This is a genomic window from Methyloterricola oryzae, assembly GCF_000934725.1.
GTDB classification, from domain to species: Bacteria; Pseudomonadota; Gammaproteobacteria; order Methylococcales; family Methylococcaceae; genus Methyloterricola; species Methyloterricola oryzae.
The window spans coordinates 1-55989 of record NZ_JYNS01000016.1; the positions used below are offsets into that span (position 1 = coordinate 1).

The following is a 55989-nucleotide window of genomic DNA, read 5'->3' on the forward strand; positions in this document are numbered from 1 at the left end:
GTAGCGATAGAAGGTGTCTCGCGACACCCCCATCACCTTGCAGGCCTTGGACACGTTGCCGAGTTCGGTTGCCAGGTTCAGCAGACCGATCTTGTGACGGATGACATTCTGATTGAGACTACTCATGGGGTTACTCCTGCGCTCACGCGCCGTTTCGATGAAGATTCGCACCTCTATCAAAACGGGTAACCCCACCTCGCGGCAAGGAACTCTGTCAGATCAAGTCTGAACTTCTACATATGATAAGTGGCTCTAATGATGATCCCGAATCGCTCCCCTATCTTTTCGGCGGAGTAGGATGACCAACCCTCTGTAGGCTGCATCAAATTTCGATGACATGTTTATCAAGGCTGATAGTTGTTTGTCTGTTTGCTGTCTTAGAGGCAGGCTGTGCCTCATTTCTTATTGAAAATCAAGGCGGTCAGTGGGTGGGGAAGTATAAGGACTGCCCAACCGTCTTTCAGCTGACCCGCCTGGAGATTGCGTCCCTGGAGTGGGCGATCATGGATGGTCTGATACCGTCGGATGCTTGTCTTCGTCACTACTACAAGAAAGCAGGCAAAGACGCCAGCTACATGACGAGTAATCGGGCGATGTCACCGCTGTTCGTGCTCAGTTTGCCTGTGGACCTGACATTGGACACCATTGTCCTTCCGTTCACCGTTTCAAGGGCGATAACAGCAGATTGACGCTCCGGGTTAGGAATTCCGCTAAATAAGGATTTACCTGCTCACGGGTGTTTCCATGCGAAGTCGATTGTCTTCGTCTGCTTGTAACACCATCCTCTGTCGCCGTATGGCGGTTTATTTTCATCGTACTTAGCACCTGACAGTTTCCTCTTCGATGCCACTCATCTAGTTGAGCAACGGCATCCGGCCGCTACGTTAGTTCCTGAAGTCTGCACGAGCAAACGCGCCTTTCAGTCGCGAATTTCCCATGTCTGCGTGTCAGCCAAAAGCCTCTCCCGGTCGACTGCCTTGCCTTGCTTGGCGCGCTCGCCAAGTCTGAGTGTAACGATGCAAAAGCAACGAATCCACCACGATATCAATATAGAGGCATACGTCACAATATTGTGACACTTATAAGACAAATAATTTATAGTTCTATATTTTTCTTTTAAATTCATAGGCTAAAGGGTTTTTTTGAAGTGCCACAATAATGTTACTTTTAACCAAAATGGGGCGTGAAAAGCTTGGTATTGCGCGAACTAAAAAATTAACTGATATTTTACTCGTCGGGTTGAACTTTTTAACGGAGACGCAGGATAGACTGGTGAGCATCTAAGCGTTTCCTCAATCTCGCAGTCTTGAGAATGGTTCGTAATGGACGTTTGAGAGTTTCGGTTTGGATAAAAAATATAGGTGTTTTTAGCTAGATAATGCCTTTCGGCAGTTCGTAACGGGACTTTTGTTCTTGCCAGCTTATTTTGAATTAATTTAAGTCAGAGTCATGAATATTTTTATATTGAGGACTTTATTTTTATTGAATTTCTCTTTCATGGCTCTTTCAGTTAATACTTCTGAGGCAGCTGAAGCAGAACTTCTTCTCAGTATTTCACCCGAACGTACGTCTCCAACGATCCTCAACGGGGCTCTGATAAGTGGTAACGTCTACATCTATGTGGCGCCGTCTAAAGAGGTAACGCAGGCGAGCTTCTACTTGGATGATCCAAATATGATCAATCCACCGATACGGTCAGAGCGGCTTGATTCCTATGATTTTTCTGGTACAGATCAAAGTACCGGGAAGGCTTATCCGTTCGATACAGCAAGTCTGGAACCCGGCGATCACACGATTTCGAGCCAGATCGAGTTTCGCGATGGAAGCGTCGAAATTGCACAAGCAAGATTCAAATATTTCCCACCCGACGCACCACTCGCGCTGATTTCCAATGCGGAGTTGATGGTCAGTACGTTACCGGGTCGGCTAGATCCTACCGAACTGGACCAAAGCGCACTTAATGGGGACGCTTACATCTTTGTCGCGCAGGCTAGCGGCGTCAAGCAAGTAGCCTTTTACCTGGATGATCCGGACATGCTTCAGATTCCCGTGAAGGTCGAGCGATTTGAAGCGTACGACTTCGCCGGGACAAATGACACTACGAAGACGGCCTATCCTTATGATTTATCGCAACTTATAGAGGGAGGGCATACCCTCGCTGCACGCATCGATTTTGTTGACGACAGTTTCCGTACCCTTCAAGCGGACTTTGTTCGCACTAAAGACCTCGTTCAAGTACCTATCGCGACGCCGTCGCCAGAGCCTTCTTCAGTGCCAGCGCCAAAGCCACCTGCGGCTCCTGGGCCTGTGCTAGGCTCGGCAAAAAAGTGGAATCCGGGGCATTACCTCAATGCGTATTGGGGAACAGACATGCCCGGATCCCTTAACAAAACAAAGCCGTACGCCTTCCTCAAAGGTGTTTCCGTGATTCATCAATGGCGTGAATTGGAACCGACCAAGGGCAGTTACAATTTCAGTAGAATTGAAAGTGAATTGGCCATGGCGAAAGCCCAAGGCAAGCAACTCATGATCCAAATTAACGATAGGACCTTCTGGAAGAACTGGCCTGATTGTGTCCCCGACTATCTCATAAATGATCCAATCTACAAAGGCGGCCAGTCGCATATCGGGATTAAGTGTACTGCATTGCGGTGGGTACCGGCTGTGCAGGATCGCTTGATTGCACTCTACAGGGCTCTTGGACAGAAGTTCAACGGTGATCCCAATTTCGAAGCTATTTTTGTGGAAGAAGATGGAGTCGAGACGGCAGGTGATAATATGTCTCTATATTCATCAAGAGGATACACGGACCAAGAGAAAAGAGGGATGGATGCACTGGCCGCATCTTTTCCAAATACTCAGGTTTTCAAATTCCTGAGCTGGGGACCTAATGTCGGCGAGTTGTTTGCGTATGCCAAAAAACTTGGACTCGGGGTGGGAGGCCCTGATCTAGTTCCAGATAGTAAAACCTTTTCTACATCGTTTTATACTCAATATTCTGGGAAGATACCGTTACATATCTCTTCTCAGGATCCTCGGGTTAATCAGTATATTGAGCAGGGTGGCAGTGTAGAGCGGATGCTGGACTTCGCCATTTCGGACCCCGCTGGATTGCATGTAAACTACATCATCTGGGACCAGCCGAATTACCCGAATTTTAGTTACAAGAGGGATATCCTGCCCCTCCTTGAAGCTCGACAGGGATATATCAACACGGGTTGTCCGACAAGCATTGTTTGCCAATAAATCCAGGAACAACCAGCCGCCTTGTATTGGGTTAGTTCGGTTTCTGGCTAAGGTGTGAACGCTGCTCCGTCTATCAAACGTTTTGAATTCGTGTCTGCCTCACTTTCCAATGCAAAAGCTTGAAAATATGCTGCCCAGCAGGTCTTCTGTGGTGAATTCTCCCGTGATCTCACCTACGGAGGTTTGAGCCAACCGAAGTTCCTCGGCGACTAGTTCGGCGCCGCTTCCAGTCTGTAGGTGCAAGATTGCGGTGGTAACGGCAGTATGGGCACGTTCCAAAGCGTCCACATGACGGCGCCGTGCGGTAAAGACATGAGCGGAGTCGCTTTCGTACCCAGCCATTTTCTTAAGGTGCTCTTGAAGCAGTTTTATGCCGAGGCCTGTTTTGGCGGACAGGTGGACGACAACGCAGTTTTCGTTTTCGTCGATAGACGCTGAGCGCCCGCTCAGATCTATCTTGTTGTAGACCTTTATCAAAGGGATCTCGGGTGGAAGTTGCGCAAGCAGGTCATCGTCGGCATCGTTTGTGCTGTCGTCCAAGATCAGGAGAGTGAGGTCGGCGCTGGCGATCGCGGTGTGCGCCCGTCGGATGCCTTCTTGTTCGATGGGATCTTCACTGTCGTGAATGCCTGCCGTGTCAACGATATGCAGTGGCATGCCGTCTATTTGTATGTATTCGCGCAGAGCATCTCGGGTAGTGCCGGCGATGTCGGTGACAATGGCTAGGTCTTTTTGAGCGAGGCGATTCAGGAGACTGGATTTGCCGACATTGGGCCTGCCCGCTATGACGACTGTTAGGCCTTCTCGAAGTACGCTGCCTTTCCTGGCGGAACCCAGGATCTCTTCCAGGCGCGTCGATAGTGCTTGAAGTCGCTGAGCAGTGTTGCTTTCGGTCAGATAGTCGATTTCCTCATCGCTGAAGTCGATCGCTGCTTCCAGAAAGGAACGAATTCCTATTAGCGCGTCACGCAGCTCATGAATCAAGGTGGAGAATTCGCCTTGCAGAGAGCGTTGGGCCGAGCGTGCCGCAGTTTCAGTCGAGCTTTCAATCAGGTCAGCAATAGCTTCCGCCTGAATCAAATCGATCTTGCCATTGAGAAAAGCGCGTTCCGAAAATTCGCCAGGCCGCGCAAGTCTTATGCCCAGGCGCGTTATGCGACGAAGAAGCAGATCCAGGAGCATGGGACTGCCGTGACAGTGTAGTTCCAGCACATGCTCCCCGGTAAAGGAATGGGGTTGAGGGAATAATAGGGCGACACCGGAATCCAGAATTGAATCATCGGTGTCATAGAAGGGAAGGAAATGCGCGTGTCGTGGGCGCAAATCTTGTCGGAGTACTTCGCGGCAGACGCGCTCCACCAATTCGCCGGAGATTCGCACGATTCCGATGCCGCCGCGTGCCGGCGGTGTCGCAATGGCGGCTATGGTATCCGTGGTCAGGGTGGCTAGTCTCCGGGTGCTCGCTGAAGCGGCTACCACTGATGGGTAGCTGCTTCGGCGCGGAGTGAGCGGCTTAGCTTAGGCTCGCTTTTCGATCTGTCGTGTGATGAACCACTGCTGCAAGATGGAAAGCAGGTTGTTCACGACCCAGTACAGCACCAGTCCGGAAGGGAAGAAAGCGAAGAAGAATCCGAACATCAGGGGCATGTAAAGCATGACCTTGGCCTGGATAGGGTCTTGCGGCTGCGGGTTTAATTTCTGCTGGAAGAACATGGAAGCGGAGTAAATGACCGGCAGCACGAAATAGGGATCTTTGGCCGAGAGATCCTGGAGCCATAGCGCAAATGGGGCTTGTCTGAGTTCGACTGCCTCCACTAGCACCCAGTAGAGGGATATGAAGACGGGTATCTGCACGAGTACCGGCAGGCACCCGCCGAGTGGATTCACTTTTTCCTTCCGGTAGAGTTCCATCATGGCGATGTTGAACTGCTGCTTGTCCTCTCCGTAGCGCTCCTTGAGTTCCTTCAGCTTGGGCTGCAGCTTCCGCATATTGGCCATGGAACGGTAGCTGGATTCAGATAGTTTGTAGAACAGCAGCTTGATGGTAATAGTGACGAATATGATGGCCCATCCCCAATTGGCGAAGATGGCGTGGTATTTCTCCAGCAGCCAGAAAATTGGCTTGGCAATAAACGTCAGGTTTCCGAAATCGACGGTAAGCTCGAGGCCGGGCGCGACGCTTTCCAGGGCGCGTTGCAATTTTGGTCCAGCAAACAGGCGTGAATGAAAGACCTGCTCCGCTCCGGCAGGGACTTCCTGCTGTGGCGAGACGGCGCCGATAAGGAAAAGCTGGTCACCCAGATCCTTGGTGTAGAAAGTGTCTACCTCACCCGCCTTGGGAATCCAGGCGGCCACGAAGTAGTGTTGGATCATTGCGACCCAGCCGTTCTGTCCTTTCCGGTCGAGCTTTTGCTCCTGCATGTCATCGAAAGAGATCTTTTCGTATTTGTCCGCTTCGGTGTAGAGCACACCACCGACGTAGGCTCGATCCGCGGACGATGTGGAGAAAGCTGACCCCGGCTTTTTATCGGGCTGCTTGCGTTGCAATTGAACATACGGACCGGTCTTCAGCGTTGCTCCGGACTGATTGGCGACCTTCTGCTCCATATCGATGAGGTAGCTACCTCTGCGAAACACGTAGGTTTTCGTGACGCTTATGCCTTTGTCGTTACGCCAGGTCAATGGAACGCTCAGGCTATCCGCACCAGGTGCAAGGCGGTACTCGGTCGACTCGACCTGCCACTGACTGTGGTGGGTAGGCGTCTGGTCGGCATCGGATAGCAGTCCGCTTTGGGTGATGAACAGTTCGGTGGGTTGATCGTTCAGCAGACGGACGACCGGCTCAGGCTGATCCTTGTTTTGTGGATACTTCGTGAGGTCCAGCACGCGAATGTCGCCGCCGCTGGAATCGATTTCCAAGTCAAGCAAATCGGTTACAACGCGGATGCGCTTCCCTTGCACGAGGCCTTCGGCGGAGGAAGCTGGGGCGTCCAGTTTTTCAGGTGACTGAGCTGGTTTCGCGGAGGCGGTGGTTCCGGGACTTCCCGATGGTAAGTCAGGCGATTGCGCGCTTGCTGTTGCTTCTGGTTTGGGCCCGTAGTCGAGCTGCCACTGCTGCCATATTTCATAACTTAGAAAAAGAAAGAAAACGAAAAGTACAAACCTCAAATTATCCATGTTTGCCACCAAGTTTTTCTGGGACTGGATCGATGCCGCCTTCGTGCCATGGGTGACACTTAGACAGTCTTTTTATGGTCAGATAGGCACCACGCAAGGAACCGAAACGTTCGATGGCGGTGATAGCGTAGCTTGAGCACGTGGGATGAAACCGGCAGTGATAGCCCACCCAAGGGCTTAGCACGACGCGGTACAACTTGATGAATTGCACCAGAACGTATTGCATTTTCTTATTAGAGTTTCCCAGTGCTTGTCTATCGAGCGTCGCAAGGCCGCCGTGTCCGCAGTGTTCACGGCGGACCGCGTCAGTACCACGATATCAAGATTGCCCAGACCATGGCGCCGGAGCCGGAAGCTTTCCCGAATCTGACGTTTGATGCGATTTCTGTCTGCGGCGTGACGAACAGTCTTCTTTGAAATGGCTAAACCGAGGCGGGCGTGTCCCAGTTGATTGGGACGTGCCAGCACCGTTAGGTACAAATCGGCCGATTTTTCGGCCTTTGCAAAGACATACTTGAAGTCGGCAGCCTTGACTAAGCGAAATTGTCGGGAAAATCCCCAGGTTGCCGGTGTCAAACGGTTAAACGGCCAACTTCTTCCGGCCCTTGGCACGACGGGCGTTAATTACCGCGCGTCCGCCACGGGTCTTCATGCGGGCCCGGAAACCGTGGGTACGAACTCGTTTGATTTTGCTGGGCTGATAGGTTCGCTTCATCTTCTTTCGCCTGTATGGGTAGAGGAACTACTTTCTTGATAAAAAAGGCCTGAAATGCTAAGGCAGTGACGTCTTGATGTCAATGCTGTGGATAACTATGGATTGGGGTATAGTAGATGTTTCGGGCCCTTTCTTACGCGATGTGCCGTGAAGGCTGTGCCTGAGTTCGAGAATGGAGCTTTAGGCAGGACTTTCCGAGCAACAGAGGCTTTCATCCGAAGTCTGCATGGGTCTCACCGTCCAATACCGTCGGGATCACGCGTACGCCACGATCCCGCAGGTTTCTCCTGTTTACTATTTAAGGAAATCGCCATAATGAGTACGCTGTGGAGCGATTGCATCAGCAAGCTTGAAGGCGAGTTGCCGCCACAACAGTTCAATACGTGGATTCGTCCTCTTCAGGCCGTTGAAAATGGAGCTGAGCTCCGGCTTCTGGCGCCAAATCGCTTTGTGCTGGATTGGGTCAAGCAGCATTTTTTCGAAAAGATCGAAGAAGCTGTTTCGAACCAAAAGCTGCAACCGGCGCCTCACGTCGTGCTTGAGATCGGAAGTAAGGTCGAAAATTCCTCTAAGTCTGAAAATAGGCTGCAAGTTCCCAAAAGGCCGGCGACGGTCCGCAAGAGCCAGCCGAACAATTTGAATTCCGCATTCACCTTTGAGTCCTTTGTCGAGGGGAAGTCGAACCAGCTGGCCAAAGCGGCTTCGGCTCAGGTAGCGCAAAGTGTGGGCCGGGCCTATAACCCTTTGTTCATTTACGGTGGCGTTGGATTGGGCAAAACGCACCTAATGCATGCCATAGGGAATGAGATTCTGAGGGGAAACCCATCTGCCAATATCGTCTATCTTCATTCGGAGCGATTTGTCTCGGACATGGTCAAGGCACTTCAGCATAACGCCATCAATGCATTCAAGGAGTTCTACCGTACGGTGGATGCCTTGTTGATCGACGACATTCAGTTCTTTGCGGGCAAGGAGCGCTCGCAGGAAGAGTTTTTCCACACCTTTAATACATTATTGGAGAACAAGCATCAGGTTGTGCTGACTTGTGATAGATATCCAAAGGAAATCAAAGGGTTGGAAGAACGGCTAAAGTCCCGCTTTGGATGGGGGCTTCCGGTTGCTGTGGAACCGCCGGATCTAGAGACGCGCGTGGCGATCCTGATGACCAAGGCACAAAACGCGGGCGTTGATCTTTCACCGGAAGTGGCTTTTTTCATTGGCAAGCGCATCCGTTCCAATATTCGTGAACTTGAAGGGGCGCTGCGTCGTGTGATCGCCAATTCGCATTTCACCGGCAAGCCAATCACGCTGGACTTCGCCAAGGAGGCTCTGAGAGATCTCATCGCTCTGCAGGACCGCATGGTGAATGTGGATAACATCCAGAAGACGGTTGCGGAGTACTTTAAGATCCGCGTTGCGGATCTGCTTTCAAACAAGCGAACGCGCTCTGTGACACGGCCGAGGCAGATGGCCATGGCCCTTGCGAAGGAGCTTACCAATCACAGTCTACCCGAGATTGGTCAGATGTTCGGGGGACGCGACCACACCACGGTTTTGCACGCGACGCGTAAAGTTGCGGAATTGAAGGAAAGCGACAACAAGTTTCTGGAAGACTATTCGAATTTGATCCGTATCTTGTCCAACTGACTCCGCTTGAGCCCCGGTAAGGACTTCTTTCGATGGATCCAATATTTTCTGGTTGGACGTGCCCCATATGAGATTTTCGATTTCCAGAGATAAGCTGCTGGCGCCCTTGCAGAAGGTCGTGAGTGTCGTAGAGCGTAAGCAGACCATGGCGATTCTCTCGAATGTTCTCCTGAGGCTTTCTGGAAATTGCCTGGAACTGACCGGCACCGACCTCGAGATTCAGTTGGTGACACAGGCGGATGTGGATACTGGAGACGAAGGTGAAATCACCATTCCAGCCCGTAAATTGCTCGATATCTGCAGGAGTCTCCCTGAAGGAGATACCATCAAGTTCGAAGCGATGCAGGACCGCTTGTCGATACAGTGTGGACGTAGCCGCTTCAGTCTGAATACGCTTCCGGCCGGAAATTATCCCGCATTTGACTTAAGCCCAGCGGAACTGACGGTAGAATTCAGTAGCGGCTTGTTGAAGAAGGCCATGGAAAAGACGCTCTATGCCATGGCACAGCAGGACGTCCGCTATTACCTGAACGGTTTGATGCTCGAACTTGCTTCGGGTTACATCCGCACGGTCGCATCTGACGGACATCGCTTGGCGCTTTATGAGGGCGTCCTCGATCATGAGTTCCCACAGGGACGGCAGATCATCATTCCACGTAAAGGCGTCATGGAGCTTTTCAGGCTGCTGGGTGAGGATGATTCGATAGTCAGCACCCATATTGCTGCCAACAACATTCGGATACGGGTGGGAAATCTCAATTTTTCCGCCAAGCTGATCGAGGGCCGCTTTCCGGACTTCCAGCGCGTCATGCCGAAGGAAATTGTCACGGTGGTTACGGCGGACAAGGCAATGTTGAAAGCTGCGCTTACTCGTGTTGCGATTTTGTCAAACGAGAAATTCAGGGGTATTAATGTGGATGTCAAGGATGGCATCATGACAATCGAGTCGCACAATAGCGAACAGGAAGAGGCTCGGGAAGAGGTGGAAGTGGATCTGGAAGGGCCTGGTGCGTCCGTCGGCTTCAATGCGACCTATCTGTTGGACGCGATTAACAACATCGATTCTGAAGGCGTCCGGCTTTCACTCACTGAAGCAGCCAACAGCGCACTGTTGGAAGATCTGGTCGATCAGAGCTACAAGTTTGTGGTAATGCCCTTAAAATTATAATTATGAAGTTTATGTGCCCGTCCGTGGGCAAAGTCTGCATAGATTTTTTCTCACCATCAACATGAGCCTGACGAAAGTCGATGTTCGAAATGTTCGCAACATCGAAGTCGCGGCGCTTGAACCATCCCCACATATCAATTTCTTGGTGGGTCCCAATGGCAGCGGTAAGACGTCGTTGCTGGAGGCCTTGCACATTTTAGGTAGAGGGCGTTCATTTCGATCCACGCAGGCTGCACAGATTATCCGACTTTCTCAGGATTCGCTCACCGTCTCTGGAAAGGCAGTTATTTTAGAGAGGCCAAGTCAGGTCAGTCTCGGAGTGCAGTTGTACAAACAGGGACGAGACATTGTGGTGGATGGGCGCAAGCTGATGTCCACGGCGGAACTAGTCTGGATTCTACCCGTATTACTGATACACCCGGGTAGTAGTTCTCTTCTGGACGATGCACCGAAATTCCGGCGGCAATTTTTGGATTGGGGCGTTTTTCATCAGGATTACGAATACCTCACTGCCTGGCGTGGCTATGTCAAAGCGCTGCGTCAGCGCAATGCACTGCTGCGGGCAGGTTCGTCGCAGGGTTTGGAAACATGGAACCATGAACTTGGGCGTTATGGTCTGCTGATTGCCGAAGCGCGTTCTCGTTATTTGGAGTGTTTGCAACCATTTTTCTTGAAAGCGACGGTGCATTTTCTTGGAATTCATGATCTGCATATAAAGGTTAACCCTGGGTGGGATGTCGCACGTTCATTGCCTGAAGTGCTTCAGGCGAACGTCCAGGCTGACAGACGGTTCGGCTATACGCAATATGGGCCGCATCGGGGTGATTTCGTCATTCAAATGGACGGAAGGCCGGTCCGGCATTTTTTTTCGCGGGGCCAGATTAAGATGCTGGTTTTTGCCCTGCTCTTGTCGCAAGCGAACCTTTTGGAGAGCCAATTGGGGAAGCGCGGATGCGTGTTGATCGATGATTTGGCATCGGAGTTGGATGTGACTAACAGAAGCAAGCTTCTGTCGTTTATCAAAAGTCTTAATGGGCAGTTTTTTGTGACGGCTACGGATGAGGCGGTGCGCCATAGCACTGGTCTCGAAGCGGCTGCAGTGTTTCACGTGGAACGCGGTTGTTTGACGCGTCGAGAGAACTGAGAGGTATATGGTAAGCATGAACAGCGAAGTACAGGAATACGATAGCTCCAATATCAAGGTGCTAAAAGGACTCGACGCCGTTCGAAAGCGCCCGGGCATGTATATCGGTGATACGGATGACGGGACTGGTCTGCACCATATGGTATTTGAGGTGGTAGACAATTCCATCGACGAAGCCTTGGCTGGCTACTGTAAGGCTGTTCAGGTCACGATACACGCCGACGAATCCGTGACGGTCGCTGACGACGGGCGCGGTATCCCTGTCGACATTCATGCCGAGGAAGGTCGTTCCGCCGCAGAAGTGATCATGACTGTGCTCCATGCCGGCGGAAAGTTCGATGACAATGCCTACAAGGTTTCGGGCGGTCTGCACGGTGTCGGCGTTTCAGTGGTCAATGCCCTTTCGGAGGAACTCGAGCTCGAAATACGCAAGAACGGTCGGCTGTATCGCCAAGTTTACCGGCATGGTGAACCTCAGGCACCGTTGGCCGACGTGGGGCCGGCGGAAGGTAGCGGCACCAAGATACGTTTCAAGCCCAGTGCCGAAACATTCACCCATATAGAATTCCACTACGAAATTCTCGCGAAGCGGCTAAGGGAACTCTCTTTCCTAAATTCAGGGGTACGCATTGAACTGAGGGACGAACGCACCGACAAGGAGGATGTATACGAGTACGAAGGAGGAATCAGGGCGTTTGTCGAGCACCTAAACAAGAACAAGACGCCGCTATTCGACAAAGTGTTTTACGTCACCACGGAGCGGGACGGAATAACCGTCGAAGCCGCTCTGCAATGGAATGACTCCTATCAAGAGAACATTTACTGCTATACGAACAACATTCCTCAAAGGGACGGTGGCACTCATCTCGCCGGATTCCGCGCTGCCCTGACACGAACACTGAATAATTACATCGAAGCCGAGGGGCTCCAAAAGAAGCACAAGGTTGCGACCACCGGCGATGATGCCCGAGAAGGCTTGACCGCGATCCTATCCGTCAAGGTCCCGGATCCCAAGTTCTCATCCCAAACCAAGGACAAGCTGGTTTCATCCGAAGTAAAACCTGCGGTGGAATCAGCCATGAACGAAAAGTTCGATGAGTTTCTCCAGGAAAATCCAAGCGTCGCCAAGGTCATTGCTGGAAAAATGATAGACGCAGCGCGTGCCCGCGAGGCTGCGCGTAAAGCCCGGGAAATGACTCGCAGAAAAACAACACTGGATATTGCGGGTTTACCTGGCAAGCTTGCGGACTGTCAGGAGCGCGACCCCGCCCTGTCAGAACTATTTATCGTCGAGGGTGACTCTGCGGGCGGGTCCGCCAAACAGGGAAGGGATAGGAGAACTCAGGCGATCTTGCCGCTCAAGGGCAAAATTCTGAATGTCGAGCGCGCACGCTTTGATCGTATGCTTTCTTCTGAGGAGGTCGGCACCCTGATTACGGCCCTCGGTTGTGGTATTGGGCGAGAGGAATACGACCCTGATAAATTGCGCTACCACAGAATCATCATCATGACGGATGCGGATGTGGACGGTTCCCATATTAGAACCTTGCTCTTGACCTTCTTCTATCGACAGATGCCAGAGTTGATCGAACGCGGACATGTGTACATTGCGCAGCCTCCTTTATACAAGGTAAAGAAAGGAAAGCAGGAGCACTACGTCAAGGACGATAGCGAGTTGGATGAGTACCTTCTGCAATTGGCCTTGGAAAAGGCCCGCCTGTATATCGACGAAAATGCCCCGCCTATTCAGGGACCAGGTCTTGAGGCATTGGCCCACGAACACCTAAGGGTAAAAGCCCTGATCGAGCGTCAGTCTCATCGCTACGACCAGGATTTCCTCGAAACTTTAATGAATCTGCCACCCTTAACACGCGAAATAGCGCTGGATCAGGGACAGACCAGTTCATGGTTCAAGCTGTTGGAAAGCGCGTTGAAACGGGTGGATAAAGGCGCTGATTTTACAATTGAGGTTGACTTTGTCCCACGGCCTGGAGAATTCGTCGCCAAAGTCATGAAGAGGATGCATGGTGTACAGAGGTTCTTCGAACTATCCTCGACGTTTTTTGCTTCCAACGATTACGCTCGATTGGTGGCATTTGGACAGAAGACGGGCGATCTGTTTAGTGATGCGACTACGATAGGCTCAGAGGAGAGGCGCACGCCGGTGCGAAACTTCAAGGCCGCATTTGATTGGATGATGTCGGAGGTCCGCAAAGGCCAACATATCCAACGGTATAAGGGGCTTGGTGAGATGAATCCAGAGCAATTGTGGGAAACCACGCTTGATGCGAATACCCGTAGGCTGCTTCAAGTGAAAATCGAAGATGCCATAGCCGCAGACGAAGTATTCACAACCCTGATGGGGGACCAGGTTGAACCCCGACGTGACTTCATTCAGCGCAACGCCCTTGAAGTCAGCAATCTGGATATTTGAAGTGGCCACGCACATCCATTGGCGATCGAATTAGATTCACGCACCACTCGTTTAAACCTGGCAAATGATCCACTATCCTGAAATTGATCCTGTCGCCATCAGCATTGGACCCATAAAGATCCACTGGTATGGACTGATGTATGTCGTGGGAATTGCCTCGGCATGGTGGCTTGCTCGGCGGCGCGCGGCGCGAGGTGAGACGGTACTCACTGTTCCACAAGTTGAAGACCTCATCTTTTATTGTGCGTTAGGTGTGGTCTTGGGGGGGCGTCTCGGATATACGATTTTCTACAACTTGCCTGCGTTCCTGAACGACCCAATCATGATCTTACGCCTTTGGGAAGGCGGAATGTCGTTCCACGGCGGAATGCTTGGAGTCTTTGCTGCGATGTGGTGGTACGGGCGAAAACTAGGGACTGGGTTTTTTGTTCTGTCCGATTTCATTGCACCTTTGGTACCCATCGGACTCTTGGCGGGCCGAATCGGGAACTTTATCAATGGCGAACTCTGGGGCAAGCCGACTGATTTGCCATGGGGCATGATTTTTCCTCTGGCAGAACCTGTAGCGCGCCATCCCTCAATGCTATATGAGGCTTTGTTGGAAGGCCTCGTGCTGTTTCTGCTATTGAACTGGCTTCGGCTTAGACATCCGCCGCGTATGGCGATTTCGGGCTGGTTTATGCTGTTATACGGGTTGTTCCGATTTGCCGTCGAATTGGTGAGGCTGCCGGATGCTCATATTGGCTACTTGGCCTTTGGTTGGATCACCATGGGGCACCTACTCAGTTTTCCGATGATAGCGGTGGGCGGGCTTCTGCTTTACCTGGCTTACCGGCGTAGTGCCTCTCTGGATTCGGAGGGCAGCTAAAATGCAGCAATATCTGGCACTGCTGGAGGAAATTCTCGAGCGTGGTGTGCGGAAGGAAGATCGAACGGGGACCGGCACACTCAGTGTGTTCGGTCGGCAGATGCGGTTTGATCTAAGATCAGGCTTTCCCCTGCTCACTACCAAAAGGCTTCACCTACCATCCATCATTCATGAACTGCTCTGGTTTGTTTCCGGCAGTACCAACGTGGCTTATTTGAGGGAAAATGGAGTAGGCATCTGGGATGAGTGGGCCGATTCTGATGGCGAATTGGGACCAGTTTATGGAAAGCAGTGGCGTATGTGGGAGGGACCACAGGGGTACACCGTTGACCAACTGTCGGACCTTGTGGAGCAGTTGCGCTGCAATCCGAACTCGCGCCGACTGCTGATCAGCGCTTGGAACCCCGCGCAAGTCAAGTACATGGCTCTCCCACCCTGTCATTATTCCTTCCAGTTTCACGTGGAACAGGAGCGCCGACTATCCTGCTTGTTCAACATGCGCTCTGTCGACGTATTTCTTGGCCTGCCCTTTAATATCGCCAGCTACGCCTTGCTCACCCACATGCTCGCGCAGCAATGCGGCCTGGAGCCAAACGAATTGATTTGGTCAGGCGGCGACACACATCTCTATCTGAATCATCTAGAGCAGGCCCGCGCCCAGCTCACGCGCAAACCTTACCCATTACCGAAGCTGCGGATCACCCGACAGCCTCCTAGCCTTTTCGACTATCGGTTTGAGGACTTTCTCATTGAGGATTACCTGGCACATCCTCACATAAAAGCGCCCGTTGCTGTATGAAGATATCGCTGATTGTCGCCATGTCGGCGAACCGCGTCATCGGTGTCAACAATGGCCTACCGTGGCACTTGTCAGCTGACCTGCGTCGGTTCAAGACCCTCACCATGGGAAAGCCCATCCTGATGGGGCGCAAGACGCATGAGTCTATTGGACGTGCGCTACCGGGCCGAAAAAATATTGTATTGAGCAGCAGGGCGGACTATCGCGCAAATGACTGCGAAGTCGTCCATGATATCGACCAGGCCTTCGCGGTTGCAGGTTGGGCCGACGAACTGATGGTGATCGGAGGCAGTTGCCTTTACCAAGCATTGTTACCCAGGGCTGACCGGATTTACCTCACCCATATAGACGCTGAATTTGAAGGCGATACCTTCTTTCCCGTGATCGAATCATCCCACTGGAATGAGACTGCCAGCGAAATCATCGATGGCGACAACAGCGTTTCGTTTACATACCGGTTTCTTGTTCTGGACCGACTTGCAGTGACAGAGCCAACCCAACCGTCTTGAATCGCGCAGTCAGACCAAATGAAATCAGGCCTAGCTGCTGTACCATTCATTCAGTGTAATCTTAGGAGTGCCTCACTCATGTTGAGCAGCAATCGGCAGATGGCTTTATGGTTGATGGCTACCAGCCTGCCAGCTTGCGCCCTGGCAGAAGACCCTATAAGGACCTATGATCGCGTGGAATTTTCCGTTGTAGCAAGTTCAAGTGTCGCAACGGACACAGTCGTCGCCTATCTATCCAGGCAAATGGAAGGAGAAAATGCTGAGACCATAGCCGATCAAGTCAACAAGGCGGTAACGCAGTCGGTAAAGCAGATAAAGCAGATACCTGACATCAAAGTCGAGACAGCGGATTACCAGACGACGCCGCTTTACCAAGATGATCGATTAGTAGGCTGGAGAGTCCGCCAGTCCATCCGCTTGGAGTCTTCCAATCTCCCCAAACTCAGCGGCCTTCTGGGCGATCTGCAGCAGAATCTGAACCTTGATGGAATCAATTACGGCGTGACGCCAGAATCCATGAAGCGGGCCGAGGATGCGCTCATCGAGCAGGCACTCGCGTCTTACCAACAACGCGCCGAGAGAGTCACGCACGGTCTAGGCCGAGCTCGTTACCGGATCGTAGCCTTGCAAATCACAAATAATGCAATGCCGGTCCACCCAGGTATGATGGCTGCCCGACCGATGGCGATGGCTGAAGGGCCGACCGTGGAACCCAGCGAGAGAAAGGTACAGATCAATGTGACGGGTACAATCGAAATGCTGACCGAGTGATAGAGATACCCCGTCACTTCCCGAGACCGGTTAGCGCAGCGGCGCTACACTGCCTTCTGACCTGAAGCGCAGATAGTCTTGCAAAACCAGCGCATGATCGAACGCCAGGGAAGATGGAATCGCGTCAATCTCAAAGACCTGGCAGTTTCGTGCATCGTCCGCTGCAGTTGGGGTCCCTTCCGCTCTCGCCACATAAACCGCCGTAACCGTGTGGCCCCGCGGATCGCGTGCTGGGTTTGAATACAGGCCAAGCAGCGCAACCAGTATTACCCTGAGACAGACTTCTTCGTGAGCCTCTCGAACGGCAGCCTGCTCTACCGTTTCGCCAACATCCACGAATCCCCCGGGAATGGCCCACCCCAAGGGAGGAAAGGCGCGTTCGATCAAAACAATCGGGCGTCCCGGTCGGTCCGCGAGTTCGATGATGGCATCGGCGGCAAGCAAGGGCGTTACGGGTCTTGGCATCTTGGATTCCAAACGGATTATGCTGCAACAGGGTAGAATCTAATCCGGTTCTCATCAACCCGAGAACTTGAATTTCCAGCCCCGCTTGGTGAGTTCCCCCGCAATCAGTTCACGGTGATCACCCTGCACCTCAATCTGACCATCCTTGACGGTACCCCCGCTACCGCAGCGTTGTTTAAGTTCTTTGCCAAACGCGAGAAATTCATCGGAATCCAGCGGGAGACCTGATATGACCGTAACGCCTTTACCTTTGCGACCCTTCGTCTCCAGCCGGATGCGGGCGTATCCGTCTGAACTTGGCTTAAGGTTTACCTGACGACAAATACACTTGGCGATCGGTTGGGAACAGCCCGGACACATCCGGCCTTGCGCGGTCGAATAGACGAGCCCGCCGGAATTACGCCTGCCATTAGTCATTGTGGCCCCGCGCTGCTGACATAGCGTTTGGCTTCGGCACGGACAAACTCCTCAAAGGCCTTGGCGACAACGGAGAGTCGCTTGCCATCCCGGTAGACCATGAACCACTTTCGCATGATGGGGAAGGACTCAACATCTAGCACCACCAAGCGCCCGTCTTCAAGCTCCCGCTCCACCGTATGCAGTGATACCACGCCCAACCCGAGCCCAACCTCCACTCCCTGCTTAATGGCGGTGTTGGTATTCATCTCCATGCTTCCAGAAATGTTGAAACCGTGCTCAGAGAAGAATCGTTCCACAGAGCTGCGGGTACCGGAACCCTGTTCGCGCATCAGGAACGTTTCATGCTTGAGCTGGGCCGGACTGATGCTCTTTGTCCTCGCTAGAGGATGAGCTCCTGGCGCGATAACTACCAGCGGGTTATCCATGAAGGGCTCGGCGACGAGATCCAACTCCTGTGGCGGCTGACCCATGAGAACAATGTCCGCCTCATTGTCATCCAACTGTTGCAGTAGCCCGCGTCGATTAGTCACCTTGAAACTGACCTTTACCTTGGGATACCGACGGACAAAGTCAGCCAACAACCGAATGGCAAAATAATGCACGGTGCTAGCTACCGATACTGCCAACTTCCCGCCATCAGTGCCCTTTAGCTCCTCGATGAGCTGTTCCGCCTCTTCCAATTGCTGGGAAATGGTTTTGCTAAGGCGGTAGAGTTCATCCCCAGCACGCGTTAGGTAGATCTTCTTGCCCAACCGCTCGAACAGTGGCAGACCGACCGTTTCCTCGAACTGTTTGATCTGCATCGAGACAGCCGGTTGTGTGAGAAAAAGCTCTTCGGCTGCCCGGGTAAAGCTGAGACGGTGCGCAACGCGTTCGAACACTTTGAGCTGGCGCAAGGTAATATTCATGAATCAGGGCAACAGGCCGGTATCAATCCAGATCAATTTTGACGAAAACTGAATCGCCTTGGCTAGCGTCAAAGTCATCAGCGGTCGCCTTAACCGCAGCGCGCTCCGGCTTACCTTATGGCTGATCAGAGTTTTTCCAGCATGGCCTCGGCGGTGGAGAGTTCCAGTTTGCCGGCCGCCTCGACGGTAATGTCCTTGACGACGCCATCGTCAACGATCATGGCGAAGCGCTGACAACGCAACCCGAAACCTTTGGCTGATAGGTCGAATTCCAGTCCCAGCCGAGCCGTGTACTCCGCGCTCCCATCCGCCATCATCCGAACTTTGCCGCCAACATGATTGCTCTGGCCCCACGCAGCCATGACAAAGCCGTCATTGACTGACATGCACCAGATCTCATCGACTCCCTTTGACTTGAATTGTTCGGCGGCAGCTATATACCCCGGCAGATGCTGCGCGGAGCAGGTCGGCGTAAATGCGCCGGGAACGCCGAACACTACAATTCTTTTTCCTTTCGTCAGGTCCGCGACCGACAGCGCTTGTGGCTTGGTAGGGCAACCGGTGGCGGAATCAATATCCGTCGATTCGTAGAGCGTGCCTTCGGGCAGACGTTCGCCGGCTTGGATGGTCATGAGTGTGCTCCTGAGCAGAGTTCAGTGTGAAGCGCCAGCATGGCTGAAGCGCGCGGCGAAGTCAAAATGCCAGAAAAACTCACCCGCGCGAGGCGGGATGACAAATTTTTATCACAGCGACTATGATGGTGCCCCACCACGAAAAAGGCCATGTTATGAACGACCAGATCAAACTTCGATGGGGCATCCTAGGCGCTGCGCGCGTCAATGAACGTTTGATGCCCGCCATTGCCTCGGCGAGCAACGCGCAGTTAGTCGCCTGTGCCAGCAGGCGCCCGGGCGCTGCGGAGGAAACCGTTCGGCGCTATGCCCCGGCTTGTTCCGGCGTGAAGACCTATGACAGTCTGGAACCGCTACTCGAAGACGAGCAGGTGCAGGCCGTCTATCTGCCGCTGGCAAATCACGAGCATGCCGAATGGACTGTCAATGCGATTCGCCACGGCAAGCATGTTCTCTGCGAGAAGCCCATGGCTCTCAACGTGGGAGACATTGACGCCATCGAGGCAGAGGCCAGCAAACACGGAGTGACGGTCATGGAAGGTTTTATGTACCGTTTCCATCCGCAGCACGCGCGCGTTCTAGAGTTGATTCGGTCAGGAATTCTGGGCGAGATCCGGACTGTAAAGGCCAGTTTCTCGTTCATGATGCGACCGGCCCGCGTGTACCGGCTGGCGCAGTCGGTCGCCAACGGCGGTGGCGCCATGTGGGACATTGGTTGCTATGCCATCCACGCGTTAAGGATGTTTTTTGAGCACGACCCCCTCTGTGCGAACGCGATGGCAAAGTACGTGGACAGTGGTGCCGATGTCAGCAGCGCTGGTGTGCTCGACTACGGAGATGGTCGCTATGCACAATTCGACTTCAGTTTTGAGAGGGCGCGGCGCTGCGAATACGAAGTCATTGGCACCCAGGGCGGTGTCAAATGTCATGTCGTTTGGCAACTGCCGGGCGATGTGCCGGTGATTTCCTGGTGGACCGAGGACGGGCGTCAATGCGAGGAGCGTCTTCCAGTTGCTGACCATTTTCGCCTCGAGATCGAGCACTTCAGCCAGTGCGCGTTGTCAGGTTCGGCTCCGGCGCTGTCACTGCAAGACGCAAAATCCAACTGCAGGGTCATCAATGCGGCGGTGCAAGCCGCGGCAGAGAAGCGGATGATTTATCTATAAGGAAGGGCCAAAAAAGCCTGGGGCCGGTCAGATCTCCAGCATAGAGCAAACATAACTACAACAAGGAGTCAGGCATGTCGAAAATGCACCCCGTCATAGCCATTACCGGTTCCTCAGGGGCTGGAACCACCACCGTCAAGCACGCCTTCGAGCACATTTTTTTCAGGCTGCAGGTGCGGCCGTTGGTCCTCGAGGGGGACAGTTTCCATCGGTACGACCGCGTCGCGATGGCGGAGCAGATCAACAAGGCGAATCAGGAAGGGCGACATTTCAGCCATTTTTCCCTGGGGGCCAACCTGCTGGATGAATTGGCGAACACGTTCAAGCAGTACGGAGAGACGGGTACCGCGAAGCGCCGCTACTATGTCCACAGCGACGCCGAGGGTGCCGAACTCGGAGGCTACAAGTCGGGCACCTTCACGCCCTGGGAAGAAATTCCCAAGGGTACGGACCTGCTTTTCTATGAAGGGCTACATGGAGGAGTAAGAACGGACACGGTCGACGTGGCACGGTACACGGATCTCCTTATCGGCGTAGTTCCCATCGTGAATCTGGAGTGGATTCAAAAGATCCACCGCGATACCGCAGAACGGGGCTATAAGGCGGAGGACGTGACGGAAGTGATCCTAAGGCGCATGTTCGACTATGTGAAAGTCATCACCCCGCAGTTCACCCATACGGACATCAACTTCCAGCGGGTGCCGACGGTGGACACGTCCAATCCTTTCATCTCCCGTGACATCCCAACGGCGGATGAAAGTTTCGTGATCATCCGCTTCCGTGATCCACGCAAATTCGATATCGACTTCAAATACCTGCTGGCCATGCTGCACGGCTCCTTCATGTCGCGCTACAACACGATCGTCATTCCCGGAGGCAAGACCGGACTGGCCATCGAAATCATTTTCCGGCCCATCGTTGAAAAGCTGATCGCTGACAGCCGGAGCTTCTGAACGGCCGCCCCTCTATCACTATCAGCGGCATGCCAGGAGGACAGGCGTGTCGCTTGAAACTCGCGCGCGGAGGTGACGAAAACGGCGCTTGAGGAACTCTCGTGATTTTGTACTGTCACAAATGAGGCTTAAAGGCATGAACTGCCGCCGATAGCTGGCGGCCACGCCTTTGCTTGACTGAGTCCATCAGCCAAACAGGAGCCTGAGAATGATGTTCAAATTTCCCGATGGAATGCACGACGGCAGAAACCAGCCATGGGGCGGCGCGTCCGCGCACGGCCCGAGGTTTTGGTCTGTTCTCGGAGTGTTCCTGCTGTCGGTGGTTTTAGGTGCGGACCTAATCTGGAATCTGCTTACAGAGGGAGCAACTTTCCTTTGTGAGTACATCGCGGAGCAAATGGAAAGTTTTTTCCAGGCCCGCTTTGGTCTGGACCTTTATCACGCGCAGATGGCGACAGCCTATACCGGCGCGGTGATTCTGCTGCTCTCTGCCCTGTTTGGACTCCGCAAGCTGGCTCGATGGGGGAGTCATGTCAGAGCGGATGGGGAAGTCTGGTGGCGCCATCATCACGCACATTTGCGGCTGATGTTGGATCGGGAAAGAGACAGGGCGCTTATATGGTGGAAGGGGCTCGATCTATTGAATAAGTCCGCTGTCGTCATCGCACTTTTCGTAATGGCTGTGCCGGTTGCTGTCCTGCTTTCTTATGGTCTTGGTATGGTGGTTGCCGAAATCTTGTGATGCTCAACGCCCAAAGCTAGCAAGAAGTAATGCACGCATCGCCTGCCACGATTTTTGATCCGCCTCGGCGTTGTATGCCAGAGGAAGACCGTTAGCCTTTCCGTAATGGTCGGCGTCTGGATTGGTGAAGCTGTGCTTGGCGCCTGGATAGCTAACGAATTCATAATGTCCGCCGGCATTCCCCATTTCCTGCTTGAAAGCATCTATGCTCTGCGGTGTTATGAAACTGTCCTCGGCACCGCTGAGTACAAGAATCCGGGACTTGATCTGACCCTTCTTGGCTGGGACTGATGTGTTCAGGCTGCCATGAAAGCTGACCACGGCTTTGAGGTCTACGCCCTGGCGCGCCATGTCCAGAACCGTGGCGCCGCCGAAACAATAACCTATGGCGGCTATCGCATCCGGGTCTACCGAGGGCTGCTTCTGTAACAGTGTCTTGGCGGCAAGAAAGCGTTCCCGCGCAACGTCCGCATGTTCCGCAACGCTGTTCATGAAGGCCGCAGCCTCCTTGGGATGTTCCGTTGTCTTGCCATCCCCATACATATCGACCGCCAGTGCCGTGTACCCCAACTCGGCCAGCATGCGGGCTCTTGTTTTGGCGTACTGGTTCAAGCCCCACCACTCATGAACCACGAGTATGCCCGGCTGCTTGTCTCCCTTACTAGCATCCCAGGCCAGATAGGCCTTCATGTGGGTGTCGCCGGCCTGGTAGTCGACGGTCTGCTCGCGCACTTCGGCATATACGCTGGCGCTGACGAGCACGCTGAGCAGCAGGAACAGTGGTTTCACGGACTTGTCGCTCCCAATCGGATTCAATAACGTGGGCAACTTGCGGCGGCCAATCATCGTCCGATAGACGATTTCATGGGAGGTCGTTTTCGACTAGGAGGCTGGTTCGGCCAGCAACTTTTCAATCAGCTGGCGAGTCTTCTCCGCTTCGCCGGGTCGGAAACCCAGATGAACTCCCCGTATGACGCCCTTGCGATCGATCACGTAGGTCGACGGCATGGCATGAACGCCGAAATCCATTGGACACTGACCGCCATTGTCTGCGACCACGGTGAAATGGGCGGGATGCGCGCTCAGAAAAGCCTTAGCTTCCTCCGGATCCTCATCGAGGTTCACTCCGAGTACCTGAAGGCCACGACCTGACAAATCCTGATGCAGCTTGCTCATAAAAGGGAATGATTGGGCACAAGGTCCACACCACGACGCCCAGAAATCGACATAGACCACCTTGCCTCGGTACTGCGGCAAATTATGCACTGATTTCCCATCCAGCGTTGCTAGATGACAATGCGGTGCCGGTTGTCCGACCTCGGCTGCGTGAAGCGCGACCGAAAAGGTCATGACGAAAGGGAAAGCGAGTAATGGACGGAGACTGAATGGCATGGTGCTAACCGATCTTACATGGGGAGGATTGCTTTTCAGAGGCATGCAGGCACTTCGCCTGAGGCCCCAAACGTCCAATGTCTAAGTTTTCGGTCCGGACGTCAAGGCCTGGCGGGCCGTTGGCTGGCACGTATCCTGACCTAACTCACCGTGTCAGTGTCGGCGGTGCGTGCGGCCATGACAGCATCGATCAGCAGCATGCCGACCCCTACCGTGATGGCCGAATCGGCGATGTTAAACGCTGGCCAGTGCCAGTTTGCATAGTAGGCGTCGAAAAAGTCGATGACGTAGCCATACAAAATCCGGTCGATGAGATTCCCGATGGCGCCACCAAGAACCAGCGCCCAGGCGCAGGCCTCGAATCGGCGATCCTTGGGCAATCGTTTCAGCCAGATCGAAATGGCCACACTCGCAACTAGGGCCAGCGTGATGAAGAACCAGCGTTGCCAGCCACCGGCCTCACTCAGAAAACTGAAGGCTGCGCCTTGGTTGCGCAGGTAGGTCAACTGAAAGCAAGGGATCAGTTCGATGGTTTCATGCAGTTGCATGGATGCATCCACGACGCGCTTGCTGATCTGGTCCAGCAGCACCACCAAGCCGGAAAGCCACAGCCATTTCAGCATCGCGACACCTCAGACATAGCGGCGTGTTTCGCCGGGACCGTCCACGTTTTCTACGCAGCGGCCGCACAACTCCGGGTGACCGAGTTGGCTCCCTACATCCTCGCGGTGATGCCAGCAACGCACGCACTTGGGCTTGTCACAGGCGACCACGCGCAGTTCCAAGCCGTCGATGGCAGTGGGCAAGGTGGCGACGCTGTTGTCGGCTGGCAAAGCGCGCGCATAGGAAGTGATAAACACAAAGCGCAGTTCGTCTTGCAGTGGTTTGAGTCGTTCTAGTACGTCCGGGGCGCAGTGAAGTTCCACCTCAGCATCCAGAGACGAGCCAATCTCGTCGCGCACCCGCAGTACCTCAAGTTCCTTGCTGACCGCCTCGCGCACGGAAAGCACAAAGTCCCAGAAGGCACGGTTCATGGGGGCTTCGTCGGAGAGTGGGAACAGTCCTTCGTACCATGTGGCGAGAAAGACCGAGTCCATGCGCTCGCCGGGAAGATAACGCCAGATCTCGTCCGCGGTGAAACTGGTGATGGGAGCGAGCCAGCGCACCAGTGCCTCGGCGATGTGGTACATGGCGGTCTGCGCCGAGCGCCGCGGCAGGCTGTCGCCCTTGCAGGTGTACTGACGGTCCTTGGTCACATCCAGGTAGAAGCTGCCCAGGTCAACGGAGCAGAAGTGATGCACTTTCTGGTAGACCAGATGAAACTGATAGCTGTCGTAGGCCGCGATCACTTCCTGTTGAAGTTCCCAGGCTCGGCCGACCGCCCACTGGTCCAGGGGCAACATGGAGTCGGCCGAAATCAGGTCCCTGGCCGGGTCAAAGTCGTTGAGATTGGCGAGCAGGTATCGCGCGGTATTGCGTAGCCGGCGGTAAACGTCAGAAGTCCGCTTGAGGATTTCGTCGGAAACACTCATCTCGGCGCGGTAGTCAGTGGCGGCTACCCAAAGCCTAAGGACGTCAGCACCCAGGGTCTTCATGACCTTCTGCGGCGCGACTACATTGCCCTTGGATTTGGACATTTTTTTGCCCTGCGCATCCACGGTGAAGCCGTGGGTCAGCACGGCACGGTAGGGCGCGGTATCATTGATCGCAACCGCCGCCAGCAGCGAGGATTGGAACCAGCCTCGGTGCTGGTCCGAGCCTTCCAGATACAGGTCGGCGGGACAGTGCAGGTTCTCGCGGCGATTTAGCACGCAATAGTGGGTGACGCCGGAATCGAACCAGACGTCCAGCGTGTCGTTCATCTTGCCGTATTGTTCGGCTTCCTCCCCCAGCAGCTCTCTGGCGTCCAATTCAAACCAGGCATCGATGCCGCGCTGCTCTACGCGTTGCGCCACTTGCTCGATGAGCTCAAGGGTGTTGGGGTGAATTTCCCCCGTCTGCTTGTGCAGGAACAAGGCAATGGGTACGCCCCAATTGCGCTGCCTGGAGACACACCAGTCCGGCCGGTTGGCGACCATGCCTTCGATGCGCGCCTGACCCCAGTCCGGTATCCATTGGACTTCCGAAATAGCGTCAAGGGCGTCCCGGCGTAAGTCCTTCTTGTCCATGGCGATGAACCACTGCGGCGTCGCCCGAAAGATCACCGGCGTCTTGTGCCGCCAGCAGTGCGGGTAACTGTGCTCGATACTGGTCTGGTGCAGCAGTCCGCCATGATCCTTGAGTACTTCCACGACCTGCGGGTTGGCGGTGATCACATGCTGTCCCGCGAAAAATGGCGTTCCAGGCAGGAACACACCGTCATCGCCGACGGGGTTGTCCACCGGAAGGTCATAACGCAATCCCACCGCGTAGTCTTCTTGGCCGTGGCCCGGCGCGGTGTGGACAGCACCCGTGCCCGCCTCCAGGGTCACATGCTCGCCGAGGATGATCGGCACCTCCCGCTCGAGGAATGGGTGCTTGAGCATGAGGCCCTCCAGGGCTGCGCCTTTGCAGTAAGCCAAGACCCGGTAGTTCTCCACCCCAAGGCGGTGCATGGTATCTTTAAGTAGCGCGTCGGCCAGGATCAGCCGCTCGCCCGTGTCTTCCAGCAATGCCACCGCGTAATCCAACTCGGCGTTGAGCGCAACCGCTTGGTTGGCCGGGAGCGTCCACGGGGTGGTGGTCCAGATGACCACGGACAAGGGCCCATCGCCTTCGTGTCCCGGAACCGAGTGGCACTGGCGCAGAACGGCCGCAGGATCGAGGACCTTGAAGCGTACGTCAATGGCCAGGGAGCGCTTGTTCTCGTATTCCACCTCTGCTTCGGCCAGGGCCGAGCCACAATCCGTGCACCAATGCACGGGCTTGGCTCCCTTGATCAGGTGACCGTTGGCGCAAATCTTTCCCAGCGCCCGGATGATGTCCGCCTCGAAGCGGAAATCCATGCTCAGGTACGGATTGTCCCACTCGCCGAATACGCCTAGACGAATGAACTCCTGTTTTTGCAACTCGACCTGTTCTGCGGCATAGGTACGACAGGCGGCGCGGAACTCCGCCGGATTAACTTTGACGCCGGCTTTGCCGATCTTCTTCTCCACCATCAGCTCGATGGGCAGACCATGGCAATCCCAGCCCGGTACATATGGCGCATCGAAGCCAGCCAGACCCTTGGCCTTGATGATGATGTCCTTGAGCACCTTGTTGACCGCGTGACCGATATGGATTTCTCCGTTCGCGTAGGGCGGGCCGTCATGTAGGATGAATTGGGGACGCCCGACAAAGGACTCGCGAATCTTGCGATAGAGATCGCTATGCTGCCACTGCTGCAATTGTTCCGGCTCGCGCTGCGACAGGTTTCCCTTCATGGGGAAATCCGTGGTGGGAAGATTCAGCGTTGCTTTGTAATCCGTGCTCATGATTCAACTGACACTCATCGGGTCAAGATTTGCAAAATAATCCCGCGCCGCCTGGGCGTCCCGGGCGATCTGCGCGGCCAGGGCGTCGACCGACTCGAAACGGCGCTCATCGCGAAGTTTCTGGTGAAAATGAACCTCCGCAAGGCGGCCATAGAGGTCGCCGGCGAAGTCGAACAAGTGGGTTTCCAACTGGATGACCGCATCGCCTCGCACCGTGGGACGCGCGCCGACGTTGGCCACGCCGGTAAGCTGGCGGCCATTTATTCCACTCATTGTAACGGCAAACACCCCTTGCAACGGAGACTTTTTGCGCTGTAACGCTATGTTGGCGGTGGGAAAACCGATTTGCCGGCCTAGGCGGGCGCCTGCCCGTATGCGGCCGCAAATGGAATAGGGGCGCCCCAGCAGGCGGCGCGCGAGGTCAAGGTTCCCGTCGGCCAATGCCTCCCGGATCAAGGTGCTGCTGACGCGTTGACCGTCGACCTGTACCGAAACGGTGTCGGCAACTTCATAGCCGGCGCGGCGGCCAAACTCCTGGAGCAATTCAAAATTGCCGAGGCGGTGGCGGCCGAAGCGGAAGTCGTCTCCCACCACCAGGTAGCGCACCCGTAACCGTTCCACCAGAACCTTTTCAATGAACTGCTCGGCGGGGAGGTCGCCCAGCCGGGCGTCGAAGTGCAGCAGCAGAACCCAATCGACTGGCAGCTCCGACAAGGCACGCAGTTTTTCCCGGAGCCGCGTGAGGCGGGACGGCGCCTGTTCGCGCTGAAAATATTCGCGTGGCTGGGGTTCGAACAGCACCACGACCACCGGGATGCCCAGGCGCTTTCCCTGTTCGGCCAGATTTTCAATGACGGCGCGGTGTCCAAGATGCACGCCATCAAAATTGCCGATGGTGGCGACGCAGCCGCTGGCGCATGGAGGGCATTGAAGTCCCCGAACCAGGCGAAGTTGACCACTCTCGGACATGGACTTGCTCAACCCGCGGCCTGCAATGACAAATGCGGCGCACGCAGGCCGCTCAGCCAAAGCGTGGCAAAGTAGGCCAAAGTGCCGGCGCCGATCCAAAGGCCAAGGTGCAGTGCGCGCTCAAAATGCTGCCAGTGCTGCCAGGGCATTTCCCGCACATTGAACGCCAAAAGCATTGACATGACGAGCGTTGATCCGAGAACGCGTGTCAGGAACCAGGGCCAGCCAGCCTGAGGGCGGTAGATACGCGATTCAAGCAATTTTGTAACCAGGGCCGCAGCGTTCCACAGCGCTGCCAGTGCCGTTGCCAGGGCCAGACCGGCGTGGCCCCAGCCTTCTGGAGCGAGGACGATTCCGAGAACGACGCCAAGGGCCGCGTTGCCTGCCATGGAGTGCAGACCAAGGCGGAGAGGGGTTTTTAGATCGTGGCGCGCACTGAACCCTGGCGTCAGGACCTTCACTGCGACGAATCCGGGCAATCCCAAGGCGAAACAAGCAAGGCTGCGGCTGGCCATGGTCACATCGTCGGCGCTGAATCGGTCAAACTGGAACAAGGTCGAGACGAGGGCGGGAGCTAGAAAAACCAATCCTGCTGTGGCGGGCAAGGCGATTAGCAGCACCCATCGCAAGCCCCAGTCCAAAGCGTGCGAGAAGGCGGCGGGGTCCCTGCGCGCGTGGGTGCCCGACAAGTGCGGAAGAATGGCGGTTCCCAATGCGACACCGAGCAGGCCCAAGGGAAATTCCACCAGGCGGTCCGAGTAGTAAAGCCAGGAGACGCTGCCGGAGGCCAAAAAGGATGCGGTGAGTGTGTCGATCAGGAGATTCACCTGGGTTGCAGAAACCCCGAGGATGGCTGGCCCCATGGACTTCAGGACCCGCACGACGCTCCGGTTCTTGAAATCGCAGCGAGGGGCCGCCAAAAGTCCGGCCTGCTTCAGGGCGAAAGACTGCAAAAGCAGTTGCAGCAGGCCTGCCGCAAGCACACCCCAGGCCAGTGCCGTGATGGGCTCCTCCAGACGCGGCGCCAGCCAAAGAGTCATGCCGATCATGGTCAGATTCAGCAGGGCCGGGGTTATCGCAGGAATGGCGAAACGGCCGACGCAGTTCAACGCAGCGGCTGCCATGGCTGTCAACACCACAAAAAACAGGTAGGGAAAGGTGATGCGCAGCATGTCGGCACTCAGGTCCCAGGTTTCGGCACTGGCTTGAAAGCCGGGAGCGAATGCCAAGATCAGCAAGGGTGCAGCGAACGAGCCGGCGAGGCTGACCATAAACAACAACAGTGCAAGCGTCCCTGACAGCGGAGCCAGGAGATTCCGAATGGCCGGTGCGCCGGCGCTGAAAGCCGGAACGAAGGCTTGGGCGAAGGAGCCCTCGGCAAACAGTCGGCGAAGAAAATTCGGGATCCTGAAGGCAACGAAAAACGCGTCGGTAGCCGCATCGGCTCCAAAATAGCGGGCGATCAGAATGTCCCTGACGAAGCCCAGGAGTCGCGAGATCAAGGTCATCGTGCCGACGATGGCCGTCGACCGCATGAGATGCCCGCTCAGTTCCTCACCCCGTTGTTGAAAAAGCGCTTAGTATAAAGTGCCGGCAGGGTTGCGCATAGGCGCATCGGGCGTGTGGTTGACAATGTCCAGCCGAATGGACGAAAATACAGAGCTCAAAATCGAATTCGTCGTTCAGGGGTTTTATCTTGGCCAACATCGCTTCAGCAAAAAAACGTGCCCGCCAGGCAGAAAAGAACCGCGCGCACAACGCCGCAGCGCGCAGTCGGCTGCGCACTTTCATCAAGAAGGTTCTGCTCGCCGTTGCAGGCGGGGATATCGACAAAGCACAGGCCGCGTTCCGCGAGGCCGTGCCGGTGATCGATTCTTCCGTCAATAAGGGTTTGATTCACCGCAATAAGGCCGCGCGCAGCAAGAGCAGGCTCAGTGCCCGCATCAAGGCGCTGTCGCTGAAATCCGCGTAATTCTAAAGGTTTCCCTGAGCCGGGCGGGATGGGTCCGGCTCAGGGGGCTTTGCGGCTCCAGTTCAGCTCAGCACCAAATTGTCTCGGTGTATGAGCTCTTCCTCGTCCACGTATCCGATTAGCTCCTCAATTCGGGTGCTGGGAACCCCTTTGATTCGCCGAGTTTCCTCCGAGTCGTAGTTCACCAGGCCACGCGCGATCTCCTTGCCTGACCGGTCCAGGCAAGCGACCAGATCGCCGCGACGGAATTGGCCGCTAATCCCGGTGACGCCGATGGGCAGAAGGCTCTTGCCAGACTCCCGGAGCACCCTAACTGCCCCGTCATCCAGAAACAGTGAGCCTTTTAGCTTGAGTTGGCCGGCCATCCAGCGCTTGCGTGCGATGAGCGCGTCGGTGTCCGGCGTCAGATAGGTACCGACACTTTCCCCTGCTGCCAGCCGCATAATCACCGACTCCTCCCGACCGCAGGCAATCAAGGTTCCGGCGCCGGAACGAGCCGCTAACCGTGCTGCTCTGAGCTTGGTGATCATGCCTCCGCGTCCCAGTCCACTGCGGCTCTCGCCGACCATCTCGGCCAGACGGGGATCATTGATGCTGGCCTGCCCGACCAGTCTGGCAGTGGGGTCCACCGTCGGGTCGCGCTCATAGAGGCCTGACTGGTCCGTTAGGATAATGAGCAGGTCGGCTTCGATGGAATTTGCGACCAGGGCTGCGAGCGTGTCGTTGTCGCCGAAGCGGATTTCATCGGTGGCGACCGTGTCGTTCTCGTTGATGATCGGAATGACGCCTAGTTCCAGCAGCGTGTTCAGCGTGCTGCGCGCATTGAGGTAGCGCTGCCGGTCGGACAGGTCTTCGTGGGTCAATAGAATCTGCGCGGTGTGCAGACCGTGGCCCTGGAATAGGGATTCGTAGGTTTGCACCAGCCCCATCTGTCCCACTGACGCAGCGGCCTGCAACTGGTGCAGCGCTTTGGGTCGGACCTTCCAGCCCAGCCGGCTCATGCCCTCGGCGACCGAACCGGACGAGACGAGAACGACCTCAATCCCTTGTTTACGCAGTTCGGCGATCTGCTGGACCCAGGCGGCGATGGCAGGTTTGTCGAGACCTCGGCCGCCACCAGTCAGCAAGGCGCTGCCGATCTTGACGATGACACGGCGTGGTCGCTTGAAATCACTCCTCAGGGTCATGGGATGCTTGGGTGAGAAAGTCCATAACTTGAAACATCAATGGCTTAAGGCCATCACCCCGCAGGGCCGAGATGCGAAAAACCGGTCCCTGCCAACCCAGTTCGTCGACGATCGTCTGGCAATGGACATCGACCAGCTCAGCGGGGAGTTGGTCGACTTTATTCAGTACGAGCCAACGCGGCTTTTCTTCCAACTGTTCGTCCCACTGCGTGAGTTCATGGATGATTTTGCGCGCCGCCTCGCAAGGCTGCTCTTCGCTTTCGTAGGGCACTACATCGAGGACATGCAGCAGCAAACGGGTGCGCGCGAGGTGCTTGAGGAATTGCATGCCGAGACCAGCGCCATCGGCGGCGCCCTCGATCAGGCCCGGGATGTCCGCCATGACAAAGCTGCGCTGGTCATCCACGCGCACCACGCCCAGGTTGGGATGGAGGGTGGTGAACGGGTAATCGGCGACCTTGGGCCGGGCGGAAGAAACGGCGCGGATCAGGCTGGACTTGCCTGCATTGGGCATACCGAGCAAGCCCACGTCTGCGATCAGCTTCAATTCCAGTTTCAGGTAGCGCTTTTCTCCGGGTGTGCCCTTGGTGGCTTGCTGCGGCGCGCGATTGGTGCTGCTCTTGAAGCGGGCATTGCCGATGCCGTGGAAGCCTCCCTGCGCGACGAGCAGTTCCTCCCCCTCGCGTGTCAGGTCTCCGAGTTTCTCTCCCGTTTCGGCGTCATAGACGATAGTGCCGGTAGGCACCCTGACGTGACAGTCTTCGCCCTTGCGGCCTGTACAGTTGCTGCCGGAGCCGTTCTGCCCGCGCTCAGCCCGATGGGTAGGGTTGTAGCGGAAGTCCACCAGAGTATTGAGGTTGTTGGAGGCGACCAGAAATACGCTGCCGCCGTCACCGCCGTCACCGCCGTCTGGTCCGCCCAAGGGGACATATTTTTCCCGGCGAAAGCCGACGCAGCCGTTGCCGCCGTCGCCTGCTTCGACTCGTATTTCAGCTTCGTCGACAAATTTCATGTGCGGTGACAAAAAAGCCTCGCACGGGACGAGGCTTTTGGGGTGGAGCTCCCGAAGACCAAATTCAAGGCACGGGCGATCAACCGGTTACGATGCTGACGTACTTGCGCTTCTGCGGGCCCTTGACATGGAACACGACCTGCCCGTCCGCGGTGGCGAACAGGGTGTGATCCTTGCCGCAGCCTACGTTGTCGCCAGGGTGGAAACGGGTGCCCCGCTGACGCACGATGATGCTGCCGGCGCTCACGGTCTGGCCACCGAAGCGCTTGATGCCGAGGCGTTTGGATTCAGAGTCGCGGCCGTTGCGGGAACTGCCACCTGCTTTTTTGTGAGCCATGAGAATCTCCGATGCTTAACCCGAAATGCCAGTGATCTGGATTTCGGTATAATTCTGGCGGTGCCCTTGGCGCTTCATGTGGTGCTTGCGCCGCCTGAACTTGATGATGTTGACTTTCTTGTGCCGACCGTGGGACTTGATCGTTGCGGTAACCTTGCCTCCCGCAACGAATGGCTGACCGACCTTGACCCCGGAATCGGACTGGATCAGCAGAACCTTGTCGAACTCAATCTGCTGACCGGCCTCTGCGACAAGAGTCTCGACCTTCAGGGTCTCGCCTTCCTTGACCCGGTATTGCTTGCCGCCCGTTTGGATTACCGCATACATGTTGAAAAGCTCCGCGAAGCAAAATTTCTTTTAGAATTGCGTATTTTCTATCGATCGGCGGCTCATGTCAAATGGCGATGGCGGCGCGGCTTGCTGTCCAAGTCGACTCTTGCATTTTGCTCCGATCTTATTTATAAAAAGCCCGTGCTGTTAAGCACTCCCAAACAAGTAGAAGCATATTTTTAGTGTTCAACATGAGGAGGAATTTATGAAGAAGCTAGTTCTGTGCGTTATCAGCGTTGCAATGCTGTCTGTCGCCATGGTTGGTTGTGGCAATTCCCCTGACGGCGACAAGCAGAAAGTGAGCGCTGCCGTCTCCCCGAGCCTCTAAGCATTTCTACCTCGGCGCGGGGCGACCTGATATATCGCGGCACACACGTGTCGTAGCAGGAAATAAGAAGATAAGGTTTCCGCTGCTGGGGAGCATTCTGTAAAGCCCGGTCCTTTAAGGACCGGGCTTTTTTTGTCTTTGAACCTGGTGCGCGTAAGTGGTTTTGGCTTAAGCCTTTAAAGACCAGCACACGAGTACTTTCGCTTGACAGTCGGAGCGCACGCGGTAAGATAGGCGACGCAATAGCAGTCAGAGCAATTCTGCACTCTATTTATAGATCACCTTTTACAAACAGATAAGGTAGGGCAAGAAATGGGAGCCATCCTCGATTTAGTTGAAAAAATGAGATCCCCCATGGGTATCGTTGTCACCATCGCGATCATCGCTGCTGGTGTATTCTTTATCCGTTGGGTCTTCGCCGACGATCAAGAAAAACAATAAGGCTCTGAGAAGTGGCAAGCATAGGGCGGAAATAGCTCAAGCGAACGATCCTATACTTGCCACATCCGATCTAAGCCAGGACCAGAAGTGCCACTCAAGGAGCCCGTAAGGGCTCTTTTCGTTTTCGTGTCTGGATCTCGCTTTCCGCTACACCATTTCTAACGCCCGTCCCCTTCCACGGCAATCATGCCAGCTGCTTGCTGGTCCGCATGGTAGGATGAGCGCACTAGAGGCGCGCTGGCGACCTGGCTGAATCCCAGATCGCGCGCCAGTCTTGCGTAGTCGTTGAACTCCTCAGGCGTTACATAGTCGACCACTGGTAAGTGGTCCCGGCTGGGCTGCAAATATTGGCCAAGGGTCAGCATGTCGCAGCCGTGCTCGCGCAAGTCGCCGAGGGTGGCCAGCACCTGATCCCGCGTTTCGCCCAATCCAAGCATCAGACCGGACTTGGTGGGAATGTCTGGATGGCGGAATTTGAAGCGCCGCAGCAGTTCCAAGGAGCCCTGGTAGTCCGCGCCGGGCCTGGCCTGTTTGTAAAGTGCAGGCACCGTTTCGAGATTGTGATTGAAGACGTCGGGCGGCGAAGCAGCCAGCGCATCCAGGGCTTTCTCGACCCGGCCGCGGAAGTCAGGCACCAACACTTCGATGCGGGTTCGCGGTGATTCGCGGCGAATCGCCGTTATGCACGCCGCGAAGTGCGCGCCGCCGCCGTCGCGCAAGTCATCGCGGTCCACGGACGTGACGACGACATAGCGCAAACCCAGCTTGGCGATCGCTTGCGCCAGGCGCTCGGGCTCCAGGGAATCCAAGGGCTGGGGACGGCCATGTGCGACGTCGCAGAATGGGCAGCGCCGCGTGCAGATGTCGCCCATGATCATGAATGTGGCCGTACCCTGTCCGAAACATTCGCCCAGGTTGGGACATGCGGCCTCCTCGCACACGGTGTGCAGGCCCTGTTCGCGGAGCAGCCGCTTCACCCGCAGCGTCTCGTTCGAGTCGCCGGCGCGAACCCGGATCCAAGCGGGCTTTCGGATCGGGGCTTCGCTTGGAATTACCTTCACCGGAATGCGCGACAGCTTGTCTGCTTTGCGCTGGTGGGTTTCCGGCGTTAGCCGCGAGGGTGCCTGGAAATTCTGCCGATCTTGAGACATGGTTTCATCGTTCAATGTGTGTGTAGCCGAATTCTTGCATGATGCGGGCCGTCAGCGAAACCCCGACTTCGGCAAGGGTGACGCGCACGCCAAGCGCTTCCAGGCTGGTGACTTCCAGTCCCTGATAACCGCAGGGATTGATTTGCCGGAACGGCCTCAGGTCGGCATCGACATTGAGACTGACGCCGTGGTAGCTGCAGCCCTTGCGGATACGCAATCCCAAGGACGCGATTTTCCTGCTGTCCACATAGACGCCGGGTGCGTCGGCGCGCGCCTGGGCGCGGATGCCGTATTGGCTGAGGGTGCCGATGATGGCGGCTTCGAGGTGTCGGACCAGTCCCCGAGGCCCCATCTGGCGGCGCTGCAAGTCGAACATGGCGTAGGCCACCAGTTGGCCCGGGCCATGATAGGTTACCTGCCCGCCGCGGTCCGACTGGACTATCGGAATATCGCCGGACGCCAGGATATGCGCGCGGTCGCCGTTACGGCCAAGGGTGAATACCGGCGGGTGCTCGGTCAGCCACAGTTCGTCCGCAGATTCACGCTCCCGTGTGTCCGTGAACTGCCGCATCCTATCCCAGACGTCCACGTAGTCGCGTAGCCCTAAATTGCGCAGGCGCAGCAGCATCGGCTTACAGCAAGAACAGGGTAGCGAGTCCCAGGAAGATGAAGAAGCCCATGCTGTCGGTGATCGCCGTGAGCAGGACACTAGTGCCAACGGCGGGGTCCAGCCGCAACCGGTAACGCAGGAGCGGGATGGCCAAGCCCATCATGGCGGCCACCAGCAGATTCAGCATCATGGCGATGGACATGACCACGCCCAGTTGCCCGTCGTGATAAATCAGATAGGCCACCAGGCCGATCAGGGAGCCCCAGACCGTTCCGTTGAGCAGGGCGATGAGGAGTTCCTTGACGAGCAGCTTGCGCACGTTGGCACCGCTGATCAAATCGAGCGCCAGCGAACGTACGATCAGGGTGCTGGTCTGTGTCCCTGTGTTGCCGCCGATGCCGGCGACGATGGGCATCAGCGAGGCCAGGGCGACGATATGCGCGATGGTGCTTTCGAACAAGCCGATGACGCGGGTGCTCAGAAAGGCCGTGATCAGGTTGATTCCCAACCAAAACCAGCGGTTCTTGAGACTTTTCCAGATGCCGGAGAAAAGGTCTTCTTCTTCCAGCAGACCCGCCTGAGTCAGCATGTCCTCGGCGGACTGCTGTCGGATGTAGTCGACGATGGCGTCCACACGCAGACGCCCTTGAAGCTTGCCCTCATCGTCTACAACCGGGGCGGTCAGCAGATCGTAACGCTCGAAGGCGCGGGCGGCGTCGCCGGCCTCGTCGCGCAGGCGGAAGCTGACCACTTCCTTGGCCATGACGTCGTTGACGCGGTACTCCGGGCTATTGACCAGCAAGCGCTTCAGCGGCAGAACACCCTTGAGAATATTGCGCTCGTCCACCACGAACAGCTTGTCGGTGTGCTCCGGCAGGTCGCCGCGCCGGCGCAGATAGCGCAGGACGACTCCCAGGGAAATGTCGTCGCGGATGGTCACCATGCTGAAATCCATGAGGGCGGCAACCGTATCTTCCTCATGGGCCAGGACCGACTCGAGCTGTGCCCTGCCCTGATCATTGAGGGATTCCAGAATCTCCTGGAGTACTTCCTCGGGCAGGTCCGGCGCGAGGTCGGCAATCTCGTCGGTGTCCAGCTGCTCGGTGGCGGTCAGCAGCTCCTCGGTGTCCATGTCCGAAATGAGCGTCTGGCGCACCGCATCGGAAACGTCCAGCAGGATCTGGCCATCCAGCTCGGATTTGACCAGATTCCACACGGTCAGGCGCGGTTCGAGCGGCAGTGCCTCGAGGATGTATGCCACGTCCGCCGCATGGAGATCGTCCAGCTTTTGCTTGAGCGCCACCTGGTGGCGCTTGTGCAGGAGGGTTTCGACCAGGTCCTGCCTCGGCATGGACTGCTGGTGTACGATGGTTTCCTCAAGCTTTTGCTTGTTCAGCAGCTCGACCACCTCGTCGAGGTGTTGCCTGAGCAGATCTTCGGTAGGCGTGGTGTTCTGGTCCATGGGGCCGGCTTGAGGGTGATGGCGCTGCTGAGCGGCGGTATCGTGTCCAATGATGCCAGTCTAGCGCAGGTGGCTTAACGGCAGCTTAAGATGACCGTGCGGGTTCTCCTCCCTTTGGCGGTCGGCGTGACCGGATTGGCTTTTGCGTTGTCATAACACCATGACGATATCCGGACTTGAACTCAGCTCCCGGTAGATGGCGTCGAGCTGTTCCTGGCTGCGAGCGTGCAGGTTCACGGTCACCGCCAGATATCGTCCACCCTTGCTGGAACGGCTCGCTACCGCCGTGTCGGGCAGGTCCGGCGCATGCCGCCGCACGATCGCCGCCACCCGTTGTGCAAAGTCTTCGCTTCCGCTACCGAAGACTTTGATGGGAAACTCGCAGGGAAATTCCAGCAGTGGCCGTCCGCTCTCCTTGGTCATAGGCCCTGGCGCAGACGCAGCTTGTGTTCCTGGTAGAGGCTGTTCATGCGCTGCCAGACAGGCCCAGGCGCGCCGTCGCCCACGGGGCTCTGGTCGAGCATGACCACGGGCAGGATTTCGCGGGTGGAACTGGTTACCCAGACCTCGCTGGCGGCCCGGAGTTCATTCAGTGATATGGGCCTTTCCTCGCAGGGAATACCATTTGCGTGGGCAATTTCCACGGTTAGGTCGCGGGTGATGCCGGGCAAGATGTCGTTGCCCTTGGGTGGGGTGACGATAGTGCCGCCGGAAACCACGAACAAATTGCTGGCCGCACCTTCTATCGCCTGGCCGTCGCGCACCAGGATGGCTTCCGCGCAGCCGGCATCCACCGCCTGTTGCCGCTGTAGCACGTTCGCCAACAGCGTGATCGCCTTGATGTGACACCACTGCCAGCGTATGTCCGGCACGGTAATGGCGCAGACCCCGGAGGCTGGAATAGGCGCGATGGGCGTGCACATGGCGAACACGGTCGGCGGCGTGTTCTTGGGAAATGCGTGATCGCGCTTCGGCGGCGCGCCCCGGGTTACCTGCAGATAGATCGACTGGTCCTCGGTGCCGTCGACCAGACGGGCAAAGATTGCCTCCCAGTCCGAGGTCGCCAGGGGGGATTCCATGCGTATGCCTTCCAGGCTGTTCTCCAGCCGCTGCAGATGTTCCGCCAGGCGAAAGGGTTTGCCCCCGTAGACCGGGATGACTTCGTACACGCCGTCACCAAACAGGAAGCCGCGGTCGAGCACCGAAATCTTTGCTGACTCGATGGGAAGGAAATCGCCGTTGAGGTAGACAATCTGGGTCATGGTGTCTTATTTGAAGTACAGGCGGACGGAATCGATGGCTCGCCGGAAAATGCCGCCTTCGCCAACCGCTTGCATGGCGACCAGGTCGGTTTCGGCCACGGGCTGGTCGTTGAGGGCGACCTTGATCTGGCCCAGCTTCGCGCCTTTTTCCACCGGCGCGGTGACGGAATTACCGATCTCCATGGAGGCCTTGAGGTTCTGGTATTGGCCGCGCGGATAGGTCACGTAGAAATCGCGGGTCAAGCCCAGCGGGAGTTCGGTGATTTCCCCCTTCCACACCCGCGCTTCCGCCAGCTTCTCATTGGCCTTGTAAAGCGGGCGTGTTTCAAAGAAGCGGAACCCGTAATTGAGCAAGGCCTGATTGGCGTTCGCTCTTTCGTTGTCGCTATTGGTGCCCAGCACCACGGAGATCAGGCGCATGTTGTCGCGCAGCGCCGAGGTGACCAGGCAGAAGCCGGCGGTCGAGGTGTGGCCGGTCTTGACTCCGTCGACGGTCGGGTCACGCCACAGCAGCCGGTTACGGTTCACCTGCTTGATGTTGTTGTACAGGAACTCCTTGATGGAATGCCATTTGTAATACTCGGGAAACTCCTCGATCATGGTCCGGGTCAGCACCGCCAGGTCGCGCGCTGTGGTGTAGTGCTCCGGATCGGGCAGGCCCATGCTGTTCTTGTAATGGGTGTTCTTCATCCCCAGGCGTTCGGCATTTTGATTCATCATCTGCGCGAACACGGCCTCATCGCCCGCCACGTGCTCGGCCAGGGCCACGCTGGCATCATTGCCCGACTGCACGATCATGCCTTTGAGCAGACTCTCGACCGGAATCTGCGCGCCCACCTGTGCGAACATCCGCGAACCTTCGGTACGCCAGGCCTTTTCGCTCACGGTCACCATGTCGTCCAGCTTGAGATTGCCCTTGGCCAGTTCAGTAAACACCACGTAGGCGGTCATGATCTTGGTCAGGCTGGCCGGCTCCAGACGCTGGTCGGCATCCTTCTCCGCCAGGACGCGGCCACTGTTGAAGTCCATCAGCAGGTAGGCCTTGGCTCCCACTTCCGGGGGAGCGGGAATCTGGATCGGATCGGCGGAATGGGTGGGGCGGGCAAGGGTGAGCAGGGTGAAGAGCAGTACGGGAACAAATGAGCGCATCCGGTCAATCCTCTCAGGCTGTTCGCTATCGTTCGTTCGATGGGGTAGCGGCGCCATTGTAGCATGCTGGGACCGCCACGTTCGCGGGTCCTGCCTGCCGGGACGGCATCAGCGCCAGTTTGACGCACACCCCGGCCGGAGGCGGCCAGGGAGTGCGTTGAGTGCCCACTTGCTTCGGGAATTCTGTGGCTAGGCACTACCCCTGGGTCAGCGTGAAGCTTCAGGCTTGCCGCCAGTTGGCATCGGCGGCATCGGTCGATGGGCCACGTTAACGCAGAACGTTGGTGGTTTCCTGGGCGACAGCCCGAAAACGCTTCGGTTTTCTGGAGCCTGCCACCTGTGCCGTAAAGGTCACCTGGACTTTGTTGCGATAGACGCCCTGCTTGCGCGCGGTGAGCTTGATCTCCACTGTCCACGTGTTTCCGGCTGCGAGGCTGTCCAGCTTGCACACCACTTTGGTTTTCCCTTTGCAGGCGCCCTGGCTGGCCACAACGGATTCCAGCCGGGCTTTCGCGGACAGGACGTCGGTCAGCTTGACCTTATTGGCTTGAGTGGCGCCTTTATTGGTGAAGCTCAGGGTGTAGGTATAGCTTTGGCCCACCAAGACCGGATCCTGGGATTCGGACTGGCTTAGACCCTCGGCGGCGATGGGACCCTGAGGCTTGCCGGGTGTTGCGGTTCTGGAAGGCAAACCAACGGCGAAGGATTTGGCGAAGTAGATCAGGGGGCCTTGTCCAGTGTCAGCGAAATTGCTGAGCAAGCTGCGCGCCCCGGTGGCCGGATCGATGGCCTGGATGCCGCCCAATCCCGCCGTGTTGGCATTACCGTCGTCCAGGACCAATAGCCTGCCGTCCTGGGCCCAAACCTGGGCACGGGGCATGCCAAGCACAGGCCCCTGGGATGTGGCACCGAAATCGCTCAGCAGGCGGCGTTCGCCGGTTTCCGTATTCACCGTGTCGAGGTTGAAACGCAGCTGGTCTACATTGAATTGATCGGAGCAAAAGAGCAGATTGGAAGCGCCTTTCAAGCCGCCCTCCGCAAACTCGGGGCCGGCCCCGCACCCCAAGGCGTTGTTCGGAACCACAGTCCCGGCAGGCACCTGAGAGACGATGGAACGGCGCCCCGTCTCGGGATTGATCTCCAGCAGGGACGCGCTGGCCGAGACACCCGTTTCGGTGGCGAAAAGGCCGCCTTGCGGGTCAAGTCCCAGGAAATAGGTGAATGCAGGGCCTTGATTCGAGTCGGACGGATCGCTGAAAAGGCTTCTCTTGCCGCTTATCGGGTCTATGGCGATGATGACGCCACCCGCCGAGTTTTCGTGGATCAGGAGGCGTCCCCCTGGCGTGGCCACAAGGCGCGTAAATGAGGTGCCTCGGCCGCCGATTGTCGGCCCGAATGAGGGGTCGGCTAATGGGCTGAGCAGCTGCCGGTCGCCAGTGGCCGGGTCAATGCTGTAGAGCGATTCCCGTAGTACAGGGTCGGGATGCTCTGCCGCCATGACATAGATCGTGCCAGCCGCAGACACGGCGACACCGTTCCAAAACGTGCCGCCACGGTTGCGTGATTCTGCCGACTGGGCATTGCCGGCTAAGGCGTCGCGTTGTGCATCCGCCTCGCTATAGGCGCTGAGCAGGGTCCGTTGTCCGGTGGCGAGATCCACCCGAAACGCCGCATCGCACGCCGGGCCAACGGATCCGTCGCACCAGGAACCGATGACGATGGCTTCTTCAGCCATGCATGTGGCCGCGCCCGTCGCGAGCAGCGCCGTGGCCAGGCCGGCGATCATGGTGGTGTTGCAGCGGTTGTGTGTTGTCATCGAAACCTCCTTTGGAATCGTGGACACGGGGGTGTCCGCGCTTGGCAAAAGTTCCGACTCTACCATGGGAGGCCGGTGTGGTCGTTCGAGTTTGTCTTACGCGCGCCGATTAACGGCAGGGAGAGCGATGCTGCGGAAGCCGCCGCCGGACTCACGAAGCCAGCAGCCTGCGGTGGGTCTGGATGGACATCAGCATGCCGAAGCCGGCCATTAGGGTCACCATGGACGTTCCGCCGTAGCTGACCAGCGGCAAAGGCACGCCGACCACCGGCAGGATGCCGATCACCATGCCCGTGTTCACAAACACGTAGATGAAGAAGGTGATGGTCATGGCCCCGGCCAGGATGCGGCAGAACTTGTCCTGGGCCTGCACCGCGATGTAGAAGCAGCGCGCCAGGATGAACAGGTAGATGGCCAGCAAGCCCAGGCATCCCAACAGACCGAACTCTTCGGCGAACACGGCGAATATGAAGTCCGTGGAGCGTTCCGGCAGGAATTCCAGATGGGATTGAGTTCCGTGCAGCCAGCCCTTGCCATAGATCCCTCCGGAACCGATGGCGATCTTGGACTGGATGATGTGGTAGCCGCGTCCCAGGGGGTCCGCCTCTGGATTCAGGAACATGAGCACCCGATCGCGTTGGTAGTCGTGCATGAAATGCCACATGACCGGCAGCAGGCTGCCTCCCAGCGCGGCGATGGCGACGATGTAGCTCCACTGGATGCCGGCAAAGAACAGCACGGCGGCGCCCGATACACCGACGAGGAAGGCGGTGCCCAGGTCCGGTTGCTTGGCGATCATGGCCGTGGGCAGCAGAATCAGGATGCCGGCGATGGCCACCTCCGAAAACCGGGGCGGCGTAGGCCGGGAAGCAAGGAACCATGCCAGCATCAGCGGCGTGGAGAGTTTGGTCAATTCCGAAGGCTGGAAGCGGATGACGCCGAGATCCAGCCACCGCCTGGCGCCCAGCGACACCTCGCCGAACAGCATGACGGCCAGCAAAAGCATGATTCCAAGCAGGTACAGCGCCGGGCTGTAAAGAATAAGGTAACGGGGATGGATCTGGGCGACGACCAGCATCACGCCGAGTGCGAGCCCGAGGCGGGCCGCCTGACGCAGCACCACGCCCAGGTCCTGGCCGCCGGAACTGTACAGGATGATAAACGCGGCACCGGCCAGCACCATGAGGCCACCAAGCAGGGGCAGGTCGATGTGAAGCTTCTGCAACCAACCCTGGGAGGCTTGTTGGTGGCTGCTGAAGGAAATGAACGGCTCTTCCGCCATCAGGGACTGCCTTTCAGGTACTGTTCGATGACGGCCCTGGCGATGGGCGCCGCCACCGAGCCGCCATGTCCCCCGTTTTCCGCCAGTACCGCAACGGCGATGCGCGGATCCTCGGCGGGCGCAAAGGCAATAAACCAAGCATGGTCCTTGAGGGTTTCCTTCACGTGCATCTTCTTGTAATCCTGATCCTGGCGCACCGTGAATACCTGTGCCGTGCCGGTCTTGCCGGCGACGTGATAGCTCAGTCCCGGGGCGATGCCTTTGGCCGTCCCGGCCTGACTGTGAACCACATCGACCATGGCGTCCACCACCGTGCGCCAGTGCGCCGGATCGATGGAAATCCTTTCCGCGGCACCGCGTGGATAGGGGCTGGCGTCGTTCGTGGGAGATTTGATCGTCCCAACGACCCGCGGCTGCACCACCCTGCCCTTGCTGGCCAGTGTGGCCACCGCGCGCGCCAGTTGCACCGGCGTAACCTGGACATAGCCCTGGCCGATGCCGGCGATCAAGGTTTCACCGGGAAACCAGGGTTGGCGGCGGTGGCGTTTTTTCCACTCCAGGGAGGGATACAAGCCGTTGCGTTCTCCGTCCAGATCGATGCCGGTTTTCTGCCCGAAACCAAACTGCGTCATGTAGTCGTGCATGCGCTCGATCCCCAGGTGCTGCGCCAGGTCGTAGAAATACACATCGCAGGATTGCACGATGGCGTAGCGCATATCCACCGTGCCGTGACCGCCCTTGCGCCAGTCGCGGTACTTGTGTTCAGAGCCGGACAGGCGGTAGAAGCCCGGACAATAGACATGATGTCCAGGGCTGAACTGGCCCAGGGTCAGGCCGGCCAGCGCCATGAAGGGCTTAACCGTGGAGCCCGGCGGATAGACGCCACGCAGGGCGCGGTTGTAGAGCGGCCGGCTGGGCGAGGATTGCAGCGCCTCGTAGGCGTCGCGCTTGATGCCCTGGACGAAGGGGTTGGGATCGAAGCTGGGCTTGCTGGCCAAAACCAGCACATTGCCGGTGTCGGGCTCGATGGCTACCACCGAGCCGTTGAAGTCCTGCAGCGCATCGAAGGCGGTCTTCTGCAGCTTGATATCCAGTGTCAGGTGCAGATCAGCTCCGGACAGCGGCTCATTCTGGCCGATGACGTTGATCGACCGTCCCTGCACATTGGTTTCCAGTTCTTCGTAACCGGTCTTGCCATGCAGCAGGGACTCGTAGGTTTTCTCCACCCCGTTCTTGCCGATGTGGAAGGTACCGCTGTAGACGGATGGGTCCAGGGTCTGCAGTTCGGCCTCGCTGATGCGGCCCACATAGCCCACCACGTGCGCCGTGAGTTCGCCGTAAGGGTAGGCGCGCAACAGCCGGGCATGGATCTCCACGCCAGGGAAATAGGGCATTTTCACCGCAAAACGGGCGATTTCCTCTTCGCTCAGTTGCAGGCGGAGCGGCACGCCTTCGAAAATCTTGTGGCGCGTGCGCAGGGAGTTGAAGCGGGCGATTTCTTCGTCCGTGATGTTCAGCAGCTTTTTCAGCTCGGCCAGGGTCGCGCCCATGTCGGGCACCTGCTCGGGGATCAGCTCCAAGCTATAGGTCGGGTAGTTGTCCGCCAGCACCTCGCCATTACGGTCGAAGATCATGCCTCGTGTGGGCGGCAGGGGCGAAATTTTCACCCGGTTGTCCCGCGACAGCGTGGCGTAGTATTCATGTCCGACCACCTGCAGATAGATCAGCCTGACGGTCAGGGCCGCCGTCGCCACGGCGATGAAAAGGGCGCTGGCAACGATGCGATTGAGGAATAGCCGCTGCTCGCGGAAGCGGTCCTTGATGGTGAATTCCTGGATCATTGCCGAATGTCCGGCATGTGTGCGCTGTTGGCCCGGGCGCGGTCAGAAGATGTGGAAACTGCGCCGTACATGCCGGAGAGCCACGAAAATGGCGGGCCACAGGGCCGCGCCAGTCAGGGATGGCAGCCAATAAGCGAGGCTGAGGCTGTTGGCGCCCTTGTGATTCTGCGACCAGAGCACCAGGAGCTGGCTCGCCAGCAGCAGCGGCAGGGTAGCCACCGCCTGCTGATACAGGGGGTACAGCCGCAGCTGCCGGTGCAGATGCAGGCAGCAATAAGCGACCACGGCGTAGGCCAGGGCGTGCTGCCCGAGCAGCCGTCCGGTCAGCACATCGGTGATCAGCCCCGTGAACCAGGCCGTGCCCACCCCGACCCGGTCCGGGAGTGCCAGATTCCAATAGATCAGGAACAACAGTACCCAATCCGGATTGTAGATGGACAGCCCGTGGGGGAGCGCGACGATCCTCATGGCCATCGCCAGGATCAGGCTGAAGGCCACGACCAGCGTGGCGATCGGATTATTGGCGGGCATGGGGCGCTCCCCGGGCCTTGCCCCGGATCGCGGGGTTCGGCGTCGGCGCGGCTGAGGGCGCCGGCGTTTCCGGCGCCTGCTCAGCGGGCGGCGGAATGCGCGGGATCGGGTCCTGTTTGCTCCATACCATCAGCAATTCGCGGCTTCGGTCCAGCTTGGCCAGGGGCACGGCCGTGACCTTGGCAAAGGGGCTGGTCTGCGTGGAAAGGGTGGTCACGGTCGCCACGGGGTAACCTTGCGGGAAAACCCCGCCCATGCCCGATGTCACCAGCAGGTCGCCGGGCTTGATATCCGCATTGCTGGTCAGATAGGGCAGGTAGAGTTTGTCGATTTGTCCGGAGCCTAGGGCGATGGTGCGCAGGCCATTGCGGTTTACTTGAACCGGAATCGCGTGGTTTGGATCGGTGATGAGCATCACCTGGGCGTTGTAGGGCGTGACTCTCAGGACTTGTCCAACCACGCCGCTGGCGTCTACCACCGGCTGCCCCGGATAGATGCCGAAGCGGCTGCCCTTGTTGACCATGACCACGTGCTCGTAGGGGACCAGGTTGACTTCCAGCAGTTCGGCGATGAGCACCTGCTCGCCCAGCTTGAACGAGGTTTCCAGCAGGCCGCGCAGGCGGATGTTCTCCTGTTGCAGGGAATCGAACTTGAGCAGCTGCGATTTGAGCCGAATCTGCTCCTCATGCAGGCGCTGGTTGTCTTTCAGCAGTTCCTCGCGACTGGACAAGCTTTCGGACAAGTTGCGCCACCCGTTGATCGGCGAACTCACCAGTTGCTGCAGCGGATACACCAGCACCGCAAGGCTGGTGCGCAATGGATTCAGCATGCCGCGTTGCTCGGCGGCCAAGAGGGCGAAGGAGGCCAGGACACAAGCAAGCAGCCTGAGATTGAGCGAAGGTCCCTTGGTAAAGATCGGTTTGATGAACTATCTCCCTGCCGAGGCGTGCGCCGCACGCAGCGGCGGCGTCATTCCAGCGAAAAAGGCGCCGATCCCTTTTCGTCCAGCAGTTCCAGCACCCGGCCGCCGCCCCGCGCCACGCAGGTCAGCGGGTCTTCGGCGATGAGCACCGGCAGCCCCGTCTCCTCGGCGATGAGGCGGTCGATGTCCTTCAGCAGCGCGCCGCCACCGGTGAGGATGATGCCGCGCTCGGCCACGTCGGCGCCCAGTTCCGGAGGGGTCTGCTCCAGCGCCAGCTTCACCGCCTGGACGATGCCGGCCAGGGGTTCCTGCAGGGCCTCCAGGATCTCGTTGCTGTTGAGCACGAAGCTGCGCGGAATGCCTTCCGACAGGTTGCGGCCCTTGACCTCGATCTCGCGGACTTCGCTGCCCGGGTAGGCGGTGCCGATCTCGTGCTTGATACGCTCCGCCGTGGCTTCGCCGATCAGGGTGCCGTAGTTGCGGCGCACGTAGTTCATGATCGCCTCATCCAGGCGGTCGCCGCCGATGCGCACCGAGGCGGAATAGACGATGCCGTTCAATGAGATGACGGCGACTTCCGACGTGCCGCCGCCGATGTCGATGACCATGGAGCCACGCGCCTCGTTCACCGGCAGGCCCGCCCCCACGGCAGCGGCCATGGGCTCCTCGATCAGGTAGACTTCACGCGCGCCGGCGCCGGCGGCGGATTCCTTGATGGCGCGCCGCTCCACCTGGGTGGAGCCGCAGGGGACGCAGATCAACACGCGGGGACTCGGGCGCAGCAGCTTGCTCTTGTGCACCTTGTGGATGAAATACTGGAGCATCTTTTCCGTGACCGTGAAATCGGCGATCACGCCGTCCTTCAGCGGGCGGATGGCGGTGATGTTGCCCGGCGTCCTGCCCAGCATGGACTTGGCCGCGGCGCCCACCGCGGCGATGGTCTTGGACCCCCGCGCCTTGTCTTCGCGGATGGCCACTACCGACGGCTCATTCACCACGATGCCTTGTCCCCGTATGTATATCAGCGTGTTGGCCGTTCCCAGATCGATGGACAAGTCATTGGAAAAAAAACCGCGCAGGCGTTTGAACATGAGCGTCGCAATCCTGTGAAAAAAGTCCGTGAAAAATTGTTTTAATGTAGCAAGGTGCTGGGGATCAGGGCAAGTTGGGATATGATAGCGCATCGCTCACCGGACCGGCCCTCGAGCCGACCGACGGACGCGGTGCAGGGAGGCGCAGAGGCGTTTCTCGGCCGCTTGCGGGGCTTGTCCGCGTTCATGATGATGGGCCACACACAGACCAAATCGAAATGACCTCAAGGGGATCGCATGTCTCTAACCGCTGCAGATGTGAACAAAATTGCCTGGCTGGGACGGCTCGCCATCGACGCCGACAAGGTGGATGCCTACGCCCGCGACCTGTCAGGCATCCTGGATTTCGTCGAGCAGATGAGTACCGTGGATACTTCCAACGTGCCGCCCATGGCCCATCCCCTGGATATGGCCCAGAGGCTGCGGGCCGATAGCGTGACCGAGCAGGATCAGCGCGAGCAGTTCCAGGCGCATGCGCCGCTGGTGGAAGCAGGCCTGTATTTGGTGCCCAAAGTGATCGAATAAGCCCCGCCCAGATTCCGTCCGCGGCTCGCGTATTCAGGTCCGAGCCCATTCCGAACCCGGAGCCCGCAGGCCCCGACCATTCGAACCCGAGAAATTACCGATGCACGACAAGACCATCGTGGAGCTGGCCAAAGGCCTGCGCAACAAAGATTTCAGCAGCACCGAGCTGACGCGAACCTACCTGGACCGCATTGCAGCGATCAACCCGACGCTCAATGCCTTCGTCACCGTCACCGGCGAGCAGGCACTCAATCAGGCCGAGGCCGCGGACCGGCGCCTGGCCGCAGGCGATGCGGGCCCCTTGACCGGCGTTCCCATCGCCCAGAAAGACATCTTCTGCACCCAAGGTGTCCGCACCAGCTGCGGCTCCAGGATGCTGGATAACTTCATCGCATCCTACAACGCCACCGTCGTCGAGCATTTTCAGCAGGCCGGCGCGGTGATGCTGGGCAAGCTGAACATGGACGAGTTCGCCATGGGCTCCTCCAACGAAACCAGCCACTACGGACCGGTGCGCAATCCCTGGGATACCGAGACCGTGCCGGGCGGCTCTTCCGGCGGGTCGGCCGCGGCGGTCGCCGCGCGCCTGGCACCCGGCGCTACCGGCACAGACACCGGCGGCTCCATCCGCCAGCCGGCCTCGTTCTGCGGCATCACCGGGCTTAAGCCCACTTACGGTCTGGTGTCCCGCTATGGCATGATCGCTTTTGCCTCGAGTCTGGACCAGGGCGGTCCCATGGCTCGCACCGCGGAAGACTGCGCCCTGATGCTGCAGGTCATGGCCGGCTTCGATCCGAAGGATTCCACCAGCGTGGACCGCCCGGTACCCGACTATGCCGCCGGATTGAACCAGAGCCTGGAAGGCCTGCGCATCGGTTTGCCCAAGGAGTTCTTCGGCGAAGGGCTCGACGCCGATATCGCGCGCCTGATCGATGAGGCCGTGGGCGAGTACCAGAAGCTCGGCGCGACGGTAAAGGAAGTCGCGCTGCCCAATATGAACCTGTCCGCGCCGGCCTACTACGTGGTGGCGCCCGCCGAGTGCTCTTCCAATCTGGCTCGCTTCGACGGGGTGCGCTTCGGCTACCGTTGCGAGAGTCCGAAGGACCTGGCGGACCTGTATACCCGTTCGCGGGGCGAGGGCTTTGGCGCGGAGGTCAAGCGCCGCATCCTGATCGGCACCTATGTGCTGTCCGCCGGTTACTACGATGCCTATTACCTGAAGGCGCAAAAGATCCGCCGCCTGATCAGCGAGGACTTCAGGCAGGCCTTCGAGGAGGTGGACGTGATCATGGGACCCACCTCGCCTTCGGTGGCTTTCCGCTTCGGTGAAAAAAGCGCCGATCCCATCGCCATGTATCTGTCCGATATCTACACCATCGCCGTGAACCTGGCGGGCCTGCCCGGTATGTCGGTGCCGGTGGGCTTCTCCAAGGGGCTGCCGGTGGGCATGCAGATCATCGGCAATTATTTCTCCGAGAGCCGGCTGCTCAATGTCGCTCACCGCTACCAGCAGGTGACGGACTGGCACGCCCAGGCTCCCAAAGCATTCGCATGAGAGGTTAAAAAGATGGAGTGGGAAACCGTCATCGGGCTGGAAGTGCATGCCCAGCTTGCCACCAAGTCCAAGATTTTTTCCGGGGCCGCCACCGCCTATGGTGCGGTGCCCAATACCCAGGCCTGCGCCGTGGATCTGGGACTGCCGGGCGTTTTGCCGGTCTTGAACCGGGAAGCCGTGCGCATGGCCGTCAAGTTTGGCCTGGCCATCGGCGCCCACATCGCGCCGCGCTCGGTGTTCGCGCGCAAGAACTACTTCTACCCGGATCTGCCCAAGGGCTACCAGATCAGCCAGTACGATCTGCCGGTGGTGGGCAACGGCCACCTCAATATCCTGGCGGACGGCGAGGAGAGGACCATCGGCATCACCCGCGCCCATCTGGAGGAGGACGCCGGCAAGTCGCTGCATGAGGACTTCCACGGCTACAGCGGGATCGACTTGAATCGCGCCGGCACACCCTTGCTGGAAATCGTGTCCGAGCCGGACCTGCGCTCCGCCAAGGAAGCTGTAGCCTACCTCAAGAAACTGCACGCCCTGGTGCGTTACCTGGAAATCTGCGATGGCAACATGCAGGAGGGCTCCTTCCGCTGCGACGCCAATGTCTCGGTGCGGCCCAAGGGCCAGGCGAAATTCGGCACCCGCGCCGAGATCAAGAACCTCAATTCCTTCCGCTTCGTCGAGAAGGCCATCAACTTCGAGATCGAGCGTCAGATCGAGCTGATCGAGGGTGGCGGCGAGGTGGTGCAGGAGACCCGGCTATACGATTCGGCCAAGGACGAGACTCGCTCAATGCGCAGCAAGGAAGAGGCCAACGACTACCGTTACTTCCCCGATCCCGACTTGTTGCCCCTGGAGATCGAGCCCGGCTTCATCGAGGAGGTCAAGCAGACCTTGCCGGAATTGCCCGACGAGAAGCGCGACCGCTTCAAGAGCGAATATGGCCTGAACGACTACGACGCCATCGTGCTGACCGCCACCCGCGAACTGGCGGATTACTACGAGGCGGTGGTGAAGGCGGCCGGTTGCGACGCCAAACTCTGCGCCAACTGGGTGATGGGTGAGCTGGCCGGGGCTTTGAACAAGGCGGGACTTGAAATCGAGGAGAGCCCGGTGGAAGCAGCGCGCCTGGCGGGGCTGGTGCAGCGCATTGCCGACGAGACCATTTCCGGCAAGATCGCCAAGCAGGTCTTCGAGGCCTTGTGGGAAAGCAAGGCGACGGCAGATGAGGTCATCGAGCAGCAAGGTCTCAAGCAGATCACCGATACCGGCGCCATCGAGGCCATCATCGACAAGATCATCGCGGACAACCCGGCCCAGGTGGAGCAGTACCGCTCGGGCAAGGACAAGCTGTTCGGCTTCTTCGTGGGGCAGGCCATGAAGGCCACCGGCGGCAAGGCCAACCCGCAGCAGCTCAATGACCTGCTGAAGTCCAAGCTGGCGGGTTGAATCGATGGGGCGGGCCGCCGGCGCGGCTCGCCTCCAACCGGCGCTGGGCTAGAACAACCGCTCCATTGAGACGACCTCGCCGGAATCGTCCATTTTGATCAACGAGAATTCGCCGTAGGTGCTCTTGGCCAGGTAGGTGTGATCGCCGAGATAGATGACGTGGGCGTCGGGCACCAGTTCATGCACCGCCCGCACCTCCACGTCCGAACCGCTGCAGGCAGCCAGCAGGAAGGCCAGGCCGGCGATGGTGAGTACTTTCATACCGTTCGATTTCCGTTACGCGCCATGGCCAGCAGGCTTCATTCCACGTTTTGGACCTGCTCGCGAATCTGTTCTATGAGCACCTTCAGTTCCACGGAGGCGCGCGTGGTTTCCGTGTCCGCCGATTTGGAGCCCAAGGTGTTGGCTTCCCGGTTCATTTCCTGCATCAAGAAATCCAGCCGACGGCCTGCCGCATCCCGTTGCTCGATGGCGCGTTCCACTTCGGTGAGATGGGATTCCAGACGGTCCAGTTCCTCGGCCACATCCCATTTTTGCGCCAGGTAGACCATTTCCTGCTCGAGCCGGTCTTCGTCCGGCTTGGCCGCCAGTTCCGTGACGCGCAGCCTGAGCTTTTCGCGCATGGCGGCCAGCACCTCCGGCAGACGCAGGCGAACGCCCGCCACGATTTCCCGCATCTGGCTGCAGCGGCTGGCGATCAAGAGCGCCAATTGCCGGCCCTCGGTTTCGCGCACCCGAACCAGCCCTGCCAAGGCCTCATCCAGCAGGTCAAGCAGGCCGGGAGCCAGGGTTTCCCGGTCCACTTCCGCCTCATTGAGCACGCCCGGCCAGCGGAGCACGTCAAGGGCAGAAAAGCTTGCGAGTTCGCGTCCGCTCAAGGTCTCGATGCGGGAGGCTGCGGCGAGCAGGCTGCCCGCCAGTTCCAGATTGACGGGCAGGCCTTCCGCTTGAGCTTCCCTCCGCTTCAGGACCAGGGTGGCCTCGACGCGGCCGCGCTTCAGCAAAGCTGCGATGCGCGTGCGCGCATCGCCTTCCACGAAGCGGAAGGAATCCGGCAGGCGCAAGGCCGTGTCCAGGTAACGGTGATTGACCGAGCGGAGTTCCCAGGTGAATACCCAGGCACCGATTTCGCGTTCCGCCAGTGCGAACGCGGTCATACTTCGTAGAGTCATTTCTTGTTTATACTGGAGCGGCGGCAACGAAAGCGGCATGTTATGCCGAATCCCCAAACCTGGAAACCCTGCGTGACCGCCATGGGAACCCCCTTCAATCCACGTGACTATCCGGAGTCCTGGTATTTTCTGCAGCCCGGCACCGTGGTGGATCAATATATCATCGAGCGCGCCTTGGCTGGCGGGGGGTTTAGTTCAGTCTACCTGGCCCGGCAACGCGCCGATCAGCACCAGGTCGCCATCAAGGAATACCTGCCGCGGCGTCTCGCGCACCGAACCTGGCAGAACCAGGTGGTTCCGAACGACGATGCCGCCCGGCCGATGTTCATCAAGGGGCGCAAGCGCTTTCTGGAAGAAGCCAAGGTGCTTGCCACGCTGCACCACCCCAACGTAGTGGAAGTGCGCAATTTCTTCCAGGCCAATGCCACGGTCTATCTTGTGATGACCTATGAATACGGCAAGATTCTGGGTGACTATCTCAAGGAAAAGGCGGGCAGTCTCAGCGAGCAGTTCCTCATGACGGTGTTTCCGGCCTTGCTTGAGGCGCTCAAGGCCATCCATGCCCGTGGCCTGCTGCATCTGGACGTAAAGCCCCACAATATCCTGATTCGCGTCGGCGGTGACCCCATTCTGCTCGACTTCGGTGCGGTCCAGCCCTATCCCTTCACCGGCGAGGCAAAGACCGGCAAGGTGTTGACCAATGGTTTTTCCCCTGTCGAGCAATATGCGGATGACGGTCGCTTGGGACCCTGGAGCGATATCTATGCGGTGGGCGCAACCATGCGCATGTGCCTGGATGGCCAACCTCCCCCGCAGGCTCTGGAGCGCCGTGAGAAGGATCGCCTGATTCCCGCGTCCAAAGCTTTCCAGCGCAAATACCCGGCCTATTTGCTCGCCGCCATCGATGCCGCCATGAGCGTGGAGCCACAGGATCGGCCGCAAAGCGCCGATGACTTGCTGGCTGCCCTCGGCCCTGCGCGTCGTTCAGACGCTGAATAGACTTCTTCGCTCGTTCTTCTCAGGGAGCCAGTTCCAACCGGTGCACCTTCGTGCCGGCTAGGAAAGGCAGTGGAAATCCGAATTGCCATGCCGCCTGCTGGTCGCCGTAATTGGGCGAAAGCGGATGTCCCGACTGGCCGCCGGGCATATGCAACAGCGCGCTGCCCGGGTCGGATGGCGATACCACAAGGCGTTCGCTGGCGCCGTGGCCATTGCCGAGGATGCGAACGCAGGCGGTGGCGCAACCCGATGATTCCGCCGCTGGCATGTCCAGCAGCCAAGAGAGCCAGGGAGCCGCGTTGCTGATCGGGTGGCGCACGGCGATGCGGTTGATTTTCCCCCATGGCAGTTCCATCAGGGTCGTGACGCCATGCTCCAGTTTGAGGTCTGCGACACTGGCCTTCAGCACAGAACGTAACAGCTCACTCCAGTCATTGTAGGTTGAGCTAGGCAGGGTTTCCGGGGCACGGCGGTCCAGCATGGCGCGTAGGGGCGTTTCCATCTCGCGCCAGGCATAGCCGAAGTCTGGATCCAGTGTGCGGCACCGGGCCACCACCGGGGCGAAGACCGCTTCAGCCATTTGCTGGCGGAAGCGCACCAGCAGGCCAATGCCCAGGCTGCCGGCATCCATTTTCCCGTCCCATGCCTCGATGGCCTGCTCCGCATCCCGCAAGGCCGGATCGTTTCGGCCCTGCTCGCCCGTGACGCGCAAAGCCAGGTCGCGCCAATAGTCATAAAACTCGCTACGGGTATCCAATTGCACGTCCAGCAAGCTGAGTTCGGTGGCGCTGCTCAGTGCGCGCAGGCGCTGGCTGATGCGGTAGGCTCGGTAGCCATGGGCGTAGTTGTGTCCGATGACATGGGGATAGTCGCGGCCGAGGGTGCGGTTGTTGGCGGTGGCCAGAAAGCCCTCGGCCGGGTCGGTCAGTCGGGGCAATTCCTCGGGAGGCAGGTAACCGTCCCAGCCCAGTTTACCGTCACTCCACGGGCGGCTGACCGCACCATCGAAGCCGCGACGCGCGGGAAACCGTCCCATGTAGGTCCAGGCGATGCGTCCCTGGCGGTCGGCCAGAAGCACATTTTGGTGTGGCCCACCCGAGCGGGTCAGCACGGAAATCCCATCAATCACGCTCCGGACTCGATCCATGTCCATAAGGCCGAGGTCCACGCCCGCCGGGTCCAGCGCCACCCAGCGGATTGCCACGGTACTGCCCAGCAGGGGCTTGGGCGATACCGGTCCCCATAGGGTCGAGCGCAGGTCTTGCGCCACGACGCTGCCGTTTTTGACCTGGATGGTTTCGGTGTGGTGCTCGAAACGGCGCCAGCCCCAGGGCGTGAGGTACTGATCCGGGTCATCCGGCTTAATCTCCAGTTTCACCAAATCCAGCACGTCGGCATCGATGTTGGTGAATCCCCAGGCCACGTCGCCATTGCTGCCTGCCACCAGCATGGGCACCCCCGGCAGGGTCAATCCCACCAGGCTGTGTCCGTCGTAGTTCAGGGCGGCACGGTACCAAATGTTGGGAATCCCCAGGCTCAGATGCATGTCGTTGGCGAGGATGGCACGCCCGTCCCCGGTCTTGGACCCCGCCACCGCCCAGTTGTTGGACCCGGCAATGATGGCTTCGGAATCCACCCCGCCGGCTATCTGCAACGGCGCCGGTGACAACGCCGCCAGCGCCTGGGCGGGAACTGGCCGGGGTGGACGCTGGGAGTCCTTCCCGCCCAGCAGGGGCACTGCGTATTCGTCGCTGTCCGGGGTCAGGAACGCCACGACTTCGGGCGGCAGCGCCTGTTCCATCACGCTCAGCATGCGCTCGTCTTTTTCCTCGCCACTGAGGGTCTGAAACATACCCAGGGCGACCAGCAGGCTGTCCTCTTCCCGCCAGGGTTCTGGCCGCGTGCCCAGGGCGAGGAACTCGGGAGGTGGTTCCGCACCGCCTTGAATGATCGCATTGACGCCTGCCACATAGGCTTTCAGCGTGGCCCTCTGTGCCTCGGGCAAGGCCTGAACGATGGCATGGGCGGCGGTTTCGAAGCGGTAGGCGCGTTGTTGCAGGTCCAGCGGCAGGGCCTTTTCTCCGAACAATTCGGCCAGACGGCCGGCGGTCTTGCGCCGCATCAATTCCATTTGGAACAGGCGGTCGCGCGCATGCAAAAAGCCCAGGACGCGAAAGGCATCCTGCCGCCCGCTCGCCTCCACGCTGGGGATGCCGAGACGGTCGGCGATCACGACGGCAGGTTGTGTGAGGGCTGGCAGACGGTATCGTCCGTCCTGCTCGGGGAGTGAAGCGGCAAGTTTCAAGGCTAGCCAGGCTCCAGTGCCCAGCGCCAGGACAAGTGTCAGATAAATCGAGAATTTTAGGCGCATGTCCATTTCCGCATCGCGTCCCGCCACCATCCGAAACAAGCAATTCAGGTATACTGCCTAATTTGCTTGAGGCGAACAAGGCGATGAGACCCAGCGGACGCAATGCGGATGAACTGAGAAAGATCGTTCTGACCTGCAACTACACCAAACATGCGGAAGGCTCGGTGCTCGTCGAATTCGGGGACACCCGCGTCATCTGCACCGCCAGCGTGGAAGAGCGGGTTCCACCCTTCCTGAAGGGCAAGGGCAGTGGCTGGATCACCGCCGAATACGGCATGCTGCCGCGCTCAACCCACGAGCGCATGGGGCGCGAAGCGTCCAAGGGCAAGCAGGGCGGCCGGACCATGGAGATCCAGCGCCTCATTGGCCGATCCCTGCGCGCGGCGCTCAATCTTGAAGCGCTTGGCGAGCGCACCATCACCATCGACTGCGACGTCATCCAGGCCGATGGCGGCACGCGTACCGCTTCCATCACCGGTGGTTTCGTGGCGTTGTCGCTGGCGGTGAGGCGGCTGCAAAAGCAGAGAAAACTGAAGGCCGATCCGGTGCATGGCCAGATCGCCTCGGTATCGGTGGGCATCTACAAGGGCGTGCCGGTCCTGGACCTGGACTACCGGGAGGATTGCGAGGCGGAGACCGACATGAACGTGGTCATGAACGATGCCGGCGCCTTCGTGGAGGTGCAGGGTACGGCGGAGGGACATGCCTTCCGCCGCGACGAACTGGATGCCATGCTCGATCTGGCGGACAGCGGCATCAAGAATCTGCTGCAACACCAGCGTGAAGCCCTGGAACGCTGCGAGGCGGTGTGAGTGGAAAGGCCCGCGGAACGGCTGAACGGTCCCGGGGTGTGATTCCGCGCGAATGGCGCGAGGACGCTTAGACCGCGCGTCCGGCGGCCATGGCTTCCGGCACTTCGATCGGCGTGCCGCTATTGATGTCGTAGACGAATCCGTAGATGTGGGGATGTTCTTCTCCCACCAGCACATGGCCGAGGGTACGCTTCACGTCTTCCAGTACCCTGTCCGCCTGGTTCTTGATGCTCAGCCAGTTGATGTAACGCCCTTCGTCGGAGCCGGAACCCTGGCCCACGTCATGCCAGCCGCTGGCGTCGATGTTGGCAGTCTGCAGGCGCCTGTTCAGCAGGTCGGCATGGCCTCGTTGCTGAAGGTCTCCATGCCGCAGTCAGTGTGCCGGATGACGAACCATGCCCGCGCACCCAGGCGCTTGTGGGAGATCACCAGGGGACGGATCGCGTCATCCCTGGCGCGGCCTCCGGCATCGCGAATCACATGAGCATCGGCCGATGGCCCTTGTCGAAACTGGACGCAAAGTCTTGGTTGGCGTAAAGCACTTCTTGAATAATCTGACTCATGGAATGGTCTTCTCTCGGCCTCGTGGCTATAGTTCTGCCAGGACTGCCGCAGACGGCAGCGGATGGAATACACACCAGATCTAAAGTCGCAATTTTTCTGAGTATTGCATGGGGAATTCATTCGTCCTCGCCAGTTCGAATCCAGGAAAACTCCGCGAGTTCCAGGCGCTTCTGGCGCCTATGGGGGCGGAAATCGCGGCGCTTTCGGCATTTACCGCCACCCAGGCCGATGAGACCGGTGC

The 55989-nt window shown here is 58.1% G+C and carries 58 protein-coding genes (1 of these 58 only partly in view); 21 read left to right on the forward strand and 37 right to left on the reverse strand.

Annotated elements, in window-relative coordinates:
• On the reverse strand, positions 1-126 hold a 126-nt coding region (locus tag EK23_RS23045; RefSeq protein ID WP_145998718.1), incomplete at its 3' end, for a helix-turn-helix domain-containing protein.
• Between the two features lie 377 nt (positions 127-503).
• Here EK23_RS23045 and EK23_RS23715 point away from each other — a divergent pair.
• Positions 504-689 carry a YceK/YidQ family lipoprotein gene (locus tag EK23_RS23715; protein ID WP_158002536.1) on the forward strand — a complete coding sequence of 62 codons (186 nt, stop codon included), beginning with the start codon at positions 504-506 and terminating at the stop codon, positions 687-689.
• A gap of 760 nt (positions 690-1449) precedes the next feature.
• Positions 1450-3246, forward strand: coding sequence for a hypothetical protein (locus tag EK23_RS17130; protein WP_045226628.1), 1797 nt, complete (start codon positions 1450-1452; stop codon positions 3244-3246).
• 99 nt (positions 3247-3345) lie between these two features.
• Here EK23_RS17130 and mnmE read toward each other — a convergent pair whose 3' ends face one another.
• The 5 genes from mnmE to rpmH are packed head-to-tail and all read right to left on the reverse strand — an operon-like array spanning position 3346 to position 7138.
• Positions 3346-4725, reverse strand: coding sequence for a tRNA uridine-5-carboxymethylaminomethyl(34) synthesis GTPase MnmE (gene mnmE / locus EK23_RS17135; RefSeq protein ID WP_327037063.1), 1380 nt, complete (start codon positions 4723-4725; stop codon positions 3346-3348).
• A gap of 39 nt (positions 4726-4764) precedes the next feature.
• Entirely contained in the window at positions 4765-6423 is a 1659-nt protein-coding gene (yidC, locus tag EK23_RS17140; protein ID WP_045226629.1) for a membrane protein insertase YidC, read from the reverse strand.
• A complete protein-coding gene (gene yidD / locus EK23_RS22690) occupies positions 6416-6649 on the reverse strand; it encodes a membrane protein insertion efficiency factor YidD (protein WP_082054299.1) in 234 nt (77 codons plus the stop codon). Before yidD ends, yidC begins: the two co-directional genes overlap by 8 nt.
• On the reverse strand, positions 6601-7035 hold the full coding sequence (rnpA, locus tag EK23_RS22695; RefSeq protein ID WP_235282171.1) for a ribonuclease P protein component: 435 nt from the start codon (positions 7033-7035) through the stop codon (positions 6601-6603). Before rnpA ends, yidD begins: the two co-directional genes overlap by 49 nt.
• Positions 7004-7138 (reverse strand): 50S ribosomal protein L34, encoded by a 135-nt coding sequence (rpmH, locus tag EK23_RS22700; protein WP_082054301.1) that lies wholly within the window; start codon positions 7136-7138, stop codon positions 7004-7006. Before rpmH ends, rnpA begins: the two co-directional genes overlap by 32 nt.
• A 315-nt stretch (positions 7139-7453) precedes the next feature.
• Here rpmH and dnaA point away from each other — a divergent pair, with 315 nt between their 5' ends.
• The 8 genes from dnaA to EK23_RS17180 all read left to right on the forward strand — a co-directional run bounded on the left by dnaA (position 7454) and on the right by EK23_RS17180 (position 16478).
• Positions 7454-8785 carry a chromosomal replication initiator protein DnaA gene (dnaA, locus tag EK23_RS17145; protein WP_045226630.1) on the forward strand — a complete coding sequence of 444 codons (1332 nt, stop codon included), beginning with the start codon at positions 7454-7456 and terminating at the stop codon, positions 8783-8785.
• 67 nt (positions 8786-8852) lie between these two features.
• Positions 8853-9953: a DNA polymerase III subunit beta gene (gene dnaN, locus EK23_RS17150; RefSeq protein WP_045226631.1), complete on the forward strand. Its 1101-nt coding sequence runs from the start codon at positions 8853-8855 to the stop codon at positions 9951-9953.
• A gap of 61 nt (positions 9954-10014) precedes the next feature.
• On the forward strand, positions 10015-11097 hold the full coding sequence (gene recF, locus EK23_RS22705) for a DNA replication/repair protein RecF (protein WP_045226706.1): 1083 nt from the start codon (positions 10015-10017) through the stop codon (positions 11095-11097).
• A 16-nt stretch (positions 11098-11113) separates the two neighbouring features.
• On the forward strand, positions 11114-13531 hold the full coding sequence (gene gyrB, locus EK23_RS17160) for a DNA topoisomerase (ATP-hydrolyzing) subunit B (RefSeq protein WP_045226707.1): 2418 nt from the start codon (positions 11114-11116) through the stop codon (positions 13529-13531).
• Positions 13532-13595: 64 nt separating this feature from the next.
• Positions 13596-14399 carry a prolipoprotein diacylglyceryl transferase gene (lgt, locus tag EK23_RS17165; RefSeq protein WP_045226632.1) on the forward strand — a complete coding sequence of 268 codons (804 nt, stop codon included), beginning with the start codon at positions 13596-13598 and terminating at the stop codon, positions 14397-14399.
• A 1-nt stretch (position 14400) separates the two neighbouring features.
• On the forward strand, positions 14401-15198 hold the full coding sequence (locus tag EK23_RS17170; protein WP_045226633.1) for a thymidylate synthase: 798 nt from the start codon (positions 14401-14403) through the stop codon (positions 15196-15198).
• Complete coding sequence (folA, locus tag EK23_RS17175; protein ID WP_045226634.1) at positions 15195-15707, forward strand: type 3 dihydrofolate reductase; 513 nt, start codon at positions 15195-15197, stop codon at positions 15705-15707. Before EK23_RS17170 ends, folA begins: the two co-directional genes overlap by 4 nt.
• Positions 15708-15785: 78 nt before the next feature.
• The gene (locus EK23_RS17180; RefSeq protein ID WP_052808297.1) at positions 15786-16478 is read left to right on the forward strand and encodes an SIMPL domain-containing protein; all 693 of its coding nucleotides are present in this window, start codon (positions 15786-15788) and stop codon (positions 16476-16478) included.
• A 30-nt stretch (positions 16479-16508) separates the two neighbouring features.
• Here the strand turns inward: EK23_RS17180 and EK23_RS17185 are convergent, their stop codons facing one another.
• The 4 genes from EK23_RS17185 to EK23_RS17195 form a co-directional block, all read right to left on the reverse strand.
• Positions 16509-16943, reverse strand: coding sequence for an NUDIX domain-containing protein (locus tag EK23_RS17185; protein WP_045226635.1), 435 nt, complete (start codon positions 16941-16943; stop codon positions 16509-16511).
• Positions 16944-16997: 54 nt separating this feature from the next.
• The gene (locus EK23_RS22710) at positions 16998-17360 is read right to left on the reverse strand and encodes a translation initiation factor Sui1 (protein WP_082054304.1); all 363 of its coding nucleotides are present in this window, start codon (positions 17358-17360) and stop codon (positions 16998-17000) included.
• Entirely contained in the window at positions 17357-18271 is a 915-nt protein-coding gene (locus tag EK23_RS17190; RefSeq protein ID WP_045226636.1) for a LysR family transcriptional regulator, read from the reverse strand. Before EK23_RS17190 ends, EK23_RS22710 begins: the two co-directional genes overlap by 4 nt.
• A 125-nt stretch (positions 18272-18396) precedes the next feature.
• Positions 18397-18903 carry a peroxiredoxin gene (locus EK23_RS17195; RefSeq protein ID WP_045226637.1) on the reverse strand — a complete coding sequence of 169 codons (507 nt, stop codon included), beginning with the start codon at positions 18901-18903 and terminating at the stop codon, positions 18397-18399.
• 155 nt (positions 18904-19058) lie between these two features.
• On the opposite strand from EK23_RS17195, the gene EK23_RS17200 reads away from it, so the two are divergent.
• The 3 genes from EK23_RS17200 (at position 19059) to EK23_RS17210 (ending at position 21764) form a co-directional block, all read left to right on the forward strand.
• Positions 19059-20069: a Gfo/Idh/MocA family protein gene (locus EK23_RS17200; protein WP_045226638.1), complete on the forward strand. Its 1011-nt coding sequence runs from the start codon at positions 19059-19061 to the stop codon at positions 20067-20069.
• A gap of 74 nt (positions 20070-20143) precedes the next feature.
• Entirely contained in the window at positions 20144-21022 is an 879-nt protein-coding gene (locus EK23_RS17205) for a phosphoribulokinase (protein WP_045226639.1), read from the forward strand.
• Positions 21023-21230: 208 nt separating this feature from the next.
• Positions 21231-21764 (forward strand): hypothetical protein, encoded by a 534-nt coding sequence (locus EK23_RS17210; RefSeq protein ID WP_045226640.1) that lies wholly within the window; start codon positions 21231-21233, stop codon positions 21762-21764.
• A gap of 3 nt (positions 21765-21767) precedes the next feature.
• Here EK23_RS17210 and EK23_RS17215 read toward each other — a convergent pair whose 3' ends face one another.
• The 6 genes from EK23_RS17215 to murJ all read right to left on the reverse strand — a co-directional run bounded on the left by EK23_RS17215 (position 21768) and on the right by murJ (position 29115).
• Entirely contained in the window at positions 21768-22553 is a 786-nt protein-coding gene (locus tag EK23_RS17215; protein WP_045226709.1) for a dienelactone hydrolase family protein, read from the reverse strand.
• Between the two features lie 93 nt (positions 22554-22646).
• Positions 22647-23201 (reverse strand): TlpA family protein disulfide reductase, encoded by a 555-nt coding sequence (locus EK23_RS17220; protein WP_327037064.1) that lies wholly within the window; start codon positions 23199-23201, stop codon positions 22647-22649.
• 95 nt (positions 23202-23296) lie between these two features.
• Entirely contained in the window at positions 23297-23779 is a 483-nt protein-coding gene (lspA, locus tag EK23_RS17225) for a signal peptidase II (protein WP_045226642.1), read from the reverse strand.
• A gap of 9 nt (positions 23780-23788) precedes the next feature.
• Positions 23789-26611 carry an isoleucine--tRNA ligase gene (gene ileS, locus EK23_RS17230; protein WP_045226643.1) on the reverse strand — a complete coding sequence of 941 codons (2823 nt, stop codon included), beginning with the start codon at positions 26609-26611 and terminating at the stop codon, positions 23789-23791.
• A gap of 3 nt (positions 26612-26614) precedes the next feature.
• Positions 26615-27580 (reverse strand): bifunctional riboflavin kinase/FAD synthetase, encoded by a 966-nt coding sequence (gene ribF, locus EK23_RS17235; RefSeq protein WP_045226644.1) that lies wholly within the window; start codon positions 27578-27580, stop codon positions 26615-26617.
• An 8-nt stretch (positions 27581-27588) separates the two neighbouring features.
• Entirely contained in the window at positions 27589-29115 is a 1527-nt protein-coding gene (gene murJ, locus EK23_RS17240) for a murein biosynthesis integral membrane protein MurJ (protein ID WP_082054306.1), read from the reverse strand.
• A gap of 161 nt (positions 29116-29276) precedes the next feature.
• On the opposite strand from murJ, the gene rpsT reads away from it, so the two are divergent.
• Complete coding sequence (gene rpsT, locus EK23_RS17245; RefSeq protein WP_045226645.1) at positions 29277-29552, forward strand: 30S ribosomal protein S20; 276 nt, start codon at positions 29277-29279, stop codon at positions 29550-29552.
• Positions 29553-29614: 62 nt separating this feature from the next.
• Here rpsT and proB read toward each other — a convergent pair whose 3' ends face one another.
• The 4 genes from proB to rplU form a co-directional block, all read right to left on the reverse strand.
• Positions 29615-30739, reverse strand: coding sequence for a glutamate 5-kinase (gene proB / locus EK23_RS17250; RefSeq protein ID WP_045226646.1), 1125 nt, complete (start codon positions 30737-30739; stop codon positions 29615-29617).
• On the reverse strand, positions 30723-31751 hold the full coding sequence (gene cgtA / locus EK23_RS17255; protein WP_045226647.1) for an Obg family GTPase CgtA: 1029 nt from the start codon (positions 31749-31751) through the stop codon (positions 30723-30725). The genes proB and cgtA overlap by 17 nt, the downstream gene beginning before the upstream one ends.
• Before the next feature lie 79 nt (positions 31752-31830).
• Entirely contained in the window at positions 31831-32088 is a 258-nt protein-coding gene (rpmA, locus tag EK23_RS17260) for a 50S ribosomal protein L27 (RefSeq protein WP_045226648.1), read from the reverse strand.
• Positions 32089-32103: 15 nt separating this feature from the next.
• Positions 32104-32415 carry a 50S ribosomal protein L21 gene (gene rplU, locus EK23_RS17265; protein WP_045226649.1) on the reverse strand — a complete coding sequence of 104 codons (312 nt, stop codon included), beginning with the start codon at positions 32413-32415 and terminating at the stop codon, positions 32104-32106.
• 643 nt (positions 32416-33058) lie between these two features.
• Between rplU and EK23_RS24490 the strand changes: the two genes are divergently transcribed.
• Positions 33059-33187 (forward strand): hypothetical protein, encoded by a 129-nt coding sequence (locus tag EK23_RS24490; protein ID WP_268748191.1) that lies wholly within the window; start codon positions 33059-33061, stop codon positions 33185-33187.
• A gap of 158 nt (positions 33188-33345) precedes the next feature.
• On the opposite strand, the gene lipA is transcribed toward EK23_RS24490, so the two are convergent.
• From lipA to EK23_RS17325, 12 genes are all read right to left on the reverse strand, one after another.
• Entirely contained in the window at positions 33346-34338 is a 993-nt protein-coding gene (gene lipA, locus EK23_RS17270; RefSeq protein ID WP_045226650.1) for a lipoyl synthase, read from the reverse strand.
• Positions 34339-34342: 4 nt separating this feature from the next.
• Entirely contained in the window at positions 34343-34966 is a 624-nt protein-coding gene (gene lipB, locus EK23_RS17275; RefSeq protein ID WP_045226651.1) for a lipoyl(octanoyl) transferase LipB, read from the reverse strand.
• A gap of 4 nt (positions 34967-34970) precedes the next feature.
• Positions 34971-36410 carry a magnesium transporter gene (gene mgtE, locus EK23_RS17280; RefSeq protein ID WP_045226652.1) on the reverse strand — a complete coding sequence of 480 codons (1440 nt, stop codon included), beginning with the start codon at positions 36408-36410 and terminating at the stop codon, positions 34971-34973.
• A gap of 150 nt (positions 36411-36560) precedes the next feature.
• A complete protein-coding gene (locus EK23_RS17285) occupies positions 36561-36833 on the reverse strand; it encodes an HP0495 family protein (RefSeq protein WP_045226653.1) in 273 nt (90 codons plus the stop codon).
• On the reverse strand, positions 36830-37672 hold the full coding sequence (locus EK23_RS17290; protein ID WP_045226654.1) for a D-amino acid aminotransferase: 843 nt from the start codon (positions 37670-37672) through the stop codon (positions 36830-36832). Before EK23_RS17290 ends, EK23_RS17285 begins: the two co-directional genes overlap by 4 nt.
• A gap of 6 nt (positions 37673-37678) precedes the next feature.
• Complete coding sequence (locus EK23_RS17295; protein WP_082054307.1) at positions 37679-38821, reverse strand: D-alanyl-D-alanine carboxypeptidase family protein; 1143 nt, start codon at positions 38819-38821, stop codon at positions 37679-37681.
• Positions 38822-39089: 268 nt separating this feature from the next.
• Positions 39090-40637, reverse strand: coding sequence for a DUF11 domain-containing protein (locus tag EK23_RS17300; RefSeq protein ID WP_045226655.1), 1548 nt, complete (start codon positions 40635-40637; stop codon positions 39090-39092).
• A gap of 151 nt (positions 40638-40788) precedes the next feature.
• Entirely contained in the window at positions 40789-41919 is a 1131-nt protein-coding gene (rodA, locus tag EK23_RS17305; RefSeq protein ID WP_045226656.1) for a rod shape-determining protein RodA, read from the reverse strand.
• Entirely contained in the window at positions 41919-43760 is a 1842-nt protein-coding gene (gene mrdA / locus EK23_RS17310) for a penicillin-binding protein 2 (protein ID WP_045226657.1), read from the reverse strand. Before mrdA ends, rodA begins: the two co-directional genes overlap by 1 nt.
• Before the next feature lie 42 nt (positions 43761-43802).
• Positions 43803-44291, reverse strand: coding sequence for a rod shape-determining protein MreD (mreD, locus tag EK23_RS17315; protein ID WP_045226658.1), 489 nt, complete (start codon positions 44289-44291; stop codon positions 43803-43805).
• Complete coding sequence (gene mreC, locus EK23_RS17320) at positions 44278-45216, reverse strand: rod shape-determining protein MreC (protein ID WP_200892184.1); 939 nt, start codon at positions 45214-45216, stop codon at positions 44278-44280. Before mreC ends, mreD begins: the two co-directional genes overlap by 14 nt.
• Before the next feature lie 44 nt (positions 45217-45260).
• On the reverse strand, positions 45261-46304 hold the full coding sequence (locus EK23_RS17325; RefSeq protein ID WP_045226660.1) for a rod shape-determining protein: 1044 nt from the start codon (positions 46302-46304) through the stop codon (positions 45261-45263).
• A 237-nt stretch (positions 46305-46541) separates the two neighbouring features.
• Between EK23_RS17325 and gatC the strand changes: the two genes are divergently transcribed.
• The 3 genes from gatC (at position 46542) to gatB (ending at position 49830) form a co-directional block, all read left to right on the forward strand.
• Positions 46542-46829 (forward strand): Asp-tRNA(Asn)/Glu-tRNA(Gln) amidotransferase subunit GatC, encoded by a 288-nt coding sequence (gatC, locus tag EK23_RS17330; RefSeq protein ID WP_045226661.1) that lies wholly within the window; start codon positions 46542-46544, stop codon positions 46827-46829.
• Positions 46830-46929: 100 nt separating this feature from the next.
• Entirely contained in the window at positions 46930-48384 is a 1455-nt protein-coding gene (gene gatA, locus EK23_RS17335; RefSeq protein ID WP_045226662.1) for an Asp-tRNA(Asn)/Glu-tRNA(Gln) amidotransferase subunit GatA, read from the forward strand.
• 12 nt (positions 48385-48396) lie between these two features.
• On the forward strand, positions 48397-49830 hold the full coding sequence (gatB, locus tag EK23_RS17340) for an Asp-tRNA(Asn)/Glu-tRNA(Gln) amidotransferase subunit GatB (protein WP_045226663.1): 1434 nt from the start codon (positions 48397-48399) through the stop codon (positions 49828-49830).
• A gap of 48 nt (positions 49831-49878) precedes the next feature.
• On the opposite strand, the gene EK23_RS17345 is transcribed toward gatB, so the two are convergent.
• The gene (locus EK23_RS17345) at positions 49879-50091 is read right to left on the reverse strand and encodes a hypothetical protein (RefSeq protein ID WP_045226664.1); all 213 of its coding nucleotides are present in this window, start codon (positions 50089-50091) and stop codon (positions 49879-49881) included.
• Between the two features lie 38 nt (positions 50092-50129).
• On the reverse strand, positions 50130-50987 hold the full coding sequence (locus EK23_RS17350; RefSeq protein ID WP_235282174.1) for a YicC/YloC family endoribonuclease: 858 nt from the start codon (positions 50985-50987) through the stop codon (positions 50130-50132).
• 57 nt (positions 50988-51044) lie between these two features.
• Here EK23_RS17350 and EK23_RS17355 point away from each other — a divergent pair, with 57 nt between their 5' ends.
• Positions 51045-52001, forward strand: coding sequence for a serine/threonine-protein kinase (locus EK23_RS17355; RefSeq protein WP_235282176.1), 957 nt, complete (start codon positions 51045-51047; stop codon positions 51999-52001).
• A gap of 19 nt (positions 52002-52020) precedes the next feature.
• Here the strand turns inward: EK23_RS17355 and EK23_RS17360 are convergent, their stop codons facing one another.
• On the reverse strand, positions 52021-54372 hold the full coding sequence (locus EK23_RS17360; RefSeq protein WP_045226713.1) for a penicillin acylase family protein: 2352 nt from the start codon (positions 54370-54372) through the stop codon (positions 52021-52023).
• 83 nt (positions 54373-54455) lie between these two features.
• Here EK23_RS17360 and rph point away from each other — a divergent pair, with 83 nt between their 5' ends.
• Positions 54456-55184 carry a ribonuclease PH gene (gene rph, locus EK23_RS17365; RefSeq protein WP_045226666.1) on the forward strand — a complete coding sequence of 243 codons (729 nt, stop codon included), beginning with the start codon at positions 54456-54458 and terminating at the stop codon, positions 55182-55184.
• Between the two features lie 67 nt (positions 55185-55251).
• Here the strand turns inward: rph and EK23_RS24600 are convergent, their stop codons facing one another.
• Positions 55252-55464 (reverse strand): carbonic anhydrase, encoded by a 213-nt coding sequence (locus tag EK23_RS24600; protein ID WP_327037065.1) that lies wholly within the window; start codon positions 55462-55464, stop codon positions 55252-55254.
• Between the two features lie 47 nt (positions 55465-55511).
• Positions 55512-55664 (reverse strand): carbonic anhydrase, encoded by a 153-nt coding sequence (locus EK23_RS24605; RefSeq protein ID WP_327037066.1) that lies wholly within the window; start codon positions 55662-55664, stop codon positions 55512-55514.
• Between the two features lie 191 nt (positions 55665-55855).
• Between EK23_RS24605 and rdgB the strand changes: the two genes are divergently transcribed.
• On the forward strand, positions 55856-55989 hold the 5' portion of the coding sequence (rdgB, locus tag EK23_RS17375; RefSeq protein ID WP_045226667.1) for an RdgB/HAM1 family non-canonical purine NTP pyrophosphatase. 478 nt of this gene lie beyond the right edge of the window; the window shows 134 of its 612 coding nt (coding positions 1-134); it begins with the start codon at positions 55856-55858; its stop codon lies beyond the right edge, outside the window.

Bases quoted from the DNA above. Each gene is read 5' to 3' on its own strand.
- EK23_RS23715 (WP_158002536.1), top strand. From the start codon at position 504: ATGGATGGTCTGATACCGTCGGATGCTTGTCTTCGTCACTACTACAAG.
- EK23_RS17130 (WP_045226628.1), top strand. From the start codon at position 1,450: ATGAATATTTTTATATTGAGGACTTTATTTTTATTGAATTTCTCTTTC.
- yidC (WP_045226629.1), bottom strand. From the start codon at position 6,423: ATGGATAATTTGAGGTTTGTACTTTTCGTTTTCTTTCTTTTTCTAAGT.
- yidD (WP_082054299.1), bottom strand. From the start codon at position 6,649: ATGCAATACGTTCTGGTGCAATTCATCAAGTTGTACCGCGTCGTGCTA.
- rpmH (WP_082054301.1), bottom strand. From the start codon at position 7,138: ATGAAGCGAACCTATCAGCCCAGCAAAATCAAACGAGTTCGTACCCAC.
- dnaA (WP_045226630.1), top strand. From the start codon at position 7,454: ATGAGTACGCTGTGGAGCGATTGCATCAGCAAGCTTGAAGGCGAGTTG.
- dnaN (WP_045226631.1), top strand. From the start codon at position 8,853: ATGAGATTTTCGATTTCCAGAGATAAGCTGCTGGCGCCCTTGCAGAAG.
- recF (WP_045226706.1), top strand. From the start codon at position 10,015: ATGAGCCTGACGAAAGTCGATGTTCGAAATGTTCGCAACATCGAAGTC.
- gyrB (WP_045226707.1), top strand. From the start codon at position 11,114: ATGAACAGCGAAGTACAGGAATACGATAGCTCCAATATCAAGGTGCTA.
- lgt (WP_045226632.1), top strand. From the start codon at position 13,596: ATGATCCACTATCCTGAAATTGATCCTGTCGCCATCAGCATTGGACCC.
- EK23_RS17170 (WP_045226633.1), top strand. From the start codon at position 14,401: ATGCAGCAATATCTGGCACTGCTGGAGGAAATTCTCGAGCGTGGTGTG.
- folA (WP_045226634.1), top strand. From the start codon at position 15,195: ATGAAGATATCGCTGATTGTCGCCATGTCGGCGAACCGCGTCATCGGT.
- EK23_RS17180 (WP_052808297.1), top strand. From the start codon at position 15,786: ATGTTGAGCAGCAATCGGCAGATGGCTTTATGGTTGATGGCTACCAGC.
- EK23_RS17185 (WP_045226635.1), bottom strand. From the start codon at position 16,943: ATGCCAAGACCCGTAACGCCCTTGCTTGCCGCCGATGCCATCATCGAA.
- EK23_RS22710 (WP_082054304.1), bottom strand. From the start codon at position 17,360: ATGACTAATGGCAGGCGTAATTCCGGCGGGCTCGTCTATTCGACCGCG.
- EK23_RS17190 (WP_045226636.1), bottom strand. From the start codon at position 18,271: ATGAATATTACCTTGCGCCAGCTCAAAGTGTTCGAACGCGTTGCGCAC.
- EK23_RS17195 (WP_045226637.1), bottom strand. From the start codon at position 18,903: ATGACCATCCAAGCCGGCGAACGTCTGCCCGAAGGCACGCTCTACGAA.
- EK23_RS17200 (WP_045226638.1), top strand. From the start codon at position 19,059: ATGAACGACCAGATCAAACTTCGATGGGGCATCCTAGGCGCTGCGCGC.
- EK23_RS17205 (WP_045226639.1), top strand. From the start codon at position 20,144: ATGTCGAAAATGCACCCCGTCATAGCCATTACCGGTTCCTCAGGGGCT.
- EK23_RS17210 (WP_045226640.1), top strand. From the start codon at position 21,231: ATGATGTTCAAATTTCCCGATGGAATGCACGACGGCAGAAACCAGCCA.
- EK23_RS17220 (WP_327037064.1), bottom strand. From the start codon at position 23,201: ATGCCTCTGAAAAGCAATCCTCCCCATGTAAGATCGGTTAGCACCATG.
- lspA (WP_045226642.1), bottom strand. From the start codon at position 23,779: ATGCTGAAATGGCTGTGGCTTTCCGGCTTGGTGGTGCTGCTGGACCAG.
- ileS (WP_045226643.1), bottom strand. From the start codon at position 26,611: ATGAGCACGGATTACAAAGCAACGCTGAATCTTCCCACCACGGATTTC.
- ribF (WP_045226644.1), bottom strand. From the start codon at position 27,580: ATGTCCGAGAGTGGTCAACTTCGCCTGGTTCGGGGACTTCAATGCCCT.
- murJ (WP_082054306.1), bottom strand. From the start codon at position 29,115: ATGCGGTCGACGGCCATCGTCGGCACGATGACCTTGATCTCGCGACTC.
- proB (WP_045226646.1), bottom strand. From the start codon at position 30,739: ATGACCCTGAGGAGTGATTTCAAGCGACCACGCCGTGTCATCGTCAAG.
- cgtA (WP_045226647.1), bottom strand. From the start codon at position 31,751: ATGAAATTTGTCGACGAAGCTGAAATACGAGTCGAAGCAGGCGACGGC.
- rpmA (WP_045226648.1), bottom strand. From the start codon at position 32,088: ATGGCTCACAAAAAAGCAGGTGGCAGTTCCCGCAACGGCCGCGACTCT.
- rplU (WP_045226649.1), bottom strand. From the start codon at position 32,415: ATGTATGCGGTAATCCAAACGGGCGGCAAGCAATACCGGGTCAAGGAA.
- EK23_RS24490 (WP_268748191.1), top strand. From the start codon at position 33,059: ATGGGAGCCATCCTCGATTTAGTTGAAAAAATGAGATCCCCCATGGGT.
- lipA (WP_045226650.1), bottom strand. From the start codon at position 34,338: ATGTCTCAAGATCGGCAGAATTTCCAGGCACCCTCGCGGCTAACGCCG.
- lipB (WP_045226651.1), bottom strand. From the start codon at position 34,966: ATGCTGCTGCGCCTGCGCAATTTAGGGCTACGCGACTACGTGGACGTC.
- mgtE (WP_045226652.1), bottom strand. From the start codon at position 36,410: ATGGACCAGAACACCACGCCTACCGAAGATCTGCTCAGGCAACACCTC.
- EK23_RS17285 (WP_045226653.1), bottom strand. From the start codon at position 36,833: ATGACCAAGGAGAGCGGACGGCCACTGCTGGAATTTCCCTGCGAGTTT.
- EK23_RS17290 (WP_045226654.1), bottom strand. From the start codon at position 37,672: ATGACCCAGATTGTCTACCTCAACGGCGATTTCCTTCCCATCGAGTCA.
- EK23_RS17295 (WP_082054307.1), bottom strand. From the start codon at position 38,821: ATGCGCTCATTTGTTCCCGTACTGCTCTTCACCCTGCTCACCCTTGCC.
- EK23_RS17300 (WP_045226655.1), bottom strand. From the start codon at position 40,637: ATGACAACACACAACCGCTGCAACACCACCATGATCGCCGGCCTGGCC.
- rodA (WP_045226656.1), bottom strand. From the start codon at position 41,919: ATGGCGGAAGAGCCGTTCATTTCCTTCAGCAGCCACCAACAAGCCTCC.
- mrdA (WP_045226657.1), bottom strand. From the start codon at position 43,760: ATGATCCAGGAATTCACCATCAAGGACCGCTTCCGCGAGCAGCGGCTA.
- mreD (WP_045226658.1), bottom strand. From the start codon at position 44,291: ATGCCCGCCAATAATCCGATCGCCACGCTGGTCGTGGCCTTCAGCCTG.
- EK23_RS17325 (WP_045226660.1), bottom strand. From the start codon at position 46,304: ATGTTCAAACGCCTGCGCGGTTTTTTTTCCAATGACTTGTCCATCGAT.
- gatC (WP_045226661.1), top strand. From the start codon at position 46,542: ATGTCTCTAACCGCTGCAGATGTGAACAAAATTGCCTGGCTGGGACGG.
- gatA (WP_045226662.1), top strand. From the start codon at position 46,930: ATGCACGACAAGACCATCGTGGAGCTGGCCAAAGGCCTGCGCAACAAA.
- gatB (WP_045226663.1), top strand. From the start codon at position 48,397: ATGGAGTGGGAAACCGTCATCGGGCTGGAAGTGCATGCCCAGCTTGCC.
- EK23_RS17345 (WP_045226664.1), bottom strand. From the start codon at position 50,091: ATGAAAGTACTCACCATCGCCGGCCTGGCCTTCCTGCTGGCTGCCTGC.
- EK23_RS17350 (WP_235282174.1), bottom strand. From the start codon at position 50,987: ATGACCGCGTTCGCACTGGCGGAACGCGAAATCGGTGCCTGGGTATTC.
- EK23_RS17355 (WP_235282176.1), top strand. From the start codon at position 51,045: ATGCCGAATCCCCAAACCTGGAAACCCTGCGTGACCGCCATGGGAACC.
- EK23_RS17360 (WP_045226713.1), bottom strand. From the start codon at position 54,372: ATGCGCCTAAAATTCTCGATTTATCTGACACTTGTCCTGGCGCTGGGC.
- rph (WP_045226666.1), top strand. From the start codon at position 54,456: ATGAGACCCAGCGGACGCAATGCGGATGAACTGAGAAAGATCGTTCTG.